Origin of the sequence: Pedobacter sp. MC2016-24 (genome assembly GCF_015223055.1) — a bacterium.
Classification (GTDB): domain Bacteria; phylum Bacteroidota; class Bacteroidia; order Sphingobacteriales; family Sphingobacteriaceae; genus Pedobacter.
Genome location: NZ_JADFBX010000001.1, coordinates 922,220 through 979,890, shown reverse-complemented (window position 1 = coordinate 979,890; position 57,671 = coordinate 922,220). Strand labels below are relative to the sequence as shown.

40 protein-coding genes (1 of these 40 cut by a window edge) are annotated in these 57,671 nt (G+C 42.4%); 28 read left to right on the top strand and 12 right to left on the bottom strand.

Going from position 1 to position 57,671, the window contains the following annotated elements; genetic code table 11:
• The 3 genes in view from IM797_RS04415 to IM797_RS04405 are tightly spaced (at most 39 nt apart) and all read left to right on the top strand, a layout consistent with a single transcriptional unit that may run on beyond the window.
• Positions 1–496 carry the end of a RagB/SusD family nutrient uptake outer membrane protein gene (locus tag IM797_RS04415; RefSeq protein ID WP_194125870.1) on the top strand. It extends 875 nt beyond the left edge of the window, so the window shows 496 of its 1,371 coding nt (coding positions 876–1,371); its start codon lies off the left edge, out of view; its stop codon occupies positions 494–496.
• A 39-nt stretch (positions 497–535) separates the two neighbouring features.
• A complete protein-coding gene (locus IM797_RS04410; RefSeq protein WP_194125869.1) occupies positions 536–2,533 on the top strand; it encodes a TlpA disulfide reductase family protein in 1,998 nt (665 codons plus the stop codon).
• Entirely contained in the window at positions 2,534–5,110 is a 2,577-nt protein-coding gene (locus tag IM797_RS04405) for a prolyl oligopeptidase family serine peptidase (protein ID WP_194125868.1), read from the top strand.
• Between the two features lie 54 nt (positions 5,111–5,164).
• Here IM797_RS04405 and IM797_RS04400 read toward each other — a convergent pair whose 3' ends face one another.
• Positions 5,165–5,842 carry a LytTR family DNA-binding domain-containing protein gene (locus tag IM797_RS04400; RefSeq protein ID WP_194125867.1) on the bottom strand — a complete coding sequence of 226 codons (678 nt, stop codon included), beginning with the start codon at positions 5,840–5,842 and terminating at the stop codon, positions 5,165–5,167.
• Complete coding sequence (locus tag IM797_RS04395; protein WP_194125866.1) at positions 5,839–6,933, bottom strand: sensor histidine kinase; 1,095 nt, start codon at positions 6,931–6,933, stop codon at positions 5,839–5,841. Before IM797_RS04395 ends, IM797_RS04400 begins: the two co-directional genes overlap by 4 nt.
• Positions 6,934–7,092: 159 nt before the next feature.
• On the opposite strand from IM797_RS04395, the gene IM797_RS04390 reads away from it, so the two are divergent.
• From IM797_RS04390 to IM797_RS04380, 3 genes are all read left to right on the top strand, one after another.
• On the top strand, positions 7,093–8,343 hold the full coding sequence (locus IM797_RS04390) for a cation:dicarboxylate symporter family transporter (protein WP_194125865.1): 1,251 nt from the start codon (positions 7,093–7,095) through the stop codon (positions 8,341–8,343).
• Positions 8,344–8,409: 66 nt separating this feature from the next.
• Positions 8,410–9,588 (top strand): cation:dicarboxylate symporter family transporter, encoded by a 1,179-nt coding sequence (locus IM797_RS04385; protein ID WP_194125864.1) that lies wholly within the window; start codon positions 8,410–8,412, stop codon positions 9,586–9,588.
• Between the two features lie 101 nt (positions 9,589–9,689).
• On the top strand, positions 9,690–10,277 hold the full coding sequence (locus tag IM797_RS04380) for a YceI family protein (RefSeq protein ID WP_194125863.1): 588 nt from the start codon (positions 9,690–9,692) through the stop codon (positions 10,275–10,277).
• Positions 10,278–10,340: 63 nt separating this feature from the next.
• Here IM797_RS04380 and IM797_RS04375 read toward each other — a convergent pair whose 3' ends face one another.
• Entirely contained in the window at positions 10,341–10,772 is a 432-nt protein-coding gene (locus IM797_RS04375) for a hypothetical protein (RefSeq protein ID WP_194125862.1), read from the bottom strand.
• Positions 10,773–10,898: 126 nt separating this feature from the next.
• On the opposite strand from IM797_RS04375, the gene IM797_RS04370 reads away from it, so the two are divergent.
• On the top strand, positions 10,899–11,480 hold the full coding sequence (locus IM797_RS04370; protein ID WP_194125861.1) for a tRNA-(ms[2]io[6]A)-hydroxylase: 582 nt from the start codon (positions 10,899–10,901) through the stop codon (positions 11,478–11,480).
• A 108-nt stretch (positions 11,481–11,588) separates the two neighbouring features.
• The gene (locus IM797_RS04365; RefSeq protein WP_194125860.1) at positions 11,589–12,560 is read left to right on the top strand and encodes a hypothetical protein; all 972 of its coding nucleotides are present in this window, start codon (positions 11,589–11,591) and stop codon (positions 12,558–12,560) included.
• 164 nt (positions 12,561–12,724) lie between these two features.
• On the opposite strand, the gene IM797_RS04360 is transcribed toward IM797_RS04365, so the two are convergent.
• Complete coding sequence (locus IM797_RS04360) at positions 12,725–13,933, bottom strand: glycoside hydrolase family 88 protein (RefSeq protein ID WP_194125859.1); 1,209 nt, start codon at positions 13,931–13,933, stop codon at positions 12,725–12,727.
• Positions 13,934–14,311: 378 nt separating this feature from the next.
• Between IM797_RS04360 and IM797_RS04355 the strand changes: the two genes are divergently transcribed.
• From IM797_RS04355 to IM797_RS04320, 8 genes are all read left to right on the top strand, one after another.
• The gene (locus IM797_RS04355) at positions 14,312–17,467 is read left to right on the top strand and encodes a TonB-dependent receptor (protein WP_194125858.1); all 3,156 of its coding nucleotides are present in this window, start codon (positions 14,312–14,314) and stop codon (positions 17,465–17,467) included.
• Between the two features lie 18 nt (positions 17,468–17,485).
• Complete coding sequence (locus IM797_RS04350) at positions 17,486–19,138, top strand: RagB/SusD family nutrient uptake outer membrane protein (protein ID WP_194125857.1); 1,653 nt, start codon at positions 17,486–17,488, stop codon at positions 19,136–19,138.
• 2 nt (positions 19,139–19,140) lie between these two features.
• Positions 19,141–20,781 (top strand): sulfatase, encoded by a 1,641-nt coding sequence (locus IM797_RS04345; RefSeq protein WP_194125856.1) that lies wholly within the window; start codon positions 19,141–19,143, stop codon positions 20,779–20,781.
• Positions 20,782–20,790: 9 nt separating this feature from the next.
• Positions 20,791–22,293: a sulfatase gene (locus IM797_RS04340; RefSeq protein WP_194125855.1), complete on the top strand. Its 1,503-nt coding sequence runs from the start codon at positions 20,791–20,793 to the stop codon at positions 22,291–22,293.
• Positions 22,294–22,301: 8 nt separating this feature from the next.
• Positions 22,302–23,690 (top strand): sulfatase, encoded by a 1,389-nt coding sequence (locus IM797_RS04335; protein WP_228098705.1) that lies wholly within the window; start codon positions 22,302–22,304, stop codon positions 23,688–23,690.
• A gap of 102 nt (positions 23,691–23,792) precedes the next feature.
• On the top strand, positions 23,793–27,854 hold the full coding sequence (locus IM797_RS04330) for a two-component regulator propeller domain-containing protein (protein WP_194125853.1): 4,062 nt from the start codon (positions 23,793–23,795) through the stop codon (positions 27,852–27,854).
• Between the two features lie 93 nt (positions 27,855–27,947).
• Positions 27,948–28,877, top strand: coding sequence for an ROK family protein (locus tag IM797_RS04325; protein WP_194125852.1), 930 nt, complete (start codon positions 27,948–27,950; stop codon positions 28,875–28,877).
• A gap of 9 nt (positions 28,878–28,886) precedes the next feature.
• Positions 28,887–30,143 carry an MFS transporter gene (locus tag IM797_RS04320; protein WP_194125851.1) on the top strand — a complete coding sequence of 419 codons (1,257 nt, stop codon included), beginning with the start codon at positions 28,887–28,889 and terminating at the stop codon, positions 30,141–30,143.
• Between the two features lie 75 nt (positions 30,144–30,218).
• On the opposite strand, the gene IM797_RS04315 is transcribed toward IM797_RS04320, so the two are convergent.
• Positions 30,219–30,842 carry an insulinase family protein gene (locus IM797_RS04315; RefSeq protein WP_194125850.1) on the bottom strand — a complete coding sequence of 208 codons (624 nt, stop codon included), beginning with the start codon at positions 30,840–30,842 and terminating at the stop codon, positions 30,219–30,221.
• A gap of 208 nt (positions 30,843–31,050) precedes the next feature.
• Here IM797_RS04315 and IM797_RS04310 point away from each other — a divergent pair, with 208 nt between their 5' ends.
• From IM797_RS04310 to IM797_RS04300, 3 genes are all read left to right on the top strand, one after another.
• Entirely contained in the window at positions 31,051–32,463 is a 1,413-nt protein-coding gene (locus tag IM797_RS04310; RefSeq protein ID WP_194125849.1) for a glycoside hydrolase family 140 protein, read from the top strand.
• Positions 32,464–32,566: 103 nt separating this feature from the next.
• Positions 32,567–34,471 (top strand): glycoside hydrolase family 105 protein, encoded by a 1,905-nt coding sequence (locus IM797_RS04305; RefSeq protein ID WP_194125848.1) that lies wholly within the window; start codon positions 32,567–32,569, stop codon positions 34,469–34,471.
• A 10-nt stretch (positions 34,472–34,481) separates the two neighbouring features.
• The gene (locus tag IM797_RS04300) at positions 34,482–35,501 is read left to right on the top strand and encodes a zinc-binding alcohol dehydrogenase family protein (RefSeq protein ID WP_194125847.1); all 1,020 of its coding nucleotides are present in this window, start codon (positions 34,482–34,484) and stop codon (positions 35,499–35,501) included.
• Positions 35,502–35,545: 44 nt separating this feature from the next.
• On the opposite strand, the gene IM797_RS04295 is transcribed toward IM797_RS04300, so the two are convergent.
• From IM797_RS04295 to IM797_RS04275, 5 genes are all read right to left on the bottom strand, one after another.
• A complete protein-coding gene (locus tag IM797_RS04295; RefSeq protein ID WP_194125846.1) occupies positions 35,546–37,231 on the bottom strand; it encodes a sodium/sugar symporter in 1,686 nt (561 codons plus the stop codon).
• Positions 37,232–37,305: 74 nt separating this feature from the next.
• Positions 37,306–38,796, bottom strand: a complete 1,491-nt coding sequence (gene araA / locus IM797_RS04290) for an L-arabinose isomerase (protein WP_194125845.1) — start codon at positions 38,794–38,796, stop codon at positions 37,306–37,308.
• 24 nt (positions 38,797–38,820) lie between these two features.
• Positions 38,821–39,519, bottom strand: coding sequence for an L-ribulose-5-phosphate 4-epimerase (locus tag IM797_RS04285; protein ID WP_194125844.1), 699 nt, complete (start codon positions 39,517–39,519; stop codon positions 38,821–38,823).
• Between the two features lie 13 nt (positions 39,520–39,532).
• Positions 39,533–41,236 carry a ribulokinase gene (locus tag IM797_RS04280; protein ID WP_194125843.1) on the bottom strand — a complete coding sequence of 568 codons (1,704 nt, stop codon included), beginning with the start codon at positions 41,234–41,236 and terminating at the stop codon, positions 39,533–39,535.
• Positions 41,237–41,321: 85 nt separating this feature from the next.
• Positions 41,322–42,032 carry an NUDIX domain-containing protein gene (locus IM797_RS04275; RefSeq protein ID WP_194125842.1) on the bottom strand — a complete coding sequence of 237 codons (711 nt, stop codon included), beginning with the start codon at positions 42,030–42,032 and terminating at the stop codon, positions 41,322–41,324.
• A 131-nt stretch (positions 42,033–42,163) separates the two neighbouring features.
• Here IM797_RS04275 and IM797_RS04270 point away from each other — a divergent pair, with 131 nt between their 5' ends.
• The 6 genes from IM797_RS04270 (at position 42,164) to IM797_RS04245 (ending at position 52,637) form a co-directional block, all read left to right on the top strand.
• On the top strand, positions 42,164–43,339 hold the full coding sequence (locus IM797_RS04270; protein WP_194125841.1) for an aldose epimerase family protein: 1,176 nt from the start codon (positions 42,164–42,166) through the stop codon (positions 43,337–43,339).
• A 139-nt stretch (positions 43,340–43,478) separates the two neighbouring features.
• Positions 43,479–46,016: a BamA/TamA family outer membrane protein gene (locus IM797_RS04265; RefSeq protein ID WP_194125840.1), complete on the top strand. Its 2,538-nt coding sequence runs from the start codon at positions 43,479–43,481 to the stop codon at positions 46,014–46,016.
• 92 nt (positions 46,017–46,108) lie between these two features.
• A complete protein-coding gene (locus IM797_RS04260; protein ID WP_194125839.1) occupies positions 46,109–46,723 on the top strand; it encodes a sterol desaturase family protein in 615 nt (204 codons plus the stop codon).
• Positions 46,724–46,828: 105 nt separating this feature from the next.
• Positions 46,829–48,895: a hypothetical protein gene (locus IM797_RS04255; RefSeq protein ID WP_228098704.1), complete on the top strand. Its 2,067-nt coding sequence runs from the start codon at positions 46,829–46,831 to the stop codon at positions 48,893–48,895.
• Between the two features lie 14 nt (positions 48,896–48,909).
• Positions 48,910–51,075, top strand: coding sequence for an alpha-galactosidase (locus IM797_RS04250; RefSeq protein ID WP_228098703.1), 2,166 nt, complete (start codon positions 48,910–48,912; stop codon positions 51,073–51,075).
• Positions 51,076–51,077: 2 nt separating this feature from the next.
• A complete protein-coding gene (locus IM797_RS04245; protein WP_194125837.1) occupies positions 51,078–52,637 on the top strand; it encodes a glycoside hydrolase family 28 protein in 1,560 nt (519 codons plus the stop codon).
• Here IM797_RS04245 and IM797_RS04240 read toward each other — a convergent pair.
• Positions 52,631–53,311: a YdcF family protein gene (locus IM797_RS04240; RefSeq protein ID WP_194125836.1), complete on the bottom strand. Its 681-nt coding sequence runs from the start codon at positions 53,309–53,311 to the stop codon at positions 52,631–52,633. The two genes, IM797_RS04245 and IM797_RS04240, sit on opposite strands and share 7 nt — an antisense overlap.
• A 162-nt stretch (positions 53,312–53,473) precedes the next feature.
• On the opposite strand from IM797_RS04240, the gene IM797_RS04235 reads away from it, so the two are divergent.
• Positions 53,474–54,238, top strand: a complete 765-nt coding sequence (locus IM797_RS04235) for a Ku protein (protein WP_194125835.1) — start codon at positions 53,474–53,476, stop codon at positions 54,236–54,238.
• Here IM797_RS04235 and IM797_RS04230 read toward each other — a convergent pair.
• Complete coding sequence (locus tag IM797_RS04230; RefSeq protein ID WP_194125834.1) at positions 54,235–54,813, bottom strand: DUF4142 domain-containing protein; 579 nt, start codon at positions 54,811–54,813, stop codon at positions 54,235–54,237. The two genes, IM797_RS04235 and IM797_RS04230, sit on opposite strands and share 4 nt — an antisense overlap.
• Positions 54,814–54,935: 122 nt before the next feature.
• Here IM797_RS04230 and IM797_RS04225 point away from each other — a divergent pair, with 122 nt between their 5' ends.
• Positions 54,936–56,927 carry a sensor histidine kinase gene (locus tag IM797_RS04225; protein WP_194125833.1) on the top strand — a complete coding sequence of 664 codons (1,992 nt, stop codon included), beginning with the start codon at positions 54,936–54,938 and terminating at the stop codon, positions 56,925–56,927.
• Between the two features lie 334 nt (positions 56,928–57,261).
• On the top strand, positions 57,262–57,639 hold the full coding sequence (locus tag IM797_RS04220) for a GreA/GreB family elongation factor (protein ID WP_194125832.1): 378 nt from the start codon (positions 57,262–57,264) through the stop codon (positions 57,637–57,639).
• Positions 57,640–57,671: the final 32 nt, after the last annotated feature.

Below are 57,671 nucleotides of genomic sequence, written 5' to 3'. Positions count from 1 at the left end.
TTTACGATATACCCTGTTTACCAATACAAGAGGTGCATACGGAAATTCCTTCGCCGCTACTTTTACGGGGCGTGCCTATTGGCGATACAATTTAAACGGTGAATTTGTCATCCCGATTGGCCCATCTGTACCCGAAATGATGCTGATCAAAGCAGAATGTGCAGCCCGGGCCGGTAATGCTGTGCTGGCTATGGATCTGGTCAATAAACTTCGGATAAAACGCTTTACTACGGCAAATTATGTCGTAGCCACTGCTGCGAATGCCGCCGACGCTTTAGTAAAGGTTATTGATGAGCGCAAACGTGAGTTTTTTGGGCGTGGTTTCAGGTGGTTTGATCAGAAACGTTTAAACAAGGATGCCGCCTTTGCCGCTACGGTGACCAGGGTATTCAAAGATGTTACTTATACCCTGGAGCCAAATAGTGTACGTTATGTTTATCCGATTGGTGATAAATACATTCTGTTGAACCCGGAGCTGGAGCAAAATCCACGATAATAGCTGAATAAATCAAACGTATTAAATTAATAAAACTATATGAATTCTAAATGGATAGGGCTATTCCTATGGGTCATGGTTATGGCCACTACTGGCTATGGCCAGCAAAAAGAAAGTCGTGTTAAGGATTGGGGAATTCCCCAGGCCGGAGCGCCATTAAATGTGACTTACACACCTGAAGGTGGTCCTTTACAAGGTCGTAAAGTAGTAAAAGGTATCATTTATCTGTACAACAACTACAAATGGGCTGTGGACGATCTGGACTTAATTTATCAAAATAAAAGCTGGGTAGGGAAATATCCCCTGCCTGCAAATTGTGCTTTTTTTGCCATTAAGTTTGTAGCAGAAGAGGATCATAAAATTGTAGCTTCAGACAACAACGGCGACTTTGGGTTCCTGGCAACAACCGTTGGTAAGAACAATGGGAAACTTCCTGGTGGATCGCTGGCCTGGGGTATGTTCAGAAAGCCTGAATTCAATAAAGCGCCACAAGGTTATTTCGATAAAGCGAATATCAGTGACGAGGCGCTTGAAATGTGGGTTCGTAAGGAAATGAAAGATTATCCACGCAATGTACCTGTGTTTTTTGATATTTACCTGGCGATGCTGAAACTGAGTAAGCCCGAGGAGTTTCCTGTGCTGGCCAGGCGCAATCTTCAGAAATTAGCTGCCTTACCAGGTTTAACAGAACAGACCTACCAGATCATTTACGATTCCTATAATTTTCTTTTGAAGGATAAAGCAGCAGCAGATTCGGTCAAAGCAGTAATACTTCAGAAGTTTCCTAATGGTAAAATGCAAAGAATGGCAGGAATGGTTCAGACCAATTCGGCATTAACCGCAAGTTCAGGAGTGGAGCCTGTAGCAGCATTCCTTAAGCGTTTTCCAGTCAGCGAATACAGAAAAGACTCGGTTTTGACGCAGAATTATATCTATTATAACTTTTACAGACAGCTTGGTACTTATTTCTTCGATTCTGCCAGGTTTGATGAGCTGAGGGTTTTTATCCCGGAAATGGACTTCCAAAGTTTAAATGAAGTGTACCGGTTCAATGTTACCCGCGCATTTCTATCTAAAAGAGTACCTCTGGAAAAAATCTATCCCATAGCCAAAATTCTCATTGACTCGACCATTAGTAAAAAATCCGATGGTTCATTTATGCAGGAGACTACTTATACGCCTAAACAGGCCAATTACCTTGCATCTGTGCAACTGGATCAGCGCTTATATCTTCACATCAGGATTTTACATCAAATGCAAAGAGATAAAGAAGCTTTGGCTTATATGAATGAAATCAGTCTGGAAGGTAAGTTTGCTGATGCTGATGTGAATGAGGTCAGAATATCCGTGTACAGAAATACCGGCAATGCCAACCTGGTGAAGCCTGCCCTGGAGGGTGGACTGCGCGTTAATAAAGCAACACCGGTAATGCTGCAGGAACTTAAGGCCATGTATCTCAAAGATAAAGGCGATACTCTCGGTTATGAGTCTTATCTCAGTAAGCTAAAGGAAAAATCACTGGTAGATCAGGATAAACAGCATGTACTCAGCAATATGATTAAACAGCCTGTAAAATCTTTTGTGCTTAAAGATCTCAGTGGTAAAAATGTAAATACAGCCTTATTGAAGGATCAGATCATTGTCCTCGATTTCTGGGCCACTTGGTGCTATCCTTGTAAAATGGCCTTTCCTGGTATGCAGATGCTGGTAGACCATTATCAGAATGATCAAAAAGTGGCTTTCTATTTCATATCTACCATGGAACGTAAACCGTCCTATAAGGAAGATGTCGCTAAATATCTTAAAACATCAGGCTTTAGATTTAATGTGCTGTTTGACGATAAAAATCCGGCGACCGGGCATAATGACCGGGTTTTTAAAACCATGACACCTTTTTTCAATTCTTCGGCTATTCCACGTAAGGTGGTGATAAAAAACGGAGTGATCAGGTATACGTCTGAAGGGTACAATGGAAGTCCGAGTGGTCTGTTCGACGAATTGTCTTACGTGATTGAAATTTTAAAATCAGAGAAATAAATGAAAAAGTATATTGTATTGCTGATCTGGCTTGGCTTTTTTGCCCCCTCTGCTTTCTCTCAGTTAAAAATGCTCGATACGGCTTCGTATAATCAATGGCGAAGCATTGCTATTCCGAATTTGTCTTACACAGGCGAATGGGTGTTGTATAGTTATCAAAATGAAGCTCAAGGGCTTAAGCATTTGCGTAACACAAAAACGCAGCGGGAAGTTATTTTGAAAGACATCAGCAGTGCTGAATTTTTTAACCGTGGTCAGTGGCTTAAATACTCGGCCAAAGGCAAGGGCCAGGATTCTACTTTTTTAATGCGGTTAAGCGATGGTAAAAAGATATACTGGACAAAAGCACCTTATTTTACTGTGTCTAAAATATCCGGTGTGGTTGTGTACACCAAACGTGTCAACAACGTAAACCAGGTGGTTATGCTGAACATTGAAAAAGGGGACAGCCTGACCATTGACAGTATAGGGAAGTATAAGTTATTGAACGAGAATGGAGCAATCGTGTATATACGTGATCAGGAATTGCTTTACAGGTCGCTTAAAGTAGCGAAGCCCCGGCTTATTTATGCTGGTGATGTAACGGATTTTTCATTCAATGAAGGAGATCAGACCGGTCGGTTTTTATCTGGACAAAAGATTTTTAGTTTTAGTACTTCAGTGCCTCGGTATGCTGAGGTGCTGGATTTTTCAACGATTACAGCTCCGGCTGGCTACCGCCTGGTACCCCGTTTATATGAGCTGAGCATTGCCACTAAGCAATTGGAAATGGAACTTCTTCCCATAGCGGAAAAGGCAAGTGCTGCTGCAACGGGAAAAGAAAATATGCTTGTTCGGAAAAAACCTGCGTTTAATCTGGAATTGTGGACCTGGAATGAATTTCCATCACGCCGGCTTCAACGACGTGGCCGGTCGGCAGCCGATCCGGATCCTAAATTCATTTATAACTTTGACGAAAAGAAATGGACCTCTGTTTTACCAGTTAAGTCGGGCTTTGTATACGTTCCGAATGCTGAAAAGTACGACTACCTACTTTCTACCGATCCGGTTCCTTACCAGAAAATGGTGGATTGGCGATATGGAAATAATTCGGACATCTATGCGATAGATGTGCGCACCGGTAAACGCAAATTGGTATTGAAGGATGCTTATACTTTGCCTGAGTGGAGCCCAAACGGTAAATATGGGGTGATTTACAATTCCCAGGAAAAAGAATGGCAGGTATTTGATCCGGCAAAGGTTGAGTTTGCAGGATTTAGCAGTCAATTGGCTTATCCTGTTTATGACGAAAGCCATGACAAACCGAACCCGGCCGCTTCCTACGGTCTTGCCGGCTGGGTGGATGGAACCAGTATTGCGGTATACGACCGTTATGACATTTGGGTTATAGACCTTTCCGGGCGTAGAAAGGCCTATGCTTTAACTCAGGGATTTGGCCGCCGCAATCAAATTTCCTTACGATTACAAGGTGCAAGTTTTAAGGCAAACCTGGACCTGGGTAAACCACTTTTGCTGCAGAGTTTCAACGAAAAAAGTAAGTCTCATGGCATTTACCGGTTGAGTTCAGGAAAGCTTGAGAAATTAGCAGATTATCCAGATTATAGCGTGAAAATTCTGGCAAAATCCGATGATGGAAAGGCATTTCTTTTTACAAAAGAGAGTTACCGTATTTTTCCGGACATCTGGTTAGGAAATGAAAATCTTGCCAGGCAACAACAATTGACACAAGCCAACCCTCAGCAAAAAAACTTCAGATGGGGAAGGGCGAAGGTGGTTGAATGGAAAAATTTTGAAGGCAGACAAAATCAGGGGCTGTTGTATTTGCCGGAGGATTATGATCCGAAAAAATCCTACCCGGTGATTGTTGATTTTTACGAAACGCATTCAGAGCATTTAAACGAATACCAGACACCACTTTACAGTACCTGTACGATCAACATTCCAACGTATGTGAGCAAGGGATATATCGTGTTCAGGCCAGATGTACTTTTTACCGTGGGAAAACCCGCTGAAAGTGCTTACAGTTCAGTGCTGAGCGGTACCGAGGCCTTAATTGAACGGGGGATCGCCGACCGGAATCACATCGGATTGCAGGGACATAGCTACTCCGGGTATCTGGTCGCTTATCTGGCCACAAGGACCAACCTGTTTAAATGTATCAATATCGGAGCGGGTGTTGTGAACATCACTTCAAATTATACCGCTTTGCGTGGCAATGGCGCGCCTAACTTATTCAAATATGAGGTTGAACAGGGCCGAATGGGAAAAAGCTTATGGGAGGATACTTCCGGTTATATATCGAACTCGGCTATTTTTAAAGCTGATAAAATACAAAGCCCTTTGCTGATCCTGCACAATGACAATGATGGGGCCGTTCCTTTCTCGCAGGGATTAGATTTATTCCTGGCCATGCGCAGGCTTCAGAAACCAGCATGGTTGTTAAATTACAAGGGAGAAGGGCATACGCTTGACGGTTTAGCTGCCCAGCAAGACTGGACTGAGCGGATGGAACAGTTTTTTGATCACTATTTAAAGGATCAGGCGATGCCTGCCTGGATGCTGGATGGAATGAATTAAATGCAATCCATTAATCTAGGGCAGACCACTCTTGTCAAAACTCGGGTGGTCTGCTCATTTCAGATTGTCCTTATAGGTTCTGCCAATAGGTAATTGCTTTCCATCTTTAAGCACGACAAATTGAGAGTTGTATGACCTGATATTTTCCCTCTGAACGATATAGGACTTGTGTATCCTGATGAAACCCAGTTTAATATTCTTTTCGCTAAAATCAGATAAACGTTGCAATACCATATACTGTTTAAATCTGGTCATGATTTTTAGGTACTCTCCAAAACCCTCAATCCATTGAATGTCAGTAATGAGTATTTTGTTGATCATGTAATCGGCTTTAACGATGATGTAATCTTTTGCGTTGCTTGACTCCTGGAAGCTGAAAAAGTCCAATGCCTTGCGCACAGCCTTTGTCAGTCTTTCAGGGAAAACCGGCTTCACCAGGTAATCTATCACATCCAGTTCGTAGGCTTGTGCGGCATGGGTAGGGTCGGCGGTTATAAAGATGACCAGCTTATCCGGATGGACAATTTTTGCCAGTTCTATTCCAGAAATTTCCGGCATCTCGATGTCCAGAATGAGGAGGTCAACCGGATTGGTTTTGATAAATTCAATGGCTTGATCTGCCCTGGTAAAGCAGGCGGTCAGGTTGATCTCGGGAATTTCTTTGCAGTAGTTTTTGATGAGTTCTAATGCTGGAAGCTCATCGTCAACATAGATGGCGTTTAAATTCGTCATATTTTGATCGTTAAAATGGTAGAATACGTTGTTTCTGATTCTTCTACCATAAATTGATGGTTTTCCGGATATTCCGATTCCATAATGGTTTTAAGTACTTTCAAGCCAATACCCTTGTAGTTTTGATCTGATCTTTCATAAGATCTGGACGATTTAGAATTGCGGATGTGAAAGCAAAGTTCCTCGTTTTGCAGACTCAGCTTGATCGTAATGAATGCATGTTCATCTACCCCCAATGCAGAATGCTTGATTGCATTTTCAAATAAGGTGAAATAAATGGTTGGGGGAATTTCAATAATACCGAAATATTCATCATAGGTATAATCGAAGACGAGGTTGAGGCCCTGGGCATATTTAAGCTGATAAAGACTGCTCAATGCAAGGATCATCTCTATTTCTTTTTCCAATACTATTCTTTTCTTTGCTACATCGTAGGTCGTGTATTGCAGCAAAAGGCTCAGTTGTTTAATGAGATTTGCGGCACTGCTGTCCTGTTTATAGCTATGCGAGTAAATGTTGTTTAAGGTATTGAAGAGAAAATGCGGGTTGATCTTTGACTTCATCAAATCAAGTTCAGCCTCCTTTTTTAAGGCTTCCATTTTAACCAGTTCCCTTTCCACAATCAGTTTGTATTTGGAAATTCCCAGCATGGAGGCAATGAGTACAATCATCAATTGGCTGACATATACTAAAATCAAAAAGGCATTTTCTTTGTGGTGTAGCCCTGCAAACAAGGCAGGTTCTATCAAAATTCTGATCAGGCAGGATAGGATGTAAACTACACTGGTATAGCGGATGTATGCTTCGTACTTCTTGTTTTCATAATATTCAGGGACAAGTTTTTGAAAGCAAAACAGGTATAAGGTAATATTGACGATCAGCATAAACAACCAGCGGAATATGCCTTCTTTCCAATCGAACCACTCCAGATACAGGTACAGATTCGCAGACGAAAAGGCCAGCCAGAATATGATGTGTTGAATGTTGATGACATCTGGCCATTTCTTATAAAAAAGAGGCTTCAGTAATTTCTTTTCAAAAGAAAGGCGAAGCATCAGGACCAGAAGAAATAGATTGAACAATAGAACCATTGGTGTTTGAAATGAAAAATTAGGGCATTGGTTTATATTTTCTGTTGTTCATTGATTTTATTCGGAGCTAACAAATTAATTGTTTGACTTTTAATTCTGCCAGTCGCTATTTTAACATCGCTATGGCCCGAACCAGATATAAAAGTACAAAATTTAACCATGAGCAGCTATTCCAATTTCAATTCTCAACCCAAGCCCGGGCAAAATCGCAGTTTTGCTAAGAAACTTTTCAGCAATTTAACTTTTTGGGTACTCATCGCCATTATTGCAGGTGTGCTGTTGGGAAATTACTGGCCATCGACTGCTGTTCAGATGGAATATATCGGTAAAACATTTATAGAAATCATAAAGCTTTTTATAGGGCCAATTATTTTCTTAACGATTGTTCTTGGAATAAGTGGTATGGGGGATTTGAAGAAGGTAGGACGGATTGGCATCAAATCACTTTTCTACTTTGAAGTCGTGTCTACCCTCTCTTTAGCTATAGGGGTCGTAATGGCATTGTTAATTAAACCCGGTCATATCGATAAATCTAAACTGCAGATGCAGAATGCATCGAAATATACCAGTGGACCGCCAAAGGACTTTGATTGGATCGGCTTCTTTTTACACAATTTCACATTACAGGTTTTACTTGCAGCCCTGATTGTGGGTCTGGTGTTAAATTATTCTAAACATCGTTTAAAAGTGGTGTCTGTTTTAGGTGTTGCATCGGAATGGGTTTTTAAAGGTTTAAAGTATGTCATGTACCTGGCACCTCTTGGCGCTTTTGGAGGAATGGCTTATACCGTTGGGAAGTTTGGTTTGCATACCCTGGTGCCTCTTGCTAAACTAATGGGCGCTGTTTATCTGACCATGGGTATTTTCATCTTTCTGGTTTTAGGCGGGATTATGAAATATTACAAGATGAGTATCTGGAAGTTTATCAAATATATCCAGGAAGAACTGTTACTTGTATTGGGTACTTCATCCTCAGAGTCGGCATTGCCTTCCATTATGCAAAAACTTGAAAAAATGGGCTGTAGCAAATCTGTTGTCGGGTTGGTGGTGCCTACAGGCTACTCATTTAACCTGGATGGGACTTCAATTTATTTATCCATGTCGGTCATTTTTCTGGCCCAGTTGTACAATGTACAGCTCAGTTTTTTTGAGCTGCTGAGCATCATCGGGATCCTGATGGTCACCTCTAAAGGTGCAGCTGGTGTGACCGGTAGTGGCTTTATTGTGCTGGCCTCTACTTTAACCGCACTTCATAAAATCCCGGTAGAAGGCCTTGCCTTTTTACTGGGTGTAGATAAGTTTATGAGCGAAGCCAGGGCCCTGACTAACATAATTGGAAATGGGGTAGCAGCAATTGTAATCGCAAAAAGCGAGCGGGAATTTCATCCGCCCGCAGCGGAGCTTGTTTGACACGTATTTTTCTCAGTATATTAGTCCCGCGGTTATGAATCTAATTATACTGAATTGAATAGCGGGATGCGCATACTTGGTTTTGCCGATAAACTGAATAAACATTTAAGTTTACAGGTTCTGCTGGCTATTCTTTTAGGGATTGTTACCGGTGTTTTTTACCCTGGCTTTGCTGTGCAAACACAAATCGTTTCTCTCGCTTTTGTCGCAGTGATCAAGCCTTTTATCGGTCCGGTAATTTTTCTTACCGTAGTTTCTCTTTTCGGCAGTATTGTGGATTTGAAAAGAGCAGGAAGGATTAGTTTGAAGTCTTTCATCTATTTTGAACTGATCAGTGTGGTGGCCATCATGGTGGGAATCTGTTGTGCACTGATTATTCGTCCCGGGGCTATTGAACGCTCCAGTCTCAATCAGCTGTTGCCGCGGCTATCAGGTGTTTCTGGTGGCACCGATTGGAGCAATGGAATGATGACTGAATATACCATTCTATTTTTGGCCTTTGGAATAGGTATTGGTCTGCTCATTAACCGGTCAAAACATCGCGGGCAAATCGTAGGCTTTCTTGAAAATGCCCGTAACCTATTGTTTATTGTGCTGCGTTATGTTTTTCTGCTGGCGCCACTGGCCGCCTATTGTGGCATCGCGTATACGGTTGGTAAATTTGGGCTAGATTCATTAGTACCCGTCGGAAAGCTGGTTGCCGCGACTTACTTGTCTATGTTTTTCTTCATCCTTGTTGTCTTTGGAGGAATTCTCAGGTATTTTAAGGTAAGTCTTTTCAGTTTTCTTAAATCGATCAAACAGGAGCTGCTCTATGTGTTGGGTACATCATCTTCCACATCTGTGTTGCCTTTATTGATGGACCGCCTGGAAATCATGGGCTATCGGAAATCTGTCGTTAGCCTGGTTACGGTAACGGGTAATTCATTTAACCTGACAGGGACCTGTTTGTATATGGGCGTTGCAGTGATCTTTCTGGCTCAATTGTATCAGATCCATTTCTCATTTACTGAAATACTCACCATTATCATGGTGATTTTGATGACCTCCAAAGGAGCTACAGGTATATCTGGGGCTGGGTTTGTCGCCCTGGCAACAACAATAGGCACCATTCATAAAATACCAGTAGAAGGATTGGCTATTCTACTGAGTATCGACCGGTTCATGAGTGAAGCAAGGGCGATCACGAATACCATCGGTCATGGGGTTGCTACAGTTGTGATCTCTAGAAATGAGCCGCAATAAACTGGATGACCGTATCTGTTTTTTATAAATTCTTAACATACATCAATGTGCAATTTTGTATTTTGCATGTATATTTGGATTAAAATTAAATAACCTAGAACATGAAATTAAAATTTAACACCATTTTATTGTTGGTGGCCGTAGTTGGTTTATCAGCTTTTACAAATTCTAAGAAACCAATTACTTACACTGTAGACGCAGCAAAATCCAGCATTACCTGGATTGGTAAAAAAGTAACGGGTTCGCACAATGGAACAATTTCATTAAAATCAGGATCTTTAGATGTGGATGGTAAAAATGTGACAGGTGGCACCTTTGTGATCGACATGACTTCGATTAAAGATGCTGATGGCAGCGCGAAATTAGAAGGTCACTTGAAAGCAGATGATTTCTTTGGATCAACTAAATTCCCGACCTCAACATTTGTAATCACTAAAGTTACTGGTAAAGGTGCAGATGTAAATGTAGCAGGTAACCTGACGATTAAAGGCATTACAAAACCATTAAGCTTTCCGGCAACTTTAGCGTTCAATGCGGATGGTACCGTTTCTGCTTTAGCAGGTAAAATCACTGTTGATCGGACTAAATACGATATCAAATACGGTTCAAAATCGTTTTTTGATAGCATTGGCGATAAAGCAATTGACGATAATTTTGAAATTGGCGTGAAACTGGTAGCTAAAAAATAGTTTTCCAATAGGAAAAAAGCAAAGCCTGTATCGTAAGATACAGGCTTTTTTATGCGCCAAATATTAGAGGCCGTGTTTTTCAAAAACAAATTTTGTGGTGTCATAAACGATGGGTTTGTTCTTTTTAAAATAAAACATGCCCATATATATTTCCATATCACCCTGGCCCAAAATCAGCTTGCCGTCTTTTTTTAAAAATGTGATCGGAATGCTGTGCCATTTTTCCATTCCATAATGTTGGAATTTATAAGTACCCTTTAAAATATTGCCTTTAACCACGCCGGTTACGCCGCCAGAGTCTTTATATAGGCCGTGGTAATTGGTTTCCAGTTGTCCGTAAAAATCTTTGTCTGTCAGCCTGATCTTTAACGTTGCCGTATCATTTTGATGGATGGCACTGTATAAGGTTTGCGCCTCGGTTTTGGCAACATCAGCATTGCGGCAGCTGTACATCAATACCATCAGACTGATCAATAAAATGTTGGTTTTCATCATTGCAGTTTGTGCTCAAATATAAACTTTTAGGCCATAAAAATGGTTGACAGCGATAGCCAATTGGCTGATCTTTTAATCTAATCAAATAAACTTTGCTAATTTTGGATCGAACACGATACAATTACTATGCTTGGATTAAAATTATTGACAGACCCGCGTTGGGCAAACATTGCTGAATCGAATTTAGAAGAAATTTTAACTGATCATGCCTGGTGTGAACAAAAAGCAGCAACGAATGCCATTACCCTGATTGCCAATAACTCAGAACATATGGATTTGGTGGAGGAATTGACAGCAATAGCTTTGGAAGAAATGCAGCATTTTCAAATGGTAGTGGACATCATCAAAAAGCGTGGTTATACCCTGGGACGCGAGCGTAAGGACGATTATGTTGGCCGGCTGGTCAAATTCAGTAAACGCGATGGCAGTCGGAATAATGCTTTTATAGATCGTTTATTGTTCGCCGCCATGATTGAAGCAAGAAGTTGCGAGCGGTTTAGGGTGCTGTCACAAAATATCAAAGATGTGGAACTGGCTAAATTCTATCACGATCTGATGGTGTCTGAAGCGGGACATTATACGACTTTTCTAAACTTTGCACGCAAATATACTGTTGATGTAGATGTGGATAAGAGATGGAAAGAGTGGCTGGAATTTGAAGGTGAACTGATCCAGAGTTTTGGTAATAAAGAAGCAATTCATGGTTAATTAAATAAATTTATGTTAAACATCAAGGTTTTTTCGATCTGTATTTTCTGCCTGTTTTTATTTGTGCTTTTGTTTCTGGATAAATGTACCAGCAGAAATATCTCTACGATGTTTAACAGCACCGAATTTTATAAATATCCGGAACTGGCTGAAAATCCATCGTCTGCCAATTATGAAATCCGGAGAATAAGCCAGGACATATACACCACCGTTACGTATGATTCCGCACATCGGTTTTTTATCGTGTCTGTCAGAGATAGTTTGTTGAAACTGGATGCTGGTGGTAAAGAACTGTACCATCTGGAGCTTCCGGATGTGAAGCTGGAGCGCTATTCTTATTACGCAATGGATAGTTCCGGGGTCTATGATTTTTCTGAAACAAACTTGAATCATCAACCCATCAAACAGGTCTTGAATCTGGATCAGAAAATGAATGCCCAGGATTGGCAGCATCATTTTGAAGATTTTTACCAGCGTGCTGAGGTTGTTATTTATGGAACAAATAACTTCTATCAGGATCTGGAACCCATTTATTTTAAAATAAAAAATGAATGGATCGTTTTGATCTTGCAACAATACGATGAACGTTGGGACGATTTCGATCAGATTTCCGGTGTAAAGTTTAAAGGTTATCCGGCGAAATTTAATGCGATGTATTTACTGAAAGATGCGGAAAAAGGACAATATAGCGATTTGGAGCTGACAAGTGACAGCTATTTAAAGACGTATTATACCGTGAAAATTAAAGAATCACAAATGAAATATCCTGCAGACAGGAATCCGGTATTACTATCCTATAAAAAAGAAGGCGTTCAGAGTTATGCTGCTTATATCAGTTTGCCAGTCAGCTGGTCAATTAAAGCGGGGTACGAATTGCATGTGGGACAGGAGAAAATACGGTTTAAGGTAGATGCGGTACAGGATGTTGGTTTTTCCAAGCCTATTGAAAGTTATTTAACGCAGTATCAGGTTCCTGAAGTATTTGCAACACAAACTGATGTTAGCTTTTTGAAATATGCTTTTCCTTCAAATGGCCCGGAAAGTGTAAATAACGGCTTGTATATCCTATTGAAGAAATGATGGCTTTATATAATAGTTATAGCTTAGATTTTACTCCTTGCGCTGAGTTCGTTTAGGACAGGGGACTCTAATGGGATTTTTAGCTGCTGTAATTAAGGCTTTACGCAATACGAGGCCGTATCCTGATTTTATGATACAGCCTCGCAGTTGAATTTACGGTGATATTAATTTGGATTGATGGTTTTCAGGTCGATCTTTTTGATCTCAGCATATCTTTTCAGGGCTTCCAGAAAGTAATAGTCTGCATAGTTTAAAGGCGTGTCAATTTCAGAATTGTACAGCAAAGCACCAACACTATGTTTCAGGATAAAAAAGTGATTCTCTCCTGGTTTAGCGAGATACTCGTCCGATGACAAACTCTTGAGGATATCTTCTGCATATTTAAAATATTTCTGACCATCTTTTACCTGGGTACTCAGATCCAGTAATGCAGAAGCAATTACTGCTGCTGCAGACGCATCTCTTGGTGAGCGGTCCCTGTTGTGTACATCGAAATCCCACAATGGGATTTTATCAGCAGGCATGGCTGGATGGTTCATGATAAAGGCCGCAATATGTTCCGCATGTGCAATGAATTTCTTGTCCCCGGTATCCTTATAGCTCATGGTATAACCATATAAGCCCCAGGCTTGTCCTCTGGCCCATGCCGATTCATTGGTTAAGCCCTGGTGTGTTTCCCTTTGCAGTACTTTACCGGATAAGGTATCATAGCTGATGACATGGTAAGAACTGTAATCTTTTCTGAAGTGGTTTTTCATGGTCGTGATCGCATGTGTCTTAGCCGCTTCAGCATATTGAGGTTTATTAAATTCTTTTCCGGCCCAGTACAAGTATTCCAGGTTCATTAAGTTGTCAATGATAACCGGAAATTGCCAGTGGCCAAAGTCCCAGGAGCGTATGGCACCTACCTTTTTATTGAACCTTGCATACAAATTGGCTGCACCATTCTCCAACGGTTTCAAATAGATTTTATCTCCGGTTATTCTAAAGGCATTGCCATAAGCGCAATACAACATAAAGCCAAGGTCATGTGTATCCTTTATATATTGTATAGAATCCAGTGCCAGTGTAAAACGTTTGGCTTCTGATTGCAGCTTTTTATCGCCAGATAATTCATAGCCATACCATAAACTGCCAGCAAAAAAACCAGTAGTCCAGTCGCGCAATGGAGCTAATCTTACCGTACCATCCGGATTAACAGACCTGGGGTTCATTCCTGGCGTATAGGTTTCAGCTGCTTTGTTCAATTGGTATACGGCAGTTTTGGCTGTTTTTCTGAACCAATCGTTACCATCCTTTTTCGGGACTTCCATTCCACTTGCCGATCCTATTAATGCAACAGAAGCAACAAATGCACTGAGTAGTTTTTTCATTAGCATAATTGTGTTGTTTAATTGTTAGAAGCCATCAGGGGTAGTTTGCACCTGGCGATTTCTGATTTAAGTTTATGTTTTAAAATATGGATGAAGGTAAGCAGGTAAAAAAGTATGGGCTTTAGGTATCGGATATATTCGTTTTAAAATTGGTGAAAGCTTAAAGTTTTTAGCAGGGCCGGCAGAATCTTGAGATATTTGTATGGCGTTTAAAGACGATAGGGGACAATAATGCCGCAATTATTGGCTAATTTGTAAAATGGAAAAGGGATTAACCAAAATTGATAGCATTTTAAACAATACCTAAATCCATTGCTAAAAGACTCCTATATATTCGTTTTTATCAATTAACCAAATTATGTAAATCCAAAAAAAGTTATGAAACGATTTTTACTGCTATTAATTATTGTTGCGGGTAACCTAACGCTCTACGCCCAAAATATAAGTGTAAAGGGGGTGGTGACCGATGAGGCGGGGAACACGCTGCCCGGCGCTACCGTTACGGAGAAAGGAGTGGCCAATGGAAAGGTTACGGATAATAATGGTGCATATGAAATCCGGGTGAAATCCGACGCCATTCTGGTCTTTTCTTATATTGGATCAATTACCACAGAACGTGCCGTTAAAGGACGTAGCGTGATTCATGTAAAGCTTGCCGATGACAATAAAAACCTGAACGAGGTGGTGGTTATTGGTTATGGTGAGGTGAAACGCAAAGATCTCACAGGGGCTGTATCTTCTATAAAAGGTACAGAGCTGAGTAAAGTGCCCGTACAAAATGTAGCCAGTGCTTTACAGGGTAGGATAGCCGGCATGCAGGTTGCCCCTGCTGATGGTACTCCAGGCTCCCAGCCGGCGATTACCATCAGGGGTGGCGGTTCCATTACACAAAGTAATGAACCTTTATATGTAGTGGATGGTATTCCGCAAACAGATGGGCTAAGCTTTCTGGATCCGATGGATATCGAAAGTGTGGATGTCTTGAAAGATGCATCGGCGACTTCCATTTATGGTGCAAGAGGTGCCAATGGCGTGATCCTGATCACCACAAAGCAACCTAAAGCGGGGAAGTTGACAATCAATTATGACATGTATTATGGTGCTAAAAAGGTAACCAAAGAGATTCCTGTATTAAACCCTTACCAGTATACCTTATTGCAATATGAACGGGCACTGGCAACAGCTACCGAATTGGACCGTTATATCAAAACATTTGGGGATTTTTCTCAGCGTGACGCACTATATGCCGGAAAGCCGGGAATCAGCTGGCAGGATTTAACACTTGGTAATACGGCAAACAGTCAATACCACAAAGTAAGCATCAGTGGCGGAAGCAGTGAGACGAGGTTTAACTTGTTTTACTCCCATAATAATGATGAGGGCGTGATGGTCAACAGTTCATCCGATAAGGACGTGATGAAGTTAACTGTAAATCATAACCTGGGTAAAAAATTAAAAGTAAACGGAATCGTTAACTATTCCAACCAGAATACCTACGGTGTAGGTACCAGGGAAGGAAATAACCGTTTTAACCAATTGCAGAACATTTTTCAGTACAGACCTACCTATGGTATAGCCGGAAGTGATGACGATCTGATCAATCAGGATACGGATCCTTTTCTGAGTGATGATTCGGGTAATGTATTACAGAATCCAGTGACCAACGCGGAATCGCAGCTGAGATCGACCAATAATAAACTTTTAAATCTGAGTACTTCGCTTGATTATGAGTTGTTTAAAGGTTTTACCTATCGCGGTTTGGTGAACCTCAAGACATCAAACAACAAAACAAACATGTTTAACGATGCACGTTCTATGAGCGCTAAACGAACCAATGGGCCGAATGGTTCTATTGCCCAGGCAGACCAGAACGGGTGGAATTACAGCAATACCCTGACTTATACCACTAAATTTAAAAAAGATCATGTGCTTACCGTTATGGCGGGGCAGGAGCAATTGTATAATTTGGTTCAGAGTTTTTCTCTGGCTGCAAGTGGCTTTCCGAACATCAATTTAGGTCTTGACGATATTGCCCAGGGTTCTGTAGCAGGTCCGCTGAGCTCCAGGAAGGAAGATGACAAATTGTTCTCTTTATTCAGCAGGGCCAATTATGCTTATAAAGACCGGTATATTTTCTCGGCCAGTTTCCGTGCAGATGGTTCTTCGAAATTTGGTGTGGACAATAAATTTGGTTACTTCCCTTCCGGAGCTTTTGCATGGCGGGTTAGTGATGAGGGTTTTATGAAAAACATCAGGCAGATTTCTGACCTTAAACTACGTTTAAGTTATGGAGCTTCGGGAAACAATAGGATCGACAATTACCTATCGTTGGATTTATTCCAATCGGGATTTTATCCTTTGAACAACGCCAATGTCATTGCTGTTTTTCCAAATGCTTTACCCAATCCGGATTTGAAATGGGAGACAACGGTTTCGAAAAACCTCGGCATCGATCTTGGTTTATTCGGTCAGCGCGTACAATTGACTGTTGACGCTTATGACAACCGGATTTCTGACCTGTTGTTAAATACTGTAGTTTCAGGCGTATCCGGATTTAACAATATGCTGATCAATGTGGGTTCGACCAGCAATAAAGGTGTGGAATTCAGTTTGAATACGGTGAACATCAAAAAAACTGATTTTAGTTGGAATACGAATTTTAACATTGGTTTCAACAACAATAAAGTGGTCAGTTTGAACAAAGGAGACAAATTTCTTCTGGCAAATTCTGGATGGGCTGCCAACCTGGAGAATGATTATATCGTAGAGGTTGGTCAGTCGGTAGGCCGGATGTTTGGTTATAGAACCAATGGCATTTATACGGTAGATGATTTTGATTACAATGAGGGCACTAAAGTTTTTACTTTAAAATCAGGTCTGGCCCAGGATCCAAATAACCTGGCAAAACCAGGTTCGTTGAAGTATATCGATGTCAATGGTGATGGGGTCATCAACGCCGACGATCGTTCGGTGATTGGAAATGCAAGACCAAAATTCACTGGTGGTTTAAACAATAATTTCAGTTATAAAGGTTTTGACCTGAGTATCTTCATCAACTGGTCGTACGGCAATGACATTTACAATGGAAACCTGCTCAACAACAGCCAGCTCCAGTTGAATAACATCAATACGCTGGACTATTTTGCCGATCGTTGGATTACGGTGAATGCTGCGGGACAACGCATTACGGACCGTGCCGAAATGGCGGCATTAAATGCAGGTAAAACCAAACCTTCTTATAATGGCGCGGGTACTTCACTCAGACTGTATGATCAAATGATAGAAGATGGCTCATTTTTACGCATCAACAACGTAAGTCTGGGTTATACCTTCCCTAAAAATTGGGTTTCCAGGTTGAAAATGAGTGGTGCAAGGGTATATGTTACGGCGTATAACTTACACACTTTTACCAAATACAGTGGTTATGATCCGGAAGTAAGTACTGCCAATCCGAGCCGCCTTACACCAGGAGTAGATTTTGGTGCTTATCCGAGAAGCCGGTCATTTGTGGCCGGTGTAAATGTTTCTTTTTAAATTCCAGACGTTACGATCATGAACAAATATTTTAAAACTACTGCGATCAGCACCATTAAATTGATGGTAGTCGCATCAGCGATATTGGTTATGCCTACTTCCTGCAAAAAGTGGCTGAAAGAGGAACCTTATTCTCTTTATTCGAGTGAAACATTTTTTAAAACTGTTGAAGAGGCCGATATGGCTGTACTTGGGGTATATCAGCAAATGACCGGAACAGCAGGTTATGGTTTTTACATGTCGCTGGTCTACGACATTGATACCGACATTGCACAAATGCAGGGGACAGCGATTAGTGACGGGCCGAGACAAGTTGCCCATTATTCCATTCCTACAGCACACCCTTACATGCTGGATACCTGGAGACAGCTGTACCGGGGGATCAACAGGGCCAATCTGGTGGTAGAAAAAATACCTCAGATGGCATTGTATAGTAATGGTAGTGAAGCCCAGAAAACGGCATTGAAAAGAGCAGTTGGGGAAGCTAAATTTTTAAGGGGCCAATATTACTTTGATTTGGTACGCCTTTTTGGCGATGTGCCCATGAAGCTGAAATCTACCGAAGCTACAGACGATGTGCTGTTGCCAAGGACGGACAGGTATGAGGTGTATACCCAGATTATTAAAGACATGACTGAAGCCATTCCTGACATTCCGGAAAATTCGGTGAAACCGCTGGATGAAAGGTTAAATAAAGGTGCTGCAAAAGGTATGCTGGCCAGAGTTGCTTTGTTTGCTGGTGGATATTCGCTAAGGCAAAATGCACAGATGGAGCGTCCTTCAAACTATAAAGAATATTACGCACTTGCGCTGAAAATGACCTCAGAAGTGATGGCTTCGGGAGAGCACGCTTTAAATACCAGTTATGAACAAATATTCAGGAACCACTGTAAGTTTATTCTTGATCCTAAAGAGTCTATGTACGAAGTGGCACTTTTTAATGCTACGGGCGGTGTTGGCAACAGCGGTGTGATCGGAACCTGGAACGCGCCGATAGCCGATGCAGGGAATCCTTACGGAAGAGCGAACTCGTTTTACAAAACGACAGCACTATTTCAAAAAAGTTATAAGACCGGTGACTTAAGGCGGGATGTTGCAGTTTGTACGTATAAACTGGATGCAAAAGGGGTAATTGTACCTCAGCTGACTGCAAGACTGGATGAAGGCTGGGCTCCGGGTAAATGGAGACGTGACTGGCAGAATACCGGACCTAAGGATTTGAACAATACCGATATCAACTGGTGCCTGTTGCGTTATGCAGATGTTTTACTGATGCGTGCAGAAGCAGAAAATGAAATCAATGAGGGGCCGAATGCCGCTGCTTATGCGGCCATCAATCAGGTCAGAAGGAGGGCGTATGGCAAGCCACTGACCACAGCTGATGCTACAGTTGATTTACCGGCAGGTTTGAACAAACTGGACTTTTTTGAAAGGATAAAACAGGAGCGGGCATGGGAGCTTTGTTTTGAAGGGATGCGGAGAATGGATCTGATCCGCTGGAACATCCTGGGTTCAAGCATCCGGGCAACACAGGCGGCGCTAAAGGTGTACCGAAGTAATTATGGTTATGTAGCTGCGGATTTCTTTAAAGACAATAAAAATGAATTGTATCCGATCCCTCAGATAGAAAGGGATCTGAATACCAATTTAAGTCAGAATCCTAATTATTAGCAATGGGTAATTTGAAAATGATATTATCTGGTTTGGTTGCTGGCATGGCATTGACGGCCTGCCAGCAACCTAAACTTGCCGAAAACAAAAGGCGGCCAAATATCGTGTTCATCATGACCGATGACCATACCATTCAAGCGATGAGTGCCTACGGCAGTAAATTGGTTAAAACACCAAACCTGGACAGAATTGCAAAAGAGGGTATTTTATTTAACAATTGTTTTGTCACGAATGCGGTTTGTGGCCCGTCTAGAGCGACCATTTTAACCGGGAAATACAGTCACCTGAACGGTTTAACCGACAATTCTAAAACGTTTGACAGCACACAGGTCATTTATCCGCAATTGTTGAAAAAAGCAGGTTATCAGACTGCGATGATTGGCAAATGGCATCTGGGCTCTACACCAGTGGGTTTTGATTATTATAGCATTTTACCCAATCAGGGTCAGTACTACCAACCGGATTTTTTAGAGAATGGTAAACGGATTCAAGAAAAAGGCTATGTAACCGATATCATTACAAATAAGGCTATTGCTTTCCTGGAGAAAAGGGACCATGATAAACCGTTTATGATGATTTATCAGCATAAAGCCCCACACCGGAACTGGATGCCTGCGCCGAGGCACCTGGGGATGTTTGACCAGACTGTTTTCCCGGAACCTGAGAATTTGCTGGATGATTTTAAAGGACGGGGCAGGGCCGCAAAAGAACAGCTCATGAACATTGCTACCGATATGTGGGATGCCTGGGACCTGAAATTACTTTCGACGGCACAGCTGGATTCCATGTCAAAGTTGCCGGCCAGCAGCTTTAAGGATAGTAAAGGAGATGATTATAAACAAGCCAATGATCCTTCGTTGGATAAAGCACGTTTCTTTGAAGTATACAACCGGATGACCGATGTGGAAAAGGCACAGTGGAGAAAGGTGTATGATAAACGGGTTGCTGAATTCAGACGACTGAATCCAAAAGGCGCAGACCTGGTTCGCTGGAAATACCAGCAATACATGCGCGACTACCTGGCTTGTGTGGTAGCTGTAGATGAGAATGTGGGCAGGTTAATGGATTACCTGGAAAAGATTGGTGAGCTGGACAATACGATTATCGTATATACTTCAGATCAGGGTTTCTTTTTAGGCGAACATGGTTATTTTGACAAGCGTTTCATGTATGATGAATCCTTCCGGACACCTTTGCTGGTTCGTTATCCTAAATCGATCAAAGCAGGTTCGGTAAGTAATGCATTTGCCATGAATCTTGATTTTGCGCCGACATTACTGGATTATGCAGGCGTTAAAATACCAGCTGATATGCAGGGCTTGTCGTTAAGGCCGGTGATGGACGGTGCCGGTAAAATTCCTGAAAAATGGCGTAAAGCAGTGTATTATCATTATTACGAATTTCCTAGCTGGCATATGGTGAAAAGGCATTATGGCATTAGAACAGAACGGTATAAACTGATCCATTTTTACAATGATATTGACGAATGGGAATTGTATGACCTGCAGAAAGATCCACATGAAATGAAGAATCTATACGGGAATAAGGATTTTGAACCCGTAATTCAGGAACTGAAAGCCGAATTGAAAAAACTGCAGGAACAGTATAAAGATGCCAATCCGGAGGAAGTCGTTTTAAAATAATTATTGAAGATGAATTTAAATCAAATCAAATATTTTCCTGTCGCCCTTATTGCCGCGTTAAGCTGGGGATCCTGTAAGCCGAAAAAGGAAGTTCAGCGCCCAAATATCCTGATGATCATGTCTGATAATCAATCCTGGAATCACGCAGGTATTTATGGCGATAAAACGGTACGTACACCCAATATGGATTTAATAGCCAAGCAAGGTGTGCGTTTTAACAATGCCTTTTGTAGTTCACCATCCTGTACGCCGGCAAGAGCAGCGATGTTAACCGGGCAGGACATCTGGCGGTTAAAAGAAGGCGCCAATTTGTGGGGCATTCTGCCAACACAATATAAATTATATACCGATCTGCTGGAAGACAATGGTTATGCAGTGGGTTTTCAGGGTAAAGGCTGGGGACCGGGTAGTTTTGAAGCCAATGGTCGTAAACACAATCCGGCAGGCAATCCGTATCCAAGTTTCGGTGAATTTTTGAAACTTAAAAATAAAGACAATCCATGGTGTTATTGGTTAAGTAGCCACGAACCGCACAGACCTTATGTAGAAGGTTCAGGGGAAAAAGCCGGTATAGACCCTGCTCATGTAAAAGTACCAGGATATTTACCTGACCAAATCGATGTCAGAAAAGACATTGCTGATTATTATGCCTCAATAGAGACATTTGATCAAGAAATTGGCGAGGCTTTAAAGGTGCTGCAGGCTACTGGTGAATTGGAAAATACGGTTATTGTAATTTGCAGCGATAATGGCTGGCAAATGCCACGAGGCTTAGCTAATTTATATGATTTTGGAACACATGTACCACTTATCATATCCTGGCCAGGTAAATTTAAGCAGAATGTGGTAGCCGATAATCTGGTTACGCTGAATGATTTGGCCCCCACATTTTTAGCCTTGGGCGGAACTGAAATCCCGGCTGAAATGACAGGAAAAAGTCTGCTGCCCATAGTTGAAAAGCAGGGGAAGAATGACTTGCAAAGGGCATATGTAGTACTTGGCCGTGAGCGTCACGCTTTTGTCAGGCAGCATGGTTTAGGTTACCCGGGAAGGGCAATACGTACCAAAGAATTTTTATACATTAAAAATTATGAACCAGGCAGATGGCCGGCAGGTGATCCACCTTTTTATGGAGATATAGATCCATATATGTTTAACTGGCCTGGTGCAACTAAATACTACCTGATTGAAAATAGAAATGACCCCAAAGTTAAACCGTTTTTTGAATTGGCAGTAGGTAAACGACCTGCTGAAGAGTTATTCGACATCAACAAAGATCCGGATGAATTGCATAATCTGGCAGCCGATCCCGCCTATGCCAAAATAAAAGAAAAACTGGCTGCTCAAATGCGCGATTACCTGGTGAAAACGCAGGATCCGAGAGAAACCGGCGGTGAAACAAAGGTTTGGGATACGGCGGATTACTTTAGTGAGGTTGATAAAAAACCGAAGCCAAGTCTGGAAATGCAAAAGCGTTTCAAATTGGATTCTGCTTACGATTATTTGAAATAAGGATGAGGATGTACAAAATAAACGGGCTGATAATCACTGCGCTTATCCTGGCGGGATTTGGAAATGCCAAAGCACAAGTCCAAAAGAATATGGCCTCAAAGCCAAATGTGATGATCATTATGACGGATCAGCAAACGGCTGATGCGATGCGTAATGCCGGTAATACAGATCTGCATACACCGGCGATGGATATGCTGGCTGCAAACGGAACCCGTTTTACCCGGGCTTATTGTGCACAGCCACTTTGCACGCCTTCCAGATCAGCGATATTTAGTGGCCGCATGCCACATGAAACTGGTTTTACCGGTAATGCGCCTGAAAAAGACGGACAATGGCCGGACTCCGTATTGATGATGGGGAAGATTTTAAAGTCAGCAGGGTATAAAACAGGCTATGTTGGGAAATGGCACCTTCCGGTTCCCGCCAGCAAGGTAGCACAGCATGGTTTTGAAAGCATCAGCAATACCGGGACTGCTGACTATACCGATGCGGTAACGCCTTCACAATGTGCGGCCTTCATCAAAGCCAATAAAAGTAATCCATTTTTGCTGGTAGCTTCTTTTCTTAATCCACACGACATTTGTGAATGGGCCAGGGGTGACGAATTGAAAATGGATGTACTGGATGCTGCGCCGGATACGGCACTTTGTCCGAAATTACCCTTAAACTGGCGGATCCCAGCGCATGAACCCGCTATTGTGAGGGAGCAGCAAAAGGTAAGTCCGCGTACCTATCCTTCCGTAGGCTGGAATGAAAGCGAATGGCGTAAATACCGCTGGGCTTATAATCGTTTGGTGGAGAAGGTAGACCATTACATTGCGATGGTATTGGGTTCTTTAAAGAAATATGGCGTAGCGGACAATACGATTATCATTTTTACCAGCGATCATGGAGATGGCTATGCTGCTCATGAATGGAACCAAAAGCAAATTCTTTATGAAGAATCCGCTAAGATCCCTTTTATCATTTCCAAAATAGGGCAATGGAAAGCCAGAACTGATGACCAATTGGTTTGCAATGGCATTGACATCATACCCACCATTTGTGGTTTTACGGGAACCAAACTACCTGCGGGTTTAAAAGGTGCAGACCTGAGTAAACGCATGGCCAATCCTTCTGCTAAATTACGGGATACGCTGGTCATAGAAACGGATTTTGCTGACAATGAAAGGTTACTAGGGATCAAAGGACGTGCGGTGATCACCAAAGATTTTAAATACATTGTGTACGATCAGGGTAAAATCAGGGAGCAGTTGTTTAATCTGCAAAGTGATCCGGGAGAGATGGATAACCTTGCGGTTAAGCCAGCAAATCAGCAAAAACTGAAACAAATGCGCCTGTACCTGAAAAACTGGGGTAAAACGCATCAGGATTCATTTGCAGGAGAAAATAAATAGTTACGAACAATTAATCAGCAGGAAGTAGTGAATAGTTTGCCGGATGTGGTTAAATTTGATCAGGGGTTTACGCTTAAATAACATTTAGCAGGGGGTATTGTCATGAAGAATGTGTTAAGGATCATTTTTTTGCTGTTGCTTTCGGGCTTATCCGGATGGAGCAGCTATGCGCAGAATGCAGATGGTAAAGTTGTAAAACGTTATTTCAGGAGCATTTCTGTAGATAAGGGCCTGTCGCAAAGCACTGTTTTTTCCATCGTACAGGATACTTTAGGCTTTATGTGGATGGCTACCCAGGATGGTTTAAACCGTTTTGACGGCGAAAGTTTTGCTGTGTATCGTCCAGTTAAAGAAGATAAGTCCAGCTTGCAATCCAATTATATCCGCAGCATTTACCTGGATCACAAAGGCCTGCTCTGGGTTGGTGGTAATGAAGGTGTTAGTCAGTACGATTATGCAGGTAACAATTTTCGGAATTATACGCTACCGCGTAAATCAGGCGAGTGGTATATTTCGTCTATTGTTCAGGATGCTAAAAAGGTAATCTGGGCAAGTGCAAGTACGGGAGAGGTTTTTTACCTGGATCCCGGGACATCCGAATTTAAAACAGTAAATTTTGATGCATCAGCGTATGGCATCCGGGTAATTGCCCGACTGGCATTTTTAAAAAACACCTTGTTCCTGGGTACGGATGTGGGCCTGTTTAAAATGGAGGCAGGTAGCAATAAATTAAGCCAGCTCAATCTGGGGATCAGCAAGCCCCGGGTAAATGAGATCTTGATCGACAAAAATATCCTTTGGCTTGGAACTGAAGGAACGGGTCTGATTCAATACAACCTGAGCAATGGCGCCGTACGAAATTACAGGCATACGCTACTGGGACAAAACAATATTGCAGATAATGATGTGCGTGGTATAGAAAAAGATGCATTGGGCAATCTCTGGCTGGGTACTTTCAGGGGGCTTTCGATTCTGGATGTTGAAACGGAAACTTTTGAGAATTACTACCATCAGTCTTCAATTCCCTATACCATCAATCAAAATTCTGTGCGTTGTGTTTACCGCGATCAGCAAAATGGCATGTGGATGGGGACATTTTACGGAGGAATCAATTATTACCATCATAGCGACATTAAGTTTAACCTGCTGAATCAGAATGCTGGAGCGCTCTCTTTAAACGACCAGGTGATCAATGTGATTAAACAGGACCTTAAGGGTGATTTCTGGATTGGTACAAATGATAAAGGACTGAATTTCTGGGACCGCAAAGCCAATACGATTCGTTACTATACCTATAAAGAATCAGGACAGGGAGCGCTCAGTTCCAATAACATTAAATCCATTGCTTTTGATCAACGTGGAAAATTGTTGGTGGGTACACACAATGCCGGATTAAATTATTTTGATCCTTCAAGCGGTACCAGTAAGATTTACCGCCATGCAGCCAGCGATTCCAAGAGCATTGCGGGCGATATGGTATATGCGCTGTTAAAGGATCATGCCAATCGGATTTGGGTAGGAACGCGGACAGGATTGGATCTTTTTCATGCTGATGAGGGTACTTTTTCTCATTTTTACATCGATAAATCGGGTAAACGTTTTTCGTCGGATGAGGTGACCTATTTACTGGAAGATGTTAAACACCGGATCTGGATTGGCACGACAAACGGGGTAAATATTCTTTATCCGGATAACCTGATTTTTGATCCCTTTCCCGGAGCGCTGTTGAGTAATGACATTGTAAGTTGTATTGCAGAGGATCAGAAGAAAAGAATCTGGATTGGTACGCGTGACGGGTTGAATTTATATGATGAACCCAGTCGTACTTTTGTGAATTATACTACGCGTAAAGATTTTTTAAAAGGAACCATTTATGGAATTCAGCCGGATGATGAGGGGTATTTATGGATTTCTACAAATAAAGGCCTGGTTAAATTTAATCCGGACACCAGAACTACACAGGTGTTTGACAACAAAGATGGTTTGCAGAACAATCAGTTTAACCTGTACGCATTTTGTAAAGCCAGCGATGGAATGATGCTTTTTGGCGGCATTAACGGCATTTCTTATTTTTATCCAAAGGCACTAAAGCAAGAACCATTTAAGCTCAAGGTTACTTTTACGGGTTTAGAGATTTTCAATAAACCCGTAGTTGCCGGGGATAATTATGGCGTATTGGATCAGCACATTGATCAGGTGAGCGAGCTTAGGTTTAAGCATGAGTTTAAACAGTTTAGTATCTTTTTCAACGCCTTCAATTACATAGCCCCGAATAAAACCAGGTATTTGTATAAACTGGATGGCTTTGACAACGAGTGGCAGCTGACAGATAATTTGCCTAAGGCAAATTATACCAATTTACAGGCAGGAAAATACGTATTTCATGTCAAAGCAGTTGGCCCCCTGGGCGAACAAAGTGCTGTGAAGAGCCTGGGCATCGTGATTCTGCCACCCTGGTGGGCCAGCACCTGGTTTCGTTTGATTCTAAGCCTGATTTTTATTGCAGGTGCCTATGCGGTGTACCGCGTGGTATCCGAGCGGATCCGGGCTACGCAGCAGCTAAAACTGGAACGTATGGAAAGGGAAAAAGTAGATTACCTGAACCGGATGAAAATGGAGTTCTTTACCAATATTTCACATGAGTTCCGTACGCCTTTAACCTTGATTCTAGCACCCCTGGAAGAGGTGATGAGCAAACAACTGAGCGAAAAAGCATTGAGAAAGCACTATGAGCTGATGCTATTGAATGCGAAACGCCTGTATCATCTGGTGGATCAGTTGTTTGAATTTAAAAAAACGGAGCTGGGAACCAAGAAGCTGAAAGTTCAGCGGACAGACATGGTTAGCTTTTTACATGAGATTTATGGTTCATTCAACAGCCTGTCTGAAAAGCACCAGATTAAATATAGTTTTAAGTCGACCGAGGCCCGGCTGCCTTTTTATTTTGATTCCGATTCCATAGAGAAGATTCTTTTCAACCTGCTTTCCAATGCTTTTAAATATACACCTGCCGGAGGCACGATTGAAGTGCTGCTCTCAAAAAAAGACGGTGATGTATGGATTACTGTTGCCGATTCCGGGATTGGGATTGATCCGGCCCATCAGGACTTGATTTTTGATCGTTTTTACCAGGTGAGCGGCGAGGGGATGAACCTTGGTTCTGGTGTCGGACTTGCTTTTACCAAAAGACTGGTTGAGTTGCATCACGGCGAAATTACGGTGAAAAGCGATCCTGGTAAAGGTGCGCGTTTTACGGTGCGCATTCCTGTTGAGGATGAACAGTATGAAGCAGATGAACACATCGCCGATGGCGGATATGAAATTGCCATTCAAAATGAAGTACATGGGATGGATGAAAAAGACCTTGAATCACCGGAGTCAGCTACAGAATCAGCGAAAGAAAAGCTGTTGATCATCGATGACAACCAGGAGATTGTGGCGTACCTGAAGAATTATTTTGAACACATTTACGAAGTTCATGTCGCTTTTGATGGTAAAGAGGCACTGCAATTACTGGAAACACTGGAGGCAGATCTGATTGTCAGTGATGTGATGATGCCTGAGCTGGATGGCATACATCTTTGCAAAAAAATAAAACAGAACATCAGAACCTGCCACATTCCTGTTATTCTGCTGACAGCCAGGAATGAAACCAACCATCAGATCAAAGGTTTAGAGGTAGGGGCCGACGATTATGTCACTAAGCCTTTTTCTATTGCTTTACTGGAAGCCAAGCTCCAGAACATCAGCAGATCGCGCAAGCGACTGAAAGAATATTATTCAAGCAGTACTGAAATTATTCCTGAAAACATTGCTTTCAATACCCTGGATGAGGACTTTTTGCGACAGGCAATCCTCATCATCGAAAAACACATCACAGCATCTGATTTTTCGGTAGATAAGTTTAGCCGTGAGATCGGCATGAGCCGTTCCAATCTGTATTTGAAGTTAAAGGCAATTACAGGAGAGTCTGCCACAGATTTTATCAAAAGAATTCGTTTCAAAAAGGCTGTAGAACTGATGGAGTCGCGTCAATATACGATTGCGCAGGTGGCCTATATGTCGGGTTTCAATTCTCCGTCTTATTTTTCTACAGCCTTTAAGCAATATTACGATTGTATGCCTACAGAATATCTGGCCAGGAAGGATGCAGAAAGCAATTGATTTGTTTTAGCATAAAATCGAAATCATAAAAGACAAATTTGAAATCCTGCCTGATGCATTTGAGTTAATTTCGGTAGACAAAATTAAGCTACTTTGAAACAATCATCTTATGCCATAGGAATTGATGTTGGCGGAACTTCACTCAAATGCGGACTGATAAACCAGGACGGAGGAATTTCCTATTCATTTTTATTTCCACTCCTTAATGTAACTACTGAAGGCGAGGTCATCGCTTTGATCAATGCTGCGATTCGAAAATGTGCCGAGCAGGCACAGGGACAGGTCATTGGCGTTGGTATTGGTTTTCCTGGAATTATAGAAAACAACACCGTCATTGGCGGGGCTGATAACCTGCCTGGTTTTGAAAACCTGGAGCTTGGGAAAATCATAGCTGCATCGACCAGTTTAAATGTGGTGATAGACAATGATGCCAATATGATGGGCTGGGGAGAGTTCAGTTACGGTGCGGCAAAACATTGCACTGATGTGGTATTTATGACCATTGGAACCGGCATTGGCGGCAGTCTGGTCATCAACGGCGCACTTTATGGAGGCTATCGCAACCATGGAACGGAGCTGGGGCACATCATCATACAACAAGGTGGTCTTGCTTGTTCCTGTGGTGCTTCCGGATGCTTTGAAGCCTACGCTTCAGTAACTGCTTTAATCAACGATTATGCTATTGTTAAAGGGATAAATCCAGATGGCATTAACGGTCGCACGGTTGTTTCGGCCTACCATGCCGGAGAAAGAGAAGCTGTTGCAGCCATGAGCAGGCATTTTGATCATCTGGCTACCGGAGTGGCCAGTTTGGTCAATGTGTTTAGTCCGCAAAAAGTGGTGCTGGGCGGGGGGATTACGGAGTCAGGCGCATTTTATGTTCAGGAAGTACGTACACGTGTCCAGGGGCTTGCCATGCCTGCTGCAAGCAAGTATACCACCATTACCGGGGCCCTTTTGGGTAACCAGGCCGGTTTGTTGGGTTGTGGCGGGCGCGTGTTTTCTATGTTTTCAACCAAATAAAACCAATATATGCAACGTAACAATTTTTTAGTAGCAGTCATTCTGCTCATCTGGTTCATCATTTCGTTTGTTACAAATATTCTTGGCCCTTTGATGCCAATTATCATTCAAACCTATCGGTTGAGTTTAACGATGGCTGCATTTTTACCCTTTTCGTTTTTCCTGGCTTATGGGATCATGTCCATCCCCGCAGGGATGATGATTGAGCGCATTGGTGAGAAAAAGTCCATGCTCATTGCCTTCAGCTTAAATTTTATTGGGGCCATAGCTTTCGGCCTGTATCCAGACTATGGTATCGCACTGGGTTCTTTATTTGTCATTGGTATTGGAATGGCCATGTTGCAGGTGATCATTAATCCCTTAATGCGAACCGCGGGTGGTGAAGAGCATTTTGCATTCTTTTCAGTACTTGGGCAATTGGTATTCGGACTTGCCTCTTTTCTCAGTCCCTTTGTATTTTCGTATTTGATGCAGGCGCTTTCTGGCGATGCCGCTGATCAGCAGGGATGGATTGGATTTTTGGGTGGTCTGGTGAAAAATGGCTTAAGCTGGACTGCCCTGTACTGGCTGTTTAGTTTGATTTTTTTGCTGACCATTTTAATGCTGTTGTTTATTAAAATGCCTGTGGTGGCTTTGAAGGAGGATGAAAAATCAGGTGCTGCCTCAGTATATGGTAGGTTGCTTAAAAACAGGGATGTGGTCTTGTTTTTTCTGGGGATTGTCGCCTATGTGGGTACAGAACAGGCCCTGGCCAATTGGATGTCGGAGTTTTTGAGAAGCTACCACGGCATTGACCCAAACAAAGCAGGTGCACAGGTAGTGGGTTGGTTTTGGGGACTGATGTCCGTAGGTTGCCTGCTTGGCCTGGTACTTTTAAAGCTCTGGGATTCTAAGCTGATCCTGAAGATTGCTACGGTTATCGCCATGATCGTGCTTACCTTCGCCTTATTTGGCAATGGGCAAGTCGCCTTATATGCTTTTCCGGTAGCAGGTTTTTTCATCTCGGTGATGTTTTCGATTATCTTTTCACTGGCTTTAAATTCTGTTGAAGAACATCATGGTTCTTTTTCCGGTATCCTCTGTTCTGGTATTTTTGGTGGTGCACTGGTTCCGCTGATTATCGGTTCTTTAGGAGATTGGATAGGCTTGCGGTTTGCATTGGTGTTTTTATACTTTACGCTGGGCTACATCCTGTTTCTGGCATATTATGCCAGGCCAATGGTCAACAACAAAACTGTCAGCTTCAAACAGCTGATTCAAACTTGATGTCTTTGAAATAAAAAAGGAGGGCCAGTTCATGGCGCCTCCTTATTCTTCCCCCACTATTCCCTTAATTTTTAATTATTTGCTTGGCGTTAAATCGGGACTTACGCCATTCCAGTTGTCAAGTGATTTTTTAACCAGGGTTTTCATATCTGCTTCTTTGATGTTACCAGCTATGGTCAGATAAGCTGCAGCAGGATGTACTGCTACACTGTAAAACGCTTTGATGTCATTTAATGTAAGTGCCTGTAAAGCTGCGGCCGTTACATTCGGTGCATAGTAACGGTCTTTTTTCTGCAAACTGGTATTTACTGTATTCAAAGCAGCTTCAAATGCATTTTGTGTCAAAGCCGGTGTCTGGATCTGATCAGACAGGGCAGTTAAAATGTTGTTGAAATCAGTGCTGTTGGCTGCGATGTGAATACCTTTATCATCAAAACTTAACCCGCTTACTCCCGAAGTGCTGTTGAGCATGGTATTCAGTACTTCTTGTGCACCAGCTTTAGCATTGCTGATTTGCTCAGCTTCACTGTTTAAAGTAGCATATACTTTTTGAGTACCGGTGTTTTCTGCTAATACGACTGTTAATCCATTTTTAAGTTTAAAACTAACCGGATCTTTCATTGCCGCAGACTGCGCTTTTGTAATTTGGGCAGATACTAATAAGAGAGCGATAACAAAAAGGTTTTTTAAAAATTTCATGTTTTAATTTTTCTTTTAATGTTCCTGGTTTTTGTTAAACTTATGAGGGTGCAAATGTATACCGAATTTTGGACTTGTGAAATGTATTGTAGTTGGAAAGGCAAAAACACCGGATGAATTGGGAAGTTTGGGATTTAAATATGCATCGCTTATTGCTTAAAGTTTTTAGATTTGTTTTGGCCATTTTTCCTGGTCACACTCAAATAGCATGACCAAGTATCAAAGAATTGTCTTATTCGCCCTGATCTCATTTGGGATTTTTGGCTGTGCGGTAAACAAGAAAATAAAGGTAAATAAACGCTTAAAAGTCTCTTCCAATGGACATTACTTGCAGGAGGGAGATAAACCTTTCTTCTGGTTGGCTGATACAGGCTGGTTGTTGTTTAATAAATTGACCAGAACACAAGCCTTACGGTATCTGGAAGACCGAAAGCAGAAAGGTTTTAATGTGGTGCAGGCTATGGTGTTACATACCTTATCCTCAGTCAATGCTTATGGGGATTCGGCACTGGTGAATGGTAATGTTGCTCAGCCTGCGGTTACACCGGGAAATTCATTTGCCGATTCAGTGCAATACGATTTTTGGGATCATGTTGATTATGTCATTGATCAGGCTGGAAAAAAGGGGATTTATATCGCAATGGTTCCAGTGTGGGGCAACAATGTGAAAAGCAGGAAGGTGAATGCTGAGCAGGCGAAAGTGTATGCTTCCTTCCTGGCGAAAAGATATCAAAATAAGCGTAATGTCATTTGGTTAAACGGTGGTGATGTAAAAGGTACCGAGGTGATGAATATTTGGGAAATTATAGGCCGTACCTTGAAGGAGAATGATCCGAATCACCTGATTACTTTCCATCCAAGGGGTAGGACCGGTTCGTCGGAATGGTTTCACAATGCTTCCTGGCTCGACTTCAATATGGTTCAATCTGGACATCGCCGTTATGATCAAGATACGACTGCAAAAGAACAATGGCATTTTGGCGAGGATAACTGGAAGTACATTGAAAAAGACTATGGCCTGAAACCAGTTAAGCCCTCGGTTGACGGAGAGCCGTCTTACGAAGGTATTCCGCAAGGCTTACATGATCCAAATGAAACACGATGGCAGGATGCAGACCTGCGGAGATACGGTTACTGGTCTGTCTTTGCCGGTGCATTTGGTTTTACCTATGGTAACAATTCAGTGATTCAAATGTACAATCCGAAAGATAACGATGCAGCCTATGGAGCAATATCGAGCTGGCAGGAAGCATTAAATGATCCTGGCGCCGCGCAAATGTTGCATTTGAAAAATCTGATGCTGTCAAGAGGTACAATAACTTATTTCGACAGGATACCTGATCAATCGGTTATTGCTCAAGCCGGGGATGGGGAAAAGTACAATCGGTTAATGGCAACAAGGACTGATCAATACATTTTCATCTATACCTATACAGGTCGGGAGATTCCCGTGAAATTGGGTGTTTTAAAGGGGGATTGGTTGAACGCATCCTGGTTTAATCCCCGTGATGGAAAAATCCTAAGGATCGGCAGGATTGAAAATCATGGTATGCGGACTTTCGATCCGCCAGGTGATGAAAAAAACGGGAATGACAGGGTCTTGATTCTGGATGTATTGTAATCCGATTCTTTGGCAACGATTGCGTATTTATTTTACGGCTTTTAGTTTAATTACGATAGATTACTGCGTAGAATTGTAATGAAACCACGTATAACACAACAGTATGAAAAGAAAATCTCTGGTATTTAGTTTTATTGCCCTATTTGGAGCATTTCAGGGTAATGCCCAAACCAAGGTTAAACCCTTGTCTGATCAGATGGCAACCACAGCAATGGAAGTATGGAAGGAAAGATCCCGAAAATGGTCTTACGATGATGGTGTTGTTCAGGACGGCATGACTGAAATCTGGAGGAGAACCGGTAATGCTGCATACTTTAAATATGTTCAGGGAAAAATGGATCTGTTTATCTCCGCTGATGGCGTTATAGATACTTACAGTCAGGAACATTTCAATATTGATAATGTTAAAAATGGAACCGTTTTATTGGATTTATACAAGGTAACGGGACAGCAAAAGTACTTTAAAGCGGCCACTACACTGTGGGAGCAATTGCAAAAGCAACCCAGAACAAAAGAAGGTGGTTTTTGGCACAAACAGATTTATCCCAATCAGATGTGGCTGGACGGACTTTATATGGGCCAGCCATTTTATGCTGAATATGCTGCACTGATCGGTAACAAGGCGGCTTTCGATGATATTGCCAACCAGTTCATCTATATGGAAAAGAACGCAAGGGATGCCAAAACAGGGTTATTGTACCACGCCTGGGATGAATCCAGGGCCGAACGCTGGTCTGATCCAAAAACCGGGCTTTCACCGCACATTTGGGCCAGAGCGATGGGTTGGTATGGAATGGCGTTGGTAGACGCATTGGATAATTTTCCAAAAGATCATCCAAAACGGAAAGAACTGATCAATATTTTAAACCGATTGGCGGCAGGTATTAAAAGTGTACAAAACAATAAAACGGGCGTATGGTATGACATTTTAGACCGTCCGAATGATAAGGGTAATTATTTTGAATCTTCTGCTTCGGCGATGTTTGTATATGCCATTGCCAAAGGCGTGCGCATGCAATATTTACCAGCTTCCTATTTTGCGGTTGCAGATAAGGGCTATAAAGGTATGCAGCAGGAATTTGTAGAACAGCGTGCTCCTGGAATGATCAATTTAAAAGGAACTGTTACGGTATCCGGATTGGGTGGTAAACCTTACCGCGATGGTAGCTTTGCCTATTACATGAGTGAAAAAGTGATAACCAATGATGCCAAAGGTGTTGGTGCTTTTTTGAAGGCCATCAACGAAATGGAGCTTGCAGCTATGCCAAAGCCTGGTTTGGGTAAAACAGTAGTACTGGATTCTTATTTCAACAATGAAACCAAGAAAGACCAGAATGGGCAAGAGGTTTCATGGCATTATAAATGGGACGAGATGTCAAACGGGGGCTTTTCCATGTGGGCTGAGCAATTTAGCAATGCTGGTTTTAAAACAAGCACCTTATACGCAGCTCCTTCTGCTTCAAACCTGAAAAATGCTTCAGTTTATATCATTGTGGATCCGGATACGGAAAAAGAAACACCTAAACCTAATTTTATCATGGCTAATGATGTGAAAAACATCACGGATTGGGTTAAAGCAGGTGGTGTATTGGTTTTGATGGGTAATGATACCGGAAATGTGGAGTTTGAGCATTTTAACCAATTGGCGAAAAATTTTGGCATCCAGTTTAATTTAGACAGCAAGGGAAGGGTAGTTAAGAATCAGTTTGAAATGGGTAAGGTTACTGTTGCGGCAGGTAATGAGATTTTTAAGACTGCGAAAGATTTGTACATCAAAGAGTATAGCAGTCTGAAATTGCTGCCTCCTGCTCAAGCAGTGCTGAAAGACAAGGAGGGTGACCAGGTGATGGCTGTTGCCAGGCTGGGTAAGGGAACTGTATTTGCCATTGGTGATCCCTGGTTATACAACGAATATGTGGACGGAAGAAAGTTGCCGGCCGAATATGAAAATTTTAAAGCGGGCCAGGATCTGGTTTACTGGATTGCAAAGCAGCTGATGAAAAAATAGAGACAGATACATGAATACATTAATTTGCAAGACCCCAGGTACCTTTGAATATGGCACAGCCGAAATGCCTGTAGCCAGTCCGGGCAATGCAATTCTAAAAATTAAACGAATCGGTATCTGCGGAACTGATTTACATGCCTTTGAAGGTACACAGCCCTTTTTCAATTATCCGCGGATTCTGGGGCATGAACTTGCAGGAGAACTGGTGGCTATTGATGGTGGTGCCGAAGGCTTTGAACCCGGAGAAAAAGTAACTTTTATTCCTTATTTTAACTGCGGACAGTGTATTGCCTGCCGCACTGGTAAAGCCAATTGCTGTACCGACATTAAGGTTTGTGGCGTGCATGTAGACGGAGGAATGCGGGAATACTTAGCTGTACCTTCCAGCTCCCTGATTCATGGTGAAGGCCTGAGTTACGATGAACTGGCCCTGGTTGAACCTTTGGCTATTGGTGCACATGGTGTTCGCCGTGCAGCTGTAAAACCGGGAGAATTTGTATTGGTGATCGGTGCCGGGCCGATTGGCCTGGGTACCATGGAATTTGCCAGAATTGCCGGTGCCCATGTCATCGCACTGGATATCAATGATGCACGTTTATCTTTTTGTAAAGAGAAACTAAATATCCCACACGTGGTTAATGCGCTTTCGGCGGATGTATTGGAGCAACTGAGTGCCATCACGAATGGTGACATGCCAACCGTTGTGATTGATGCTACAGGTAGTCTGAAGGCCATCAATAATGCCTTCCAATACCTGGCACACGGCGGTCGTTTCGTCTTAATCGGCCTCCAGAAAGCAGACATTAGCTTTAGCCATCCTGAATTTCACAAACGCGAAGCCAGCCTGATGAGCAGCCGTAACGCCACAAGGGCAGACTTTGAGCATGTCATCGATTCGATGAAAAAGAAGCTGGTAACACCTGCCACATACATTACCCATCGGGTAAAGTTTGATGAAGTAAAGGCGAATTTTGAAAGCTGGTTAAACCCAAATACCGGAGTCATTAAAGCAATCGTTGAATTGGACTAGTAGGGAAGCGAGTGAGACTTTCGGGCCCACTCGCTTTTTTCATATTACCAAAACTTCACATAAAGCGCCCCGATAATCAATAAAGTAACCACAATCAATGCCATTGTTGACGGCGCAACTTTGAACATCGTTTTATCCAGTTCAAAAGCTTTAGGATTGACTTTCGGACCTGCCAGACTCATCACAATCATGATCAGCATGGTGAAGAAAAAGGACAATCCCATACAGATGTGGAATGGAATCTCAAATGCTCCCTTACCATTCGGATAAGCGGTGTATAGTACCGTGTCGTGTCCCAAAAGATTTGGTGCCATTTCGTTAAAGAAAACAGACAACAGGAAGCCTGCGATTACACCAACGATGGCTGCACTACCCGTTGTCCTTTTCCAGAACATACCGAGGATAAACATGGCAAAAACACCCGGACTGATGAAGCCGGTATATTTTTGGATAAAAGTAAAACCACCTTCGCCGCCGATGCCTAAGAGATCATTCCAGGTGAATAGTACGGCCAGGATCATGCCAACAAATACAGTTGCCCGACCCACAAAAACGAGGTTTTTTTCTTCTGTACCGCTTTTGAAATATTTTGAATAGATATCCAGTGTAAAAATGGTAGAAATACTGTTTACTTTGCCAGCCAGCGAGGCTACAATAGCAGCCGTAAGTGCAGCCACAGATAAACCTTTAAGACCAGTGGGTAAAAAGGTCAGAACTGCTGAATAAGCGCCGTCCTTTCCGCCAATGAGTTGTGGTAAGTGCCCACCTTTATACAATACATACGCTGCAATCCCTGGCAACATCACAATAAGTGGCATCATCAGTTTTAAAAGACCTGCGAAAAGAATTCCTGTTCTGGCGGTTTGCAAATCTGCCCCCAATGCCCGTTGCGTGATGTATTGATTACAACCCCAATAGTTCAGGTTGATGATCCAGATTCCTGCTACGTAAGATGCCATACCTGGAAATGTCAGGTATTTGCTGATCTCATTTTGTGTAGATGCAGCTGTAGGTTTTGGAATGATCATTTTGAAATGCTCAGGAGCCTGTTCCATCAGTACATTAAAACCAGCGATGGCATTGGCACCTACGCCAAATTTTTCACCTACCACTGTCAATGCGATGTATGTGGTTACCAAACCGCCAAAGATCAATACGGCAACCTGGATCACATCGGTATAGGCAACTACTTTCATTCCCCCTAAGGAAATGATCAGCGCAAATACGGCAAGGCCAATCATGATGACATGCAGGTAATCGCCTCCGGTTAATCCATTGATGGCTACAGCGCCCAGATAAAGGATAGAGGTGAGATTTACAAAAACATATAAAAACAACCAGAATATGGCCATGATCAAAGCAACAGAATCATTGTACCTGGTTTTTAGAAACTGCGGCATGGTGTAGATCTTATTTTTCAGATATACAGGAATGAACCATACGGCAACAATGATCAGGGCAATGGCTGCAATCCATTCATAGGCGGCTACGGCAATCCCCAGGAAAAAACCTTCACCGCTCATACCGATGAACTGCTCAGCAGAAATGTTGGATGCGATGAGGGAAGCGCCGATGGCCCACCAGGTTAAAGTACCCTCGGCCAGGAAAAAGGCTTTGGCATCATGCTCGTCTTTTTTGCGCTGGCGGTAAATGTAATACCCATAACCGGATACGACTAGAAAGTAAAAGATGAAAACTACATAATCTGTAGTAACTAAACTATTGTTCATAATGGCTTTTATTTGGTTAGATAAGATATTGGGTAAAGTGCCGGACGGCTATGATTGTCCGGCACTTGAATGGATTATTTGTAGAAAACTTCGTTCCAATGCAGTTCGTTACGGAACTGGTTGATATTGGTTTCGGCACCGATATTTACGTATTCAATACCTGCGATATTGGCGAAATCGAGTAAATGTGCTGTGGTTAAATTCTGGCTATAGGCCGTATGATGTGCACCTCCTGCATAAATCCAGGCTGCACATCCGGTTTTCATATCCGGAAGTGGTTTCCACAATACCTGTGCTACCGGAAGGTTCGGTAATTGATGTTCAGGTTCCATCGCTTTTACTTCATTAACCAGTAAACGGAAACGGTTTCCCATATCAATGATGGAGGCATTTAATGCATTACCACCTGCTACATTGAAAATTAACCTGGCCGGATCTGCCTTACCACCAATGCCCAAAGGATGAACTTCCAGGCGTGCTTTACCATTGGCCAGTGATGCATCCACTTCGAGCATGTGCGATCCCAGTACCATAGCGTTTTCTGGATCGAAATGATAGGTATAATCTTCCATGAAAGCGTTGGCACCCGGCAATCCGGCACCCATTACCTTACAGGCCCTTACTAAGGCAGCAGTTTTCCAGTCACCTTCGCCTGCAAAGCCATAGCCCGCAGCCATTAAGCGTTGTGCCGCAATGCCTGGCAGTTGGATCATGCCGTGCAGATCTTCAAAAGTGTCACTGAACCCCTTGAAGCCACCGTCTTCCAGAAATTTCTTTAGTCCGAGTTCAATTTTAGCTGCTTCATAAACAGAAGCATGTCTGGCGCCGGCACGCAAAAGATCTGGAGTCATGGTATAACTCGCTTCATATTCGGTAATCAGATCCTGAATCGCTGTTTCCGGGATGCCATTGATGACAGCCACCAGGTCGCCAATGCCATAGGTGTTCACTTCAAAACCAAACTTAAGTTCAGCTTCAACTTTATCACCGTCAGTAACTGCTACATAGCGCATATTGTCACCAAAGCGGGCAAATTTAGCCCCCTGCCAGTCGTGCCAGCCTGCTGCAGCCCTGGTCCATACGTTAATTTCGTTGACTACTTCCTGGTCTTGCCAGTGCCCTACAACCACTTTACGGTCTTTGCGCATGCGGGTAACCATAAATCCGAACTCCCGGTCGCCATGCGCGCTTTGGTTCAGGTTCATGAAATCCATGTCGATGGTATCCCAGGGAATATCGCGGTTGAACTGTGTATGTAAGTGTAACAAGGGTTTTTGAAGGATATTTAAACCTCTGATCCACATTTTTGCGGGAGAGAAGGTGTGCATCCAGGTAATGACACCAATACAATTGGCGCTGATGTTGGCTTGTTGCAGCGTTTCGAAGATTTCTTCAGCTGTTTTTACGATTGGCTTATAAACTACGCGAACCTGTATGGCTTCTGCAGCATCTAAGGATGCGGCAACTTGTTGTGCATGGGCTGCGACTTGCTTTAAGGTTTCCTCACCGTATAAATGTTGGGTTCCGGTGATGAACCATACCTCTAAATTTTTTAAACTGATCATTATAAAATGTGGTTAACTAATTTGTTATTGTCCGTAATAAGAATCTGCACCGTGCTTGCGCTCATAGTGTTTTTTTATGAGCGAATTTTTCAATCTTGGTACATCATTTCTGATTTGTTCTGTAAGCAGCGCCATTCTGGCTACTTCTTCCAGTACTGCACTATTGTAAACAGCTTTTTCAGCTGTTTTCCCCCAGGTAAAAGGGGCATGATTGCCAACGAGGATCATTTCTACCTCCTGGTAACTTAATCCGGCTGCTTTCAAATGATTCATAATCTGAAAACCAGTTTCATACTCGTAGTTGCCGGAAATCATGTCGTCCTGCATTGGTGGTGCACAGGGGATATCTGTTGTCAGGTGATCTGCATGTGTGGTACCATAAATAGGAATTGCCCTCTGCGATTGTGCCCAGGCCGTGCCGTAGGTAGAATGCGTATGTACAATTCCGCCAATGTCCTCCCAGTGCTTGTACAGAACCGCATGGGTTTTGGTATCTGATGAGGGGCGAAGTGTTCCTTCAACCGTATTTCCGTCGAAATCTACAATCACCATTTTTTCAGCAGTCAGCTCTTCATAAGGAACGCCGCTCGGTTTAATGGCAAATACACCTGCACTGCGGTCAGCAGCACTGGCATTGCCAAAAGTGAAAAGCACCAATCCCAGTTTTGGGAGTAACATATTGGCCTGATAAGCTTTTTCCTTTATTTCCTGATAATTATTCATTGATGTTTTTTAATTAGGCGTATTGGGTTAGCTGCTCTTGCGGGGTAAATCCCTGTTCTATGAATAGGCCCATTTCTTTATATTTCAAAAACCGGCTTTCGTAATAAGCGGTATTTTCCGGATTCGGGATATAGGTTTTATCGAAGCCACTGCCCATGTTTTTCATCGCATCTTCTACATTCGGATAAATTCCGGCGACTACCGCGGCAAACATGGCTGCACCCAATGCACAGGTGTGTTCAAACTGGTGTATGCGAATTGGCATATTCAGGACATCGGCCATGGTTTGCATCACAAATGGGGATTTTTTAGCCACACCACCAATACCAATGATGCCCTTTACCGGAATGCCTTCGGCTTCAAAGCGGTTCACAATATTCTTCGCACCAAAACAAGTGGACTCTACCAGAGCCCTGAATATGCGGGGTGCATCACTGCCCAGATCAAGGTTATGGATTGCACCTTTGAGTTCCTGATTGGCATCGGGAGTCCTTCTGCCATTGAGCCAGTCTACGGCCAGTTCATCCTCTGCTGTTTGAGGGAGCCGGGCCGCATGCGCACTCAGCTCCGGTATGAGTTGATCTAACAGTTCTTTTTCCAGTGCAGCTGCGGTATTGGGATCTAAAAGTGCAGATTTACGGAGCAGGTTCTTAATCGGCCAGGAAAGGACTTCTTTAAACCAGGCATAAGTGTCACCAAAAGCCGATTGTCCGGCCTCCAGTCCAAGCATTCCAGGGATGACAGAACCATTTACCTGTCCGCAAATTCCTTTGATGAGTTTGTCCTTAACTTCCTGGATCGGGGCGACCAGGATGTCGCAGGTAGAAGTTCCCATCACTTTACTGAGGTAATAAGGTTCTATTTGTCCGCCTACGGCTCCCATATGTGCATCAAATGCACCAACACCAATTTTAACATGCGTTGACAAGCCCAATTTTGCGGCCCATTCTTCACTGATTAGTCCGGCAGATTCATCTGCGGTATAGGTGTCTGTAAAAAGACGTTCCCTGATACCGTCAAGAACAGGATCCAGTGCTTTGAAAAAATCGTTTGGTGGTAATCCGTTAAATTCTTCTGCCCAGAGGGCTTTATGCCCGGCCGCACAACGGCTTCTTTTCATTTTGCTGATGTCTGTACCGCCGGTCAGCAGAAAAGGAATCCAGTCACAGTGTTCTACCCAGGAGTAACAGGCGGTTCTAACCTGCTGGTCGGCACGGAGCACATGCAGTAATTTGGCCCAGAACCACTCTGAAGAGTAAATCCCGCCACAATATTTAAGGTAATTGGTGTCGTATTCAGCTGCATGCTGGTTAATCTGCATGGCTTCTTTTACTGCAGTGTGGTCTTTCCACAACACAAACATGGCGTTTGGATTGTCCTCAAAATCTGGTAATAATGCCAATGGCAGGCCTGTATGGTCTACTGCTACTGGAGTAGATCCGGTGGTGTCTACAGAAATCGCCCTGATGTTGCTGGCAATCGGAGCACCACCTGCTTTTTCAATGCAGGTCCTGATGCTTTGCTCCAGGCCTTCTATATAATCTAATGGATGTTGTCTGAATTGGTTTTGCGCCGGATCACAGAATAACCCTTTTTGCCAGCGCGGGTAATAAAAAACGGAGGAGGCCAGTTCAGCCCCGTTTTTTGCGTCGATAAGGACAGAGCGGACAGAGTCCGATCCATAATCTACACCAATAACGTATTGATCTTCGTTCATACAAATAAATTAAACGTCTAATTAACATTTAATTTATTTATTAAAAGAATTTATTTGAATAAATTTTTCAAAAAAAATATTGCGGCTAGCTCGTAATTAATTTATCGGGTTTAGGGATGAAACTTAAGAATGCCTGGAAGTTGGCCTGGTATTTTTTCTTATCCAGTTTGAAATAAAACGCTCCTTTTTTTGATCCGGTTTTATCTTTTTCGGGTAATTTAATCAGAAGACCAGTGGCACTGATTTTACGGATGAAATTCCTGTTGTCTATATTGGTGTTATAAACGTCTTCATATAAGTTTTGAAGTTGGGGCAGGGTGAATTTTTTAGGAAGAAGTTCAAAAAGGATGGGATGCAGTGCTGCTTTGTAACGGATCCTTTCCTTGGCATTTTCAACCATTTTATCATGGTCAAAGATCAGTTTCGGGGCATCTTTGAGTAAAAACCACTCTGCGTGAAACTGATCGCTCAGCTGCGTTTTATATTTATTGATGTCAATCAATGCGAAATAGGTTATCGACAACGTGCGTTCAATGGGATCTCTCAATGGATCGCCATAAGCCTGAATCTGTTCCAGGTAAACGCCTTCGAGTCCGGTTAACTGCGACAATACGCGATTTGCTGCACCGTCCAGACTTTCTTCGGGTTTTACAAATCCACCCATTAAGCTCCATTTGTCCTTTTCAGGCTCTAAGGCCCTTTTAATCAACAGAATTTTAATGTGTTCTCCGTCAAATCCAAATATGATGCAGTCAACAGCGATTAGGAATCGGCTTTGCTTGGTATATTTTGTCATAGGGGTTAAAATTATAAAAAATTAAGTTTATCTAGGGTGTAATGTATTCGATTATATTTTTAATTGTTTGGTTGACGTTTAATATTCTTTTTTATATATTCGTTGCCTAATCAAATTTAAAACTGTATTGTATGAACAAGAAATTCAATTCTATCTGCCTGGCATCTGTGCTTTTGTGGGCGCTTAGTGGGTGTGACAATGTATCCAATAAATCGGCTGTCAAAGGCGATTCTGTGGTGCTTTCTACCAGTAAAATTCCCGATTCAGCAGGTTTCAAAAATCGTGTTAAAGGCAAAGAGGTTTCTTTGTTTGTGCTTAAAAATAAAAATGGGGCGGAGGCTGCAATCACCAATTATGGAGGGCGTCTGGTTTCTTTGCTGGTTCCGGACAATAAAAATGAATTTAAAGATGTGGTACTGGGATACGACAGTTTAAAATCCTATCAGAAAAAAGGCGAACCATTTTTTGGTGCTTTGATTGGCAGGTATGGTAACCGCATAGCAAAAGGTAAGTTTTCTTTAGAAGGAAAGGCCTACCAACTTCAACTTAATGATGGAATAAATACCTTGCATGGTGGATTTGATGGTTTTTTTGCCCAGGTTTGGGATGCCAAAAAGATCAACGAGCAGACTTTAGAATTGAGTTATTTATCTAAGGACAATGAAGCCGGGTATCCTGGTAATTTACAAGTGAAAGTGACCTATAACCTGACGGATGACAATTCGTTGAAAATCAGCTATGAAGCTACTACAGATAAAAGCACGGTGCTGAACCTCACCAATCACGCTTATTTTAACTTGAATGGTGCCGGTGACGCAACCATTACTGATCATTTGCTGACGATAGACGCCGATGGTTACACCCCGGTAGATAGTACTTTAATTCCGACAGGAAAAATTGAACCTGTTGCCGGAACACCATTTGATTTTAGCAAGGCAACCTTGATTGGTGCGCGTATTGATGCGGTTAACGAGCAATTGAAGTTTGGGAAGGGATATGATCATAATTTTGTACTTAGAAAAGGTACAGGTTTACGAAAAGCAGCTACGGTAGTCAGCACCAAAACCGGTATAGCGATGGATGTACTCACAGAAGAACCGGGCTTACAGTTTTATAGTGGTAATTTCATGACCGGTCAGGATCATGACGGTAAAGGTGGTGTAAGTTATCCGCACCGTTCTGCATTCTGCCTGGAAACGCAGCATTTTCCTGATTCGCCAAATCAGGCTGCTTTTCCGTCAACGGTGCTTAAACCTGGGCAAACTTATAAAACCAATACAGTTTATAAGTTCTACATTCAAAAATAAAATCAGTTCGTCATCCTGAATGAGACTTTTATCGTTAATTCAGGATGACGAACCTACCTTTTTGAATGCCCTAATTTTGCAGTTGTAAATTCATGTCGATTTGCTTGAATAATAAAATAATTTCGTCTTATCTTTAACTATGATGAAATTTCTACTGTGCGCATTCTTAATTACACTCAGCATTACGGTTACTGCACAGGATTCTACAACTGTTCAGATTTATCCAAAATATGACCGTGTGGGTAAATTTCATCGTTTTCTTTTTGGGGATAACTACCGTAAGGAGTATGCCCTGAAGACCAGGGTTCCTGTCATCCGGATTTCTGAAATAAAAGGAGGTTTGACCCCAACTAAACGTGGTGGTGGAAATCAATCACATTCCCTGCGTCTGGTGGATAAAAATGGAAAAGAGTGGGTATTGAGAAGCGTGGAGAAATATCCGGAAATTTTATTGCCTGAAGTATTCAGGAAAACTTTTGCTGGTGAGGTTGTAAAGGATAATATGTCTGCACAACATCCCTTTTCTGCATTGGTTGTGCCTGATTTTGCAGCTGCTGTCGGCATTTTTCATACAGAGCCCATGATCGGATGGGTTTTACCCGATGCACAACTTGGGCAATATTCGGATCTGTTTGCCAATACCCTTTGCCTTTTGGAAGAGCGGGAGCCGGAAGGGGATACCGATAACTCGGAAAAAATGACCCGAAAATTAAACGACAATAACGATTACAGTTATGATGGACCTATGATGTTGCGGGCGAAAGCACTGGATGCATTATTGGGGGACTGGGACAGGCATGAGGACCAGTGGCGCTGGAAACCTGTTAAAGAGGAGGCAAGCGGACTGGTAAAGTATCAGGTGATTCCACGGGACCGGGACCAGGTGTTTTACCTGTCTGAAGGCATCATTCCCAGGTATGCGCAATCGTCCTGGTTGTTGCCTATGATTCAGGGTTATGAGCGGAATTTACCCGATATCAATTGGTTTTTCTGGGAAGGCCGTGCCATTTACGGACGTTGGTTCTCTCAACTCAGTGAGGTGGAATGGAATGGTATTGTACAGGATTTTTGTGCTGCAGTAACCGATGAGGTAATGGAAAAAGCATTGAAAAAGCTGCCAGAACCGGGGTATACATTGAGGCACGATCAGTTACTTGCACAGCTTAAAGTAAGGAGGGCAAAACTTCCGGAAATGATGCGTAAGTACTACCGTTTCATCAATCGGATTGTGGATGTCCAGGCCAGTAATAAAAATGAGCAGGTTACCATCAACGATGCACCGGGAAAAGCACTGACGATTCAGATCCATAAACTGGCTAAAGACGGGACAAGAAAAGAACTGATCTTTAACCGAACATTTGATCCGGCAGTTACGCAGGAAGTGCGGCTGTATGTGCGTGATGGAAACGATAGCCTGGTTTTGAACAATAAAAGCTCAGCAATTAAAATCAGGATCATAGGTGTATCCGGAGAAAAATCTTATCGCATTGAAAATGCATACCGGAAAGTACGCATTTACGGGAATGACGATCAGGTAACCATCAGTGGAAATACCAGCAGGGTGCTGAAAAAGCTTGACAGTGATACTTCAAACACACATTTTGTACCTACGGACCTGTACACACGCAGAACGTTACTGCTCAATGCCGGGTACAACATTGACGACCGGCTGCTTATGGGGCTCTCGTACCGTATTGTGCAGCCCGGGTTCAGAAAGCTGCCTTATGGCAGCATACATTCCTTTTCCTTTTTACATTCCTTTGCAACATCCGGTTTTCGTTTCAATTATAAATCTGAATTGTTCCAGGTATTTGGTAAAACGGATCTGATTTTACAGGCAGACGTATTTGCACCTGAGAATTCTCAAAACTTTTTCGGTCTGGGTAATGAAACAACATTTGATAAAACCGGTGATTTTGTCCGGTACTACCGGGCCAGGTTTAGCTTGTATCAGTTTGATCCTGCCTTTAGGTGGCGCTGGTCGAAATCCACGCTCACTGCGGGTCCGTCTTTTCAGTATTACAGGTACAATCGGGATGACAATGCCGGACGATTCATTACCAATACGGCCCAATTGCAATCTGCCGATAGTGCAACCATCACAAAAGATAAACTATACGCAGGGCTGAGCCTGAATTATGTGAACAACAATCGGAACAGCGACATTTTGCCAAGCTCGGGTACGCATCTGGATACACGCTTAACCGCGTATCAGGGTTTGAATGGTTTTTCCAATAGTATTGTTCAGCTCAATGCTGCATTTACAGTGTACCAAAGTCTAAACAAAAGAAAAACCGTAGTCATTACAGATCGGATTGGTGGTGGTGCTACGCTTGGTAAACAAGCTTTTTACCAGTCGCAGTTTTTAGGTGGTCAGGGGAATTTGCTGGGATACAGGGAGTACCGTTTTGGTGGACAACAGAGCCTGTATAACAATTTTGAGTTGCGCGCAAAAGTAGCCGATTTCATCAATTATGTTTTACCGGGGCAATTCGGTCTTATCGGCTTTCACGACGTTGGAAGGGTGTGGAAAAAAGGCGAGGAATCCCGGGTCTGGCACCAGGGGTATGGCGGCGGAATTTATTTTGCACCAGCGTCTTTAACTGTTTTTCGTCTGATGATGGGACACTCCAATGAGGGCTGGTATCCCTATTTTGCAATGAAGTTCAGGTATTAAATATGACCGAAAATTAATAAATGACATTTTAGGAATAAAAGAAAAGCCGTAATTTAGCGGTTCCTTTTACCAGGCAGCAGAATTCGTTAATTATGAAAAAAAATTTTGTATCCAATTCCAGGGAGTCGATCCGGATGTTTAAAAATCCTTTATTCGAAGCATTGTCTAAAGTGCCTTATTTTGTGCCCTTAATTGTTTATGTTCCTGTCATTGCTTATTTTTTCTGGACTTCTATACAAACCAACGGTATCTTGCTGTTTCTTGCGCATTTATTGCTCGGTCTGTTCATCTGGACACTGACAGAATATGTATTGCACCGTTTTGTTTTTCATTTCTATCCTTCCTCAGAATGGGGTAAACGTATACACTTCATTTTTCATGGTGTGCACCATGATTATCCAAACGATGCACAACGACTGGTGATGCCGCCTTCTGCAAGTATCCCTTTGGCAGCTGCATTTTATTTCCTGTTCAAATGGTTACTGCCGGTAGCGCTGTTGGACGGTTTTTTCGCCGGATTTATTTCGGGTTATCTGTTTTACGACATGACACATTACATGTTGCATCACGCACAATTTAAAAATGGCGTATGGAAAAAAATTAAACAGCATCATATGCTGCACCATTATGATGACTCTACCCGGGGATATGGTGTAACTTCGGCATTCTGGGATAAAATCTTTGGCTCTGACTTTTTGAAAAAATAAGTGGCGCTTTCTTTTTTGCTAAAATAGTTTATTAACTCGCTAAAATAAGGGTCTGAAAGACAGTTAAAAATCTTCAACTTGCATTTGCCAAATTAAGCTTATTCAATGATGAAGATTTTTTTTTACAGACCATGTAGGATTGCAGTTGTCTTTTTTTTGCTGACCCGGCTTTGCCATGCACAACAGTCTGTTCATTTGCCGAAACAGCAGGATCGCTGGGTGATACAACCAGACGGCAGTATACTTTGGAACATCAACAGTACTTTTCCGCATACCGATCATATTGAAATGGCCGGTGAGCGGGTTGCCATATGGATTGAGTATAGCCTGGATAGTCTCAAAAGAACCAGGATTAGCCGGACACTTGTTTTTCCAACATTCAGAATGTTGCCTGATGTTACCAGGTCTCATGTTTCCTATACTTTTCAAGACAATGAACTGCCACGGTTTTACATCAATAAAAGACTACTTGATTTTGGAACAGTTCAAAGTGGAAAATCCGGTAATTTAGGCTTTGATGTTAAAAGCATCAGCCACAAGGGCATCATGCGCATACAGGCAGAAAGCGGAAAGCCGACTTTGGTGACCATCCAGCGGAGTTTTTATCCTGCTGTGGATCAGGCAATGGCCATAGAGAAGTTTGTTTTTACCAATGTATCGGAAACCGATTTGCCCATTACTATGGAATACATGAAAAAAGAAATGCGTACTGATCCGTCCAGAAGTAAAGGGCAGTCGCATAGTGTGGTTATGGGAACAGCAGGTGATGGAAGTAAAATGGTTAAACCAGGGGCATCTGTAACTTTTGCGGTTTATTATCTGGCCAGCGACCAGCCTGATCAATTGCCGGTAGTGAATGCAGATCAGGAAGAACAGAAACGCCTGGCGCGTGTGACAGAGATCCTGGCTCCGTTAAAACTGGAAACCCCGGATAAGGTGTTGAATACGGCTTTTGATTTCGCTAAAATCAGGGCAACAGAAAGCATTTATAAAACAAAGGGTGGCTATATGCATGGACCTGGAGGTCTGGCATATTATGCCGCAATATGGGCGAATGATCAGGCCGAATACATCAACCCTTATTTTGCATTTTCAGGTGATCGTATTGGCAATTTGTCTGCCATGAATTCCTACGCCTGGTTCGGTAAATACATGAATCCGGAATATCGGGCCATTCCAAGTTCTATCGTAGCAGAAGGAGATGCGGTATGGAAAGGCGCCGGCGACCGGGGTGACCAGGCTATGATTGCCTATGGTGCCTCACGTTATGCATTGGCTAATGGAAATATAGATTCTGCCCGAAAATTATGGCCATTGATTGAATGGTGTCTGGCCTACAATAAACGAAAAATGAATGAGGAAGGTGTGGTTACTTCAGATAAAGATGAACTGGAAGGCCGTTTTCCTGCAGGGAAAGCCAATTTGTCGACGAACACCTTATATTATGATGCTTTACGTTCATCGGTATTTTTGGGACAGGCCCTCGGGAAGCCCAAAAGTCAAACTGATGCTTATCGAAAAGAAGCCGATCTGTTGAAAGCCAATATCGAAAAGTATTTTGGTGGTCAGGTTGAAGGCTTTGAGACGTATAAATACTACGAAGGTAACGACGTGCTTCGCGCCTGGATCTGTCTGCCTTTAACGATGGGGATTTTTGACAGAAAGCAAGGTACTATTGATGCTTTATTTTCTCCCAGGTTGTGGACTGCAGATGGGCTGGCAACCCAGGCTGGAAAGGACACCTTTTGGGATAGATCTACATTATATGCTTTGAGGGGCGTATTGGAAGCGGGTGAAACGGAAAAGGCGATCGATTTTATCAAATATTATTCCCGCCGTCGTTTACTGGGCGATCATGTTCCTTATCCTGTCGAGGCTTATCCTGAGGGCAATCAACGTCATTTGTCAGCAGAGAGTGGTTTGTATTGCCGGATCTTTACAGAAGGCTTATTTGGGATGCGTCCGGTTGGTTTGGCCAGCTTCGAATGTACACCCAGATTGCCTAAAGACTGGAACTTCATGGCTTTACGCCAGATACACGCCTTTGGAAGTGTATTCGATCTGGAAGTGCAGCGCACTGGCCGGGATAAATTGACAGTATCCATTAAAAATCCCGGCAAAGACCTTCAATATCAAATGAAGGTTGGAACCACCAAGTTGATTAAATTGTGATGAAAATATTAAATATGACCAAACCTATCAGTTGTTTTTTGATGATTTTTGGTTTGGCTACTGCAGTGTCCGCACAACATGGAAAACAAATTGTTGTCGCAACCAAAAGCACCACGCTTATTTTTACCGTATCCACTGATCAGAAACTGTATCAAAGTTACCTTGGTCAGAAATTAACAAATCCTGCTGATCAGGACTTACTGACAGCAAGCCGTAAAGGTGCGTATATCGCCGCGGGTATGGAAGATCTTTTTGAACCGGCCATTCGTATGGTCCATGCAGATGGTAACCCTTCACTGGATTTGAGGTACGTGACACATAACCAACATCAGGACGATGAAAATGTCACTACCACAAACATTATGCTTCAGGACCCAAAATATCCGGTAGAAGTGGTGCTGCATTTTACGACTTACAACCAGGAAAATGTGATTAAAGAATGGACAGAAGTCAGACATCATGAAAAGAAACCGGTTACACTAACCAATTATGCCTCTTCAATGCTCCATTTTGAGGCTTCTAAGTATTGGCTCAGTCAGTTTGACGGGGATTATATGACGGAGATGCGCATGAAGGAAAGCCAGTTGACCCCGGGTATAAAAATCCTGGACAGCAAGTTGGGTACACGGGCACAAATGTACCGCTCTCCTAGTTTTTACCTCTCGTTAAACAAACCTTCCGACGAAAATTCGGGTGAGTTGATTGCAGGAACCCTGGCCTGGTCCGGGAATTTTCAATGTTCTTTTGAAATTGATCAGCAAAATTCATTGCGCATGATTACCGGAATGAACCCTTATGCTTCTGAATATAAATTGCTGCCTGGAAAAACATTCGAAACTCCAGCTTTTATCTTTACCTATACCAAAAGTGGTAAGGGCGATGCCACGCGGAATTTACACCGTTGGGCCAGGAATTATGGGGTTTTGGATGGCAACAAACCAAGGTTAACCCTTTTAAACAATTGGGAGGCAACACATATGGATTTTAACCAGGATGTGCTGGTTGAACTGTTTGACGGAGCCAACAAGCTTGGTGTAGATCTGTTCTTGCTGGACGATGGTTGGTTTGGCAATAAATATCCAAGAGATGCGGATAAAACAGCACTGGGCGACTGGCAGGCTGATCGAAAAAAGTTACCCGGTGGCATTGGTTACCTGGTGAATGCGGCCAATAAAAAACACTTGCAGTTTGGAATCTGGCTGGAGCCTGAAATGGTAAGTCCCAAGAGTGAATTGTACGAAAAACATCCCGACTGGATTTTGAAATTGCCAAACCGGGAAGAATCGTATTCCCGTAATCAATTGGTGCTTGATTTAATCAATCCTAAAGTGCAGGATTTTATATACGATATGGTCAATGAACTGCTGATTAAAAATCCGGGGATTGCTTTCATTAAATGGGACTGTAACCGGATGCTGACGAATAGCTATTCTCCATTTTTAAAGGACAACCAGGGTAATCTGTTCATCGACTATAACAGGTCCCTGTTTGATATCCTGAGACGTTTGCGGGAGAAACACCCGCATTTACCCATCATGCTTTGTGCAGGTGGTGGCGGAAGGGTGGATTATGGCGGTTTAAAATACTTTACAGAGTTTTGGCCGAGTGACAATACAGATGCATTAGAAAGGGTATTTATCCAGTGGGGATACCTTAACTTCTTTCCGTCCTTAACGGTGTCAAGTCACGTCACATCTATGGGGAAACAGTCCTTGAAATTCCGCACAGATGTAGCCATGATGGGTAAGATGGGCTATGACATTCGGGTAAAGAACCTGACACCAGAAGAAATTAAGTTCAGCAATCAGGCGGTAAAAACCTACAAACGAATCAGTGAAGTTATCTGGTTCGGTGATTTGTATCGCCTGGTTTCACCCTACGAGGAGAATCGTGCAGTGTTGATGTATGCCAGTCCGGATAAATCCAGCGCTGTACTTTTCAATTATCTGTTAAATTTCAGGCGTAAAGAATATATGGGCAAAGTCCTGCTACAAGGTCTGGATCCGATGAAAAGATATCAAATTCGGGAAATCAATCTGCTTCCCGATACTAAATCTACCCAGGCCGAAGATGGAAAAACATACAGTGGCGATTACCTGATGACAGTAGGTTTAAATCTTTCTGCTGGTAAAATTGCGCCATTAACAAGTGCCGTATTTGAACTTATTGCAGAAAAATAATCATGAAAAAAAAATTGTTTTATAAGATACTGGTTAGTTTATGGATGATCACAGCGCTTACCCTTTCGGTAAGTGCTGCTGATTTTAACATTTTAAGGTTTGGTGCTGTAGCAGATGGTAGCACCATCAATACCATAGCCATACAAAAAGCCATTGATGCTTGCGAACAGGCTGGCGGTGGAAAAGTTATTTTTCCGGAAGGACGGTTTTTATCGGGTACTATCGTGCTGAAAAACAAGGTCGTATTGCAGATTGATAAAAATGCGGTATTACTGGGCAGTACAGATCTTAAAGATTATCAGAATCTGGACCCTTTTACTGAGGGGCTTGGTATTGATGTAGGCTGGGCTTTGGTGGTTGCAGTGGATGTGAAAAATATCGGGATCATTGGGGAGGGTACAATTGACGGACAAGGTCAGGCAATAAAGGAAAGACAAATCCTGAAGGATACCAGACCAGAAGGTCAGCGGTGGGGGCTAAGGCCTTTCCTTGTGCGTATTGTGCGTTGTACTGGCGTACATGTTAAGGGTGTAACCTTAAAGTATGCCGGGGCATGGACTTCTCATTATTTTCAAAGCAAAGACATTCGCATTGAAGGGCTGAAAATTGAAAGTTTTGGTGTTGCGCACAATGATGGGATAGACATAGATGGTTGCCAGGATATGATCATCAGGGATTGTGATATTGTAAGTGGAGATGATGCGCTGGTTTTCAAAACAACTTCCAGTAAAATGTCCTGTAAAAACATTCAGGTATCAGGTTTAAAGTTGAAAAGTAATCAGGCTGGAATTAAAATGGGGACTGAATCTATGGCTGCATTTGAAAACATCAAAATCACGAATTGTTATATTTATGATACTAAAAATGGAGGAATAAAACTTCTGACTGTAGATGGCGCCCATTTAAAAAACATAGAAATTTCAGACATCACCATGGATCAGGTGCGCACACCGATGTTATTCAGGCTAGGTTCAAGGTTAAGTGTGTTCCGTAAAGCAACAGATACCAGGCAAGTCACAGGCGTTTTCGAAAATGTACGGATCAAGAATGTAAAAGCGATGGCTTCTGCAAATGCCCAGTTAATGCCGCCAAGTGGAATTCTGATTAGCGGCGTGCCTGGTCATGCCATTAGCAATCTGACTTTAGAAAATATTGAAATTACTTTAGCCGGTGGAGGTTTGGCCGAACACGCCCATCAACAGGTTCCTGAAGCTATTGATCAGTATCCGGAAGTGAAGACTTTTGGACCGCGTGTACCGGCATACGGAGTTTGGGCCAGACATGTTAAAGGACTGCGGTTGATCAATGTTAAATTCCACCTGGAAAACAATGACCTGAGACCTGCGCTGGTTGTGTCAGATGGCAAAAATATCGAGGTTGACCATTGGGAAATCCCAGAAACAACTGGTGCCGAGGCTATTATTCGGTTAGAAAATGTGGAAAATGCACTAATTCAAAATTTAACAGGAACAGGTCTGGTCAAACAGCTGGTACAGCAGGTGGATCATACCAGGGGCGTTCGGATTGTAAATGCTCAAATTAAAAGCAGCAAGGCTCAATAGCCAGTTAAATCTTGCACCAGAGCTAATTTCTCCTGAATCTCTAAAATTGGAAAATCACCACGCATACCATATGTTTTTAAACGCAGGTATTCTCCCCATACTAAGCCCTGGCCGTAATTGGTTTTATACCAGCGCGCTTTGCTTACCGGGTATTCAAAGAATTTTGAAGGCAGTGGTAAAGGAATACAGTAGACTGGTATGTCGGGGAAATACTTTTTTAAAGACAAAGCGCAACGTGTGGAGGCATAAGAATGCGCCAGGAAAGTCATGCTTTTGATGTGCTGGAAGGAGAATATTTTCTGTGCTTCAACAATATTCTCTATCGTGTTTTTCGACTTGTTCTCAGTATAAATGTATTTATCGGGATAATTCTGCAGGGCAATGAATGATTTGATCCGTTCAGATTCTGCCTGTTTTTTATAAACTGAACCAGTATAATTGGCTACACCACCCGTAATCACAACCTGGTTGATGTAGTTTTTATCCAGCATATAACTGATTAAATCGGCAATCTCCTTATGTTGTACATTCGAACCAAATACGAACAACACATCCGATGGGCCTAAATGTTCTTCCTGAAAGCAAAGGGAAGTTAAAGCTTCAATCAATTCGGCATCCATATCCGGATTTTTGGGAACCTTTTGTATTTCTCTTTGTAATTCTAGTATCTCCATGTAATTTTCTTATCAATACATAAACGTCAAAAACCTGAATATTGCTACAGGTAAAACGAGAAATATTTTTCCAAACATAACAGAATTTGTGCAGATCAAACATTTTAATGTACAACTTGTTCTTTAAACTGAAATTCAGTACACCATTTAACGGAATGATTTATGAGATCGATATGGAAAGGATCTATCGGATTTGGCTTGGTCAATATCCCTGTAAAGTTGTTTTCGGGCATCCAAAGTAGTTCGCTTGATTTAGATATGCTGGATGAAAGAGATCATGCCAACATTAAATTTAAACGGGTAAACGAACAAACGCATAAGGAGGTGCCTTATGATAAAATTGTGAAAGGTTATTTACTGAACGATCAGTATGTTGTGTTGGATGAACATGATTTCGATGAAGTAAAGCCTGAGAAAACAAAGGTGATTGAAATTGAAAATTTTGTTGATATCCAGGAGATTAATCCAATTTATTACGAGACTTCCTATTACACCCAACCCGAAAGTCAGGGCCGTAAAGCGTATGCGCTGTTGTTAAAAGCACTGGTCAAATCTAAGAAGGCCGGAGTTGCCCGTTTCGTGCTTCGTAATACGGAAAACCTTTGTGTCATTCATCCCATGGAAGATACTATTGTGATCACCAAGATTCGTTTCCAGGAAGAGATCCGAAGTCCTAAAGAAGTACAGATTAAAGATACGGTGACCATTAATCCCAAAGAACTCCAGGTCGGTCTGGCTTTGATCAAACAATACACCTCGGCATTTGACATCAGTTCCTTTAAAAATGACTATTCAAAAGAATTGCTAAAGATCATCAAAGCCAAGGCGAAAGGTAAGCGGGCAACAGTTAAGAAAATCAAGCCCAAGAAAGCCAGCAGCGACAATTTGTACGACCAGTTGATGGAAAGTCTGACCAAAAGGGCTTAGTGTAATTTTTCATGGATATCGGTTCCCATTTTGTATTGTGCTTCGAGCCTGCCCAGGTATTTAGCCGCAAAGTTCCGGCTTGGCGTGTCGCCCAGTGTACTTGCCGATTTAAACAAGTCCAGGTTGGTGATTTGGCTTTTGACCATCATCTCCATATAGTGCTTGTCAAAATCCGCAGCTGCCATTTTTTTCATGTCCTCAATATGTGCCAGATCTGATGCTGGCAGGGCTGTTGGCAGGGCTATTTTTTTCTCTGCTGCCAGGCTTTTAAGCCCTTCTGATATTTTGGTCTGATCTGCTATTATTTTTTTGGCAAAATCTTTAACCTGCGGACTGTTTGCTTTTTCTAAGGCTGCCTGGCTCAAACTCAATTCTCTGACACCGGCCATGGCTGCCTCTTTGATAAACACAGGATAATCTGCGCCACGGTTAATTCCAGACGTATCTGTAACCGCATCTTTCATGGTTACCGAATCTGCCGGTTGTTTGTCTGCAGCCTTTTTATTATTACTTTGGCAGGCTTGAAAAATGCAAAAACCAAAGAGCGCAACAATTGATAAGTGTTTAGTTTTCATGATGTTCGTTTTGTATAAAGACAACCGAGATGCAGATTTGTTTTAAAGCAAAATACATACATAAATTCTTTTGCTGTAATAATTTGGATACTTATCTTAACTTTGGATAATCAACCAGATGTATGCGCTACCCCTCTATATTTGTTATAGTTTTTTTATGTATTACTCAAAGTTTTGGACAAAAGGTCATTCATCTGGATGCTAATTTTCCTTATCAGAATATCGGAAAGTATGTCAGATATCTGGAAGATAAAACAAAAAAACTTCAGCTGGATGACATTAAGAAGCTGGATCAGCAAGGTAAATTTCGTACTTCTGATTTGGAAATCCTTTCTCTGGGAAATAGGAGGGCTGCATTTTGGATCAATATTCAATATGTTAACCAAAGTAACAGTAAGGCTTTTCTGGTGCTGGATGCCCCTAATATTGAAAGTATAGATGTTTACTTCAATGCGGTAGATGGAACACCGGCAAAACTGCATTCTGGTAGCCTGGCATCCGAAAGTCCGACCGTAATTGCCTCCAACAACTATATCTTTAACCTGGCAGATTCAAGTCCGGGTGTACAGTCTGTTTATATCCGCGTAATCACCAATAACCTCCTGGTGTTACCCATGAAACTGGCTACTTCAGAAACACTGATTGCCAACGGACCTAAAAAAGCACGGTACGAGTCGCTCTATATCGGCGCACTAATGATTCTGTTCCTGTTCAACCTGTTTTTGTACCTCAGTTTTAAGGACCATACCTTTTTATATTATAGCTTATACGTAGGTGCTTTTTTTATCTATCTGATCTTTTACCTTCGTGGTTACAGTTATTTTTTTGGCGCCGATTTCAGGCGTTTCATTAACCTCTATCCACATGTGTTTTTAAGTGTTTCCTGTATCTCTTCGGCCATTTTTTCCATTAAATTCCTGGATGTAAAGCGCAAGCTACCGCAACTGATGATTTACTACCAGGTTGTAATTGGTATTTGGGGGGGCGTGTTTTTAATGAGCGCATTCGGATACAAGGGAATTGTTGCCGGACTTGTGGGATATCTCATATTTGGTTCGAGTGTATTTTTGTGGTTTGCGGGGATGAAATCCTATCTAAACGGACATAAACCTGCTTTATATTACATTCTGGCCTGGGGTTTTTTGAGCATATCTATTTTATGGATCACGTTGATTTTATTCGGTGTATTTCCCTACACAGACGCTGCGTTTTATATCGTACCAGCCGGAACTACCATCGAGCTTTTGCTGTTGTCTTTTGCCCTGGGAGCAAGATTTAACGACATCAGAAAGCAGAATTTAAGTTTGGTTAATACGCAAAAAGCGCGCCTGGAAAAACTGGTGCAGGGGCGTACATTGAAATTAAATCAAAGTGTGAGTATGCTCAAAGAACGTACCGCTGAACTGGACCAGACGGTTAAAACACTTGAACATACCAACGCAGTTAAAAATAAGCTTTTTTCGATCATTGCACATGATTTACGTAGCCCGTTTAACAGTTTAATGAGTATTTTTTCGCTAAAAGACATGAATGCGCTTGACTTTGAGGAGCTCAAAATGCTGCTGAATGAGAGCCGAAAGAATATAGAAAACATCCATACTACTTTGGATAACCTGCTTTACTGGGCCAAAAGTCAGATGGATGGCGTGACTGCCCGACCTGAGTTATTTGATTTAAATTCGGTTGTAACTGAACTGATGTCCGTTTATCAGCCACTCAGCAGGCGTAAGTCTATTGACATTGTTCTGGCTGCCCCCCAGGAATTGTGGGTGTACGCCGATCCCAACCAGATCCAGCTGGTGCTGCGTAACCTGTTTGACAATGCCATCAAATTTACTCCGCTTCGGCACACCATAACTATAGCTGTACACGCCGATGGTACTTCTGCCCGAGTTTGTGTCAGTAACCCGGTTTCGGATATAGCCAAAATAAATGTAGAACATTTTAATGCCGGGGAAGCCTATTCGCCTGCATATGGTACGGATAACGAAAGAGGAGTGGGGCTTGGTCTTCATTTATGCCGCGAGTTTGTGTACCAGAATGGAGGAGAGTTTCAGGTAAAAGTAGCCGCTGAACAGGTATTATTCGGCTTTACATTACCTGGAAAAGCATAATTCTGTAATATTAAAGTGTGTTCTTCACCGATTTTCTTTTAAATGGCTTACAGATGCTATCTTTAGCTCAATGAATCCTGTCAGGCCTTTAAATTTTTTATTTAATGTTCAGCTCGCATCAAAATTGCGTCATGCTGTATTGAAATCTGGCCGTTTTGTTTGTCTTCATGCCGCACTTGGCGATGCTTTACTAAAAAGTAGTAAGGACTTTATTCTTTAGGCCCCAGCCTTTTCAAAAGGTTTGGGGGATATAAGCCCAATTCATTTTCTTATTTCTCCTTTACTCAGGCTGGGGCTCGGTTTGCCTTATTTATTCAATTTAAACATCATGATCATGAACAATAACTCAATTGTTATTTCAACCGGATTGTTTGACCTTTTAAAGGATCACATCAGAAGAAGAAAACTTAGTAAATACAACCAGGAAAAACTGGAACTGGAACTGCGCAATGCTACCCAGATTTTAAATAAAGATATTCCTGAAAACGTAGTAACAGTAAATACCAGAGTAAGGATTAAAGCACTTGAAACCGGCGAGGAGGTAACACATACCCTCGTAGCACCTAAAAAAGCCAGAAATAAGCACAATACCTTATCCATTTTATCGCCAATTGGTGTAGCTATTATCGGCTATGCCGAGGGGGCTGAAGTTTGCTGGGAAATGGAAGCCGGAGTAAAAAACTACCGAATAGAGCAGGTAACCCGGTTTTAAACCAAATGGAAACGACATCTTTGCTAAAGATG

Excerpts from the sequence above, each read along its gene's own strand:
- IM797_RS04355 (WP_194125858.1), top strand. The coding sequence starts at position 14,312 with ATGAAACGATTTTTACTGCTATTAATTATTGTTGCGGGTAACCTAACG.
- IM797_RS04340 (WP_194125855.1), top strand. The coding sequence starts at position 20,791 with ATGAATTTAAATCAAATCAAATATTTTCCTGTCGCCCTTATTGCCGCG.
- IM797_RS04280 (WP_194125843.1), bottom strand. The coding sequence starts at position 41,236 with ATGAACGAAGATCAATACGTTATTGGTGTAGATTATGGATCGGACTCT.
- IM797_RS04405 (WP_194125868.1), top strand. The coding sequence starts at position 2,534 with ATGAAAAAGTATATTGTATTGCTGATCTGGCTTGGCTTTTTTGCCCCC.
- IM797_RS04265 (WP_194125840.1), top strand. The coding sequence starts at position 43,479 with ATGATGAAATTTCTACTGTGCGCATTCTTAATTACACTCAGCATTACG.
- IM797_RS04375 (WP_194125862.1), bottom strand. The coding sequence starts at position 10,772 with ATGATGAAAACCAACATTTTATTGATCAGTCTGATGGTATTGATGTAC.
- IM797_RS04315 (WP_194125850.1), bottom strand. The coding sequence starts at position 30,842 with ATGAAATTTTTAAAAAACCTTTTTGTTATCGCTCTCTTATTAGTATCT.
- IM797_RS04350 (WP_194125857.1), top strand. The coding sequence starts at position 17,486 with ATGAACAAATATTTTAAAACTACTGCGATCAGCACCATTAAATTGATG.
- IM797_RS04230 (WP_194125834.1), bottom strand. The coding sequence starts at position 54,813 with ATGAAAACTAAACACTTATCAATTGTTGCGCTCTTTGGTTTTTGCATT.
- IM797_RS04240 (WP_194125836.1), bottom strand. The coding sequence starts at position 53,311 with ATGGAGATACTAGAATTACAAAGAGAAATACAAAAGGTTCCCAAAAAT.
- IM797_RS04275 (WP_194125842.1), bottom strand. The coding sequence starts at position 42,032 with ATGACAAAATATACCAAGCAAAGCCGATTCCTAATCGCTGTTGACTGC.
- IM797_RS04345 (WP_194125856.1), top strand. The coding sequence starts at position 19,141 with ATGGGTAATTTGAAAATGATATTATCTGGTTTGGTTGCTGGCATGGCA.
- IM797_RS04285 (WP_194125844.1), bottom strand. The coding sequence starts at position 39,519 with ATGAATAATTATCAGGAAATAAAGGAAAAAGCTTATCAGGCCAATATG.
- IM797_RS04410 (WP_194125869.1), top strand. The coding sequence starts at position 536 with ATGAATTCTAAATGGATAGGGCTATTCCTATGGGTCATGGTTATGGCC.
- IM797_RS04335 (WP_228098705.1), top strand. The coding sequence starts at position 22,302 with ATGTACAAAATAAACGGGCTGATAATCACTGCGCTTATCCTGGCGGGA.
- IM797_RS04250 (WP_228098703.1), top strand. The coding sequence starts at position 48,910 with ATGACCAAACCTATCAGTTGTTTTTTGATGATTTTTGGTTTGGCTACT.
- IM797_RS04305 (WP_194125848.1), top strand. The coding sequence starts at position 32,567 with ATGAAAAGAAAATCTCTGGTATTTAGTTTTATTGCCCTATTTGGAGCA.
- IM797_RS04270 (WP_194125841.1), top strand. The coding sequence starts at position 42,164 with ATGAACAAGAAATTCAATTCTATCTGCCTGGCATCTGTGCTTTTGTGG.
- IM797_RS04220 (WP_194125832.1), top strand. The coding sequence starts at position 57,262 with ATGAACAATAACTCAATTGTTATTTCAACCGGATTGTTTGACCTTTTA.
- IM797_RS04255 (WP_228098704.1), top strand. The coding sequence starts at position 46,829 with ATGATGAAGATTTTTTTTTACAGACCATGTAGGATTGCAGTTGTCTTT.
- IM797_RS04395 (WP_194125866.1), bottom strand. The coding sequence starts at position 6,933 with ATGGTTCTATTGTTCAATCTATTTCTTCTGGTCCTGATGCTTCGCCTT.
- IM797_RS04260 (WP_194125839.1), top strand. The coding sequence starts at position 46,109 with ATGAAAAAAAATTTTGTATCCAATTCCAGGGAGTCGATCCGGATGTTT.
- IM797_RS04390 (WP_194125865.1), top strand. The coding sequence starts at position 7,093 with ATGAGCAGCTATTCCAATTTCAATTCTCAACCCAAGCCCGGGCAAAAT.
- IM797_RS04360 (WP_194125859.1), bottom strand. The coding sequence starts at position 13,933 with ATGAAAAAACTACTCAGTGCATTTGTTGCTTCTGTTGCATTAATAGGA.
- IM797_RS04295 (WP_194125846.1), bottom strand. The coding sequence starts at position 37,231 with ATGAACAATAGTTTAGTTACTACAGATTATGTAGTTTTCATCTTTTAC.
- IM797_RS04385 (WP_194125864.1), top strand. The coding sequence starts at position 8,410 with ATGCGCATACTTGGTTTTGCCGATAAACTGAATAAACATTTAAGTTTA.
- IM797_RS04330 (WP_194125853.1), top strand. The coding sequence starts at position 23,793 with ATGAAGAATGTGTTAAGGATCATTTTTTTGCTGTTGCTTTCGGGCTTA.
- IM797_RS04300 (WP_194125847.1), top strand. The coding sequence starts at position 34,482 with ATGAATACATTAATTTGCAAGACCCCAGGTACCTTTGAATATGGCACA.
- IM797_RS04245 (WP_194125837.1), top strand. The coding sequence starts at position 51,078 with ATGAAAAAAAAATTGTTTTATAAGATACTGGTTAGTTTATGGATGATC.
- IM797_RS04320 (WP_194125851.1), top strand. The coding sequence starts at position 28,887 with ATGCAACGTAACAATTTTTTAGTAGCAGTCATTCTGCTCATCTGGTTC.
- IM797_RS04370 (WP_194125861.1), top strand. The coding sequence starts at position 10,899 with ATGCTTGGATTAAAATTATTGACAGACCCGCGTTGGGCAAACATTGCT.
- IM797_RS04235 (WP_194125835.1), top strand. The coding sequence starts at position 53,474 with ATGAGATCGATATGGAAAGGATCTATCGGATTTGGCTTGGTCAATATC.
- araA (WP_194125845.1), bottom strand. The coding sequence starts at position 38,796 with ATGATCAGTTTAAAAAATTTAGAGGTATGGTTCATCACCGGAACCCAA.
- IM797_RS04380 (WP_194125863.1), top strand. The coding sequence starts at position 9,690 with ATGAAATTAAAATTTAACACCATTTTATTGTTGGTGGCCGTAGTTGGT.
- IM797_RS04225 (WP_194125833.1), top strand. The coding sequence starts at position 54,936 with ATGCGCTACCCCTCTATATTTGTTATAGTTTTTTTATGTATTACTCAA.
- IM797_RS04365 (WP_194125860.1), top strand. The coding sequence starts at position 11,589 with ATGTTTAACAGCACCGAATTTTATAAATATCCGGAACTGGCTGAAAAT.
- IM797_RS04310 (WP_194125849.1), top strand. The coding sequence starts at position 31,051 with ATGACCAAGTATCAAAGAATTGTCTTATTCGCCCTGATCTCATTTGGG.
- IM797_RS04400 (WP_194125867.1), bottom strand. The coding sequence starts at position 5,842 with ATGACGAATTTAAACGCCATCTATGTTGACGATGAGCTTCCAGCATTA.